General features: G+C 69.9%; 48 protein-coding genes, 1 tRNA gene, 1 other RNA gene and 2 pseudogenes. 27 read left to right on the forward strand and 25 right to left on the reverse strand.

Annotated features, from left to right (window positions below; genetic code table 11):
* Nucleotides 1–249: 249 nt before the first annotated feature.
* Entirely contained in the window at nt 250–1,623 is a 1,374-nt protein-coding gene (locus ACFSOX_RS20935; protein WP_378479769.1) for an SLC13 family permease, read from the forward strand.
* Nucleotides 1,624–1,648: 25 nt separating this feature from the next.
* Here the strand turns inward: ACFSOX_RS20935 and ACFSOX_RS20940 are convergent, their stop codons facing one another.
* The 3 genes from ACFSOX_RS20940 to ACFSOX_RS20950 form a co-directional block, all read right to left on the reverse strand.
* Nucleotides 1,649–3,664 (reverse strand): methyl-accepting chemotaxis protein, encoded by a 2,016-nt coding sequence (locus ACFSOX_RS20940; RefSeq protein ID WP_378479770.1) that lies wholly within the window; start codon nt 3,662–3,664, stop codon nt 1,649–1,651.
* 154 nt (nt 3,665–3,818) lie between these two features.
* The gene (locus ACFSOX_RS20945) at nt 3,819–4,082 is read right to left on the reverse strand and encodes a hypothetical protein (protein WP_378479771.1); all 264 of its coding nucleotides are present in this window, start codon (nt 4,080–4,082) and stop codon (nt 3,819–3,821) included.
* A gap of 207 nt (nt 4,083–4,289) precedes the next feature.
* Nucleotides 4,290–4,365 (reverse strand) — tRNA-Ala (locus tag ACFSOX_RS20950).
* 277 nt (nt 4,366–4,642) lie between these two features.
* On the opposite strand from ACFSOX_RS20950, the gene ACFSOX_RS20955 reads away from it, so the two are divergent.
* From ACFSOX_RS20955 to leuB, 4 genes are all read left to right on the forward strand, one after another.
* Nucleotides 4,643–4,933, forward strand: a complete 291-nt coding sequence (locus ACFSOX_RS20955; protein ID WP_111360228.1) for a YggT family protein — start codon at nt 4,643–4,645, stop codon at nt 4,931–4,933.
* A gap of 17 nt (nt 4,934–4,950) precedes the next feature.
* Complete coding sequence (locus tag ACFSOX_RS20960) at nt 4,951–5,274, forward strand: DUF167 family protein (protein WP_378479772.1); 324 nt, start codon at nt 4,951–4,953, stop codon at nt 5,272–5,274.
* Nucleotides 5,271–6,155, forward strand: coding sequence for a bifunctional methylenetetrahydrofolate dehydrogenase/methenyltetrahydrofolate cyclohydrolase FolD (gene folD, locus ACFSOX_RS20965; protein WP_378479773.1), 885 nt, complete (start codon nt 5,271–5,273; stop codon nt 6,153–6,155). The genes ACFSOX_RS20960 and folD overlap by 4 nt, the downstream gene beginning before the upstream one ends.
* A 272-nt stretch (nt 6,156–6,427) precedes the next feature.
* The gene (gene leuB / locus ACFSOX_RS20970) at nt 6,428–7,543 is read left to right on the forward strand and encodes a 3-isopropylmalate dehydrogenase (protein WP_378479774.1); all 1,116 of its coding nucleotides are present in this window, start codon (nt 6,428–6,430) and stop codon (nt 7,541–7,543) included.
* Between the two features lie 154 nt (nt 7,544–7,697).
* On the opposite strand, the gene ACFSOX_RS20975 is transcribed toward leuB, so the two are convergent.
* Nucleotides 7,698–8,042, reverse strand: a complete 345-nt coding sequence (locus ACFSOX_RS20975) for a hypothetical protein (RefSeq protein ID WP_378479775.1) — start codon at nt 8,040–8,042, stop codon at nt 7,698–7,700.
* Nucleotides 8,043–8,349: 307 nt separating this feature from the next.
* Between ACFSOX_RS20975 and ACFSOX_RS20980 the strand changes: the two genes are divergently transcribed.
* Together ACFSOX_RS20980 and ACFSOX_RS20985 are read left to right on the forward strand one after the other, a co-directional pair.
* On the forward strand, nt 8,350–9,384 hold the full coding sequence (locus ACFSOX_RS20980) for an aspartate-semialdehyde dehydrogenase (RefSeq protein WP_378479776.1): 1,035 nt from the start codon (nt 8,350–8,352) through the stop codon (nt 9,382–9,384).
* Nucleotides 9,385–9,626: 242 nt separating this feature from the next.
* Nucleotides 9,627–10,274: a DsbA family protein gene (locus ACFSOX_RS20985; RefSeq protein WP_378479777.1), complete on the forward strand. Its 648-nt coding sequence runs from the start codon at nt 9,627–9,629 to the stop codon at nt 10,272–10,274.
* Nucleotides 10,275–10,454: 180 nt separating this feature from the next.
* Here ACFSOX_RS20985 and ACFSOX_RS20990 read toward each other — a convergent pair whose 3' ends face one another.
* From ACFSOX_RS20990 to ACFSOX_RS21000, 3 genes are all read right to left on the reverse strand, one after another.
* A complete protein-coding gene (locus ACFSOX_RS20990) occupies nt 10,455–10,784 on the reverse strand; it encodes a BTB/POZ domain-containing protein (RefSeq protein ID WP_378479778.1) in 330 nt (109 codons plus the stop codon).
* A gap of 12 nt (nt 10,785–10,796) precedes the next feature.
* On the reverse strand, nt 10,797–11,678 hold the full coding sequence (locus ACFSOX_RS20995) for a prephenate dehydratase (protein WP_378479779.1): 882 nt from the start codon (nt 11,676–11,678) through the stop codon (nt 10,797–10,799).
* Between the two features lie 67 nt (nt 11,679–11,745).
* Complete coding sequence (locus ACFSOX_RS21000; RefSeq protein ID WP_378479780.1) at nt 11,746–12,501, reverse strand: 3-deoxy-manno-octulosonate cytidylyltransferase; 756 nt, start codon at nt 12,499–12,501, stop codon at nt 11,746–11,748.
* A 168-nt stretch (nt 12,502–12,669) separates the two neighbouring features.
* On the opposite strand from ACFSOX_RS21000, the pseudogene ACFSOX_RS21005 reads away from it, so the two are divergent.
* The 10 genes and pseudogenes from ACFSOX_RS21005 to ACFSOX_RS21050 all read left to right on the forward strand — a co-directional run.
* Nucleotides 12,670–13,206 (forward strand): annotated as a pseudogene (locus ACFSOX_RS21005) (c-type cytochrome); the annotation flags it as partial.
* Between the two features lie 422 nt (nt 13,207–13,628).
* Nucleotides 13,629–15,548 (forward strand): extracellular solute-binding protein, encoded by a 1,920-nt coding sequence (locus ACFSOX_RS21010; protein ID WP_378479781.1) that lies wholly within the window; start codon nt 13,629–13,631, stop codon nt 15,546–15,548.
* A 59-nt stretch (nt 15,549–15,607) separates the two neighbouring features.
* Nucleotides 15,608–17,476 carry an extracellular solute-binding protein gene (locus ACFSOX_RS21015; protein ID WP_378479782.1) on the forward strand — a complete coding sequence of 623 codons (1,869 nt, stop codon included), beginning with the start codon at nt 15,608–15,610 and terminating at the stop codon, nt 17,474–17,476.
* Between the two features lie 130 nt (nt 17,477–17,606).
* A complete protein-coding gene (locus ACFSOX_RS21020; protein ID WP_378479783.1) occupies nt 17,607–18,722 on the forward strand; it encodes a microcin C ABC transporter permease YejB in 1,116 nt (371 codons plus the stop codon).
* A gap of 1 nt (nt 18,723) precedes the next feature.
* On the forward strand, nt 18,724–19,950 hold the full coding sequence (locus ACFSOX_RS21025) for an ABC transporter permease (RefSeq protein WP_378479784.1): 1,227 nt from the start codon (nt 18,724–18,726) through the stop codon (nt 19,948–19,950).
* A 51-nt stretch (nt 19,951–20,001) separates the two neighbouring features.
* A complete protein-coding gene (locus tag ACFSOX_RS21030; protein WP_378479785.1) occupies nt 20,002–20,415 on the forward strand; it encodes a hypothetical protein in 414 nt (137 codons plus the stop codon).
* On the forward strand, nt 20,412–20,864 hold the full coding sequence (locus ACFSOX_RS21035) for a type II toxin-antitoxin system VapC family toxin (RefSeq protein ID WP_378479786.1): 453 nt from the start codon (nt 20,412–20,414) through the stop codon (nt 20,862–20,864). The genes ACFSOX_RS21030 and ACFSOX_RS21035 overlap by 4 nt, the downstream gene beginning before the upstream one ends.
* Nucleotides 20,861–22,489, forward strand: a complete 1,629-nt coding sequence (locus tag ACFSOX_RS21040) for an ABC transporter ATP-binding protein (protein ID WP_378479787.1) — start codon at nt 20,861–20,863, stop codon at nt 22,487–22,489. The genes ACFSOX_RS21035 and ACFSOX_RS21040 overlap by 4 nt, the downstream gene beginning before the upstream one ends.
* A 149-nt stretch (nt 22,490–22,638) precedes the next feature.
* Nucleotides 22,639–23,271 (forward strand): NUDIX domain-containing protein, encoded by a 633-nt coding sequence (locus ACFSOX_RS21045; protein WP_378479788.1) that lies wholly within the window; start codon nt 22,639–22,641, stop codon nt 23,269–23,271.
* Nucleotides 23,272–23,275: 4 nt separating this feature from the next.
* Complete coding sequence (locus ACFSOX_RS21050) at nt 23,276–23,968, forward strand: thioredoxin domain-containing protein (RefSeq protein ID WP_378479789.1); 693 nt, start codon at nt 23,276–23,278, stop codon at nt 23,966–23,968.
* A 21-nt stretch (nt 23,969–23,989) separates the two neighbouring features.
* Here the strand turns inward: ACFSOX_RS21050 and ACFSOX_RS21055 are convergent, their stop codons facing one another.
* The 3 genes from ACFSOX_RS21055 to ACFSOX_RS21065 all read right to left on the reverse strand — a co-directional run bounded on the left by ACFSOX_RS21055 (nt 23,990) and on the right by ACFSOX_RS21065 (nt 26,911).
* A complete protein-coding gene (locus ACFSOX_RS21055; protein ID WP_378479790.1) occupies nt 23,990–24,475 on the reverse strand; it encodes an HXXEE domain-containing protein in 486 nt (161 codons plus the stop codon).
* A gap of 56 nt (nt 24,476–24,531) precedes the next feature.
* Nucleotides 24,532–25,398 carry a C40 family peptidase gene (locus tag ACFSOX_RS21060; RefSeq protein ID WP_378479791.1) on the reverse strand — a complete coding sequence of 289 codons (867 nt, stop codon included), beginning with the start codon at nt 25,396–25,398 and terminating at the stop codon, nt 24,532–24,534.
* Nucleotides 25,399–25,534: 136 nt separating this feature from the next.
* Entirely contained in the window at nt 25,535–26,911 is a 1,377-nt protein-coding gene (locus tag ACFSOX_RS21065) for a leucyl aminopeptidase family protein (RefSeq protein WP_378479792.1), read from the reverse strand.
* Nucleotides 26,912–27,103: 192 nt separating this feature from the next.
* Between ACFSOX_RS21065 and ACFSOX_RS21070 the strand changes: the two genes are divergently transcribed.
* Complete coding sequence (locus tag ACFSOX_RS21070; protein WP_378479793.1) at nt 27,104–27,730, forward strand: glutathione S-transferase family protein; 627 nt, start codon at nt 27,104–27,106, stop codon at nt 27,728–27,730.
* A 165-nt stretch (nt 27,731–27,895) separates the two neighbouring features.
* The gene (locus ACFSOX_RS21075; protein WP_378479794.1) at nt 27,896–28,765 is read left to right on the forward strand and encodes a tetratricopeptide repeat protein; all 870 of its coding nucleotides are present in this window, start codon (nt 27,896–27,898) and stop codon (nt 28,763–28,765) included.
* A 307-nt stretch (nt 28,766–29,072) separates the two neighbouring features.
* Here the strand turns inward: ACFSOX_RS21075 and ACFSOX_RS21080 are convergent, their stop codons facing one another.
* The 11 genes from ACFSOX_RS21080 to ACFSOX_RS21130 all read right to left on the reverse strand — a co-directional run bounded on the left by ACFSOX_RS21080 (nt 29,073) and on the right by ACFSOX_RS21130 (nt 38,824).
* Nucleotides 29,073–30,038 carry a type II secretion system F family protein gene (locus ACFSOX_RS21080; RefSeq protein WP_378479795.1) on the reverse strand — a complete coding sequence of 322 codons (966 nt, stop codon included), beginning with the start codon at nt 30,036–30,038 and terminating at the stop codon, nt 29,073–29,075.
* Nucleotides 30,039–30,045: 7 nt separating this feature from the next.
* Nucleotides 30,046–31,023, reverse strand: coding sequence for a type II secretion system F family protein (locus tag ACFSOX_RS21085; RefSeq protein WP_378479796.1), 978 nt, complete (start codon nt 31,021–31,023; stop codon nt 30,046–30,048).
* A gap of 103 nt (nt 31,024–31,126) precedes the next feature.
* On the reverse strand, nt 31,127–32,650 hold the full coding sequence (locus ACFSOX_RS21090) for an ATPase, T2SS/T4P/T4SS family (protein ID WP_378479797.1): 1,524 nt from the start codon (nt 32,648–32,650) through the stop codon (nt 31,127–31,129).
* A 22-nt stretch (nt 32,651–32,672) separates the two neighbouring features.
* Nucleotides 32,673–33,944 carry a CpaE/TadZ family protein gene (locus ACFSOX_RS21095; RefSeq protein WP_378479798.1) on the reverse strand — a complete coding sequence of 424 codons (1,272 nt, stop codon included), beginning with the start codon at nt 33,942–33,944 and terminating at the stop codon, nt 32,673–32,675.
* The gene (locus ACFSOX_RS21100) at nt 33,941–34,735 is read right to left on the reverse strand and encodes a CpaD family pilus assembly protein (protein WP_378479799.1); all 795 of its coding nucleotides are present in this window, start codon (nt 34,733–34,735) and stop codon (nt 33,941–33,943) included. Before ACFSOX_RS21100 ends, ACFSOX_RS21095 begins: the two co-directional genes overlap by 4 nt.
* Before the next feature lie 22 nt (nt 34,736–34,757).
* A complete protein-coding gene (locus ACFSOX_RS21105) occupies nt 34,758–36,221 on the reverse strand; it encodes a type II and III secretion system protein family protein (protein ID WP_378479800.1) in 1,464 nt (487 codons plus the stop codon).
* A gap of 44 nt (nt 36,222–36,265) precedes the next feature.
* Nucleotides 36,266–37,063: a Flp pilus assembly protein CpaB gene (gene cpaB / locus ACFSOX_RS21110; protein WP_378479801.1), complete on the reverse strand. Its 798-nt coding sequence runs from the start codon at nt 37,061–37,063 to the stop codon at nt 36,266–36,268.
* 286 nt (nt 37,064–37,349) lie between these two features.
* The gene (locus ACFSOX_RS21115) at nt 37,350–37,853 is read right to left on the reverse strand and encodes an A24 family peptidase (protein ID WP_378479815.1); all 504 of its coding nucleotides are present in this window, start codon (nt 37,851–37,853) and stop codon (nt 37,350–37,352) included.
* 5 nt (nt 37,854–37,858) lie between these two features.
* Nucleotides 37,859–38,035, reverse strand: coding sequence for a Flp family type IVb pilin (locus tag ACFSOX_RS21120; protein ID WP_378479802.1), 177 nt, complete (start codon nt 38,033–38,035; stop codon nt 37,859–37,861).
* A 206-nt stretch (nt 38,036–38,241) separates the two neighbouring features.
* Nucleotides 38,242–38,415 carry a Flp family type IVb pilin gene (locus ACFSOX_RS21125; protein WP_378479803.1) on the reverse strand — a complete coding sequence of 58 codons (174 nt, stop codon included), beginning with the start codon at nt 38,413–38,415 and terminating at the stop codon, nt 38,242–38,244.
* Between the two features lie 235 nt (nt 38,416–38,650).
* Nucleotides 38,651–38,824 (reverse strand): Flp family type IVb pilin, encoded by a 174-nt coding sequence (locus ACFSOX_RS21130; RefSeq protein ID WP_378479804.1) that lies wholly within the window; start codon nt 38,822–38,824, stop codon nt 38,651–38,653.
* A 333-nt stretch (nt 38,825–39,157) separates the two neighbouring features.
* Between ACFSOX_RS21130 and ACFSOX_RS21135 the strand changes: the two genes are divergently transcribed.
* From ACFSOX_RS21135 to ACFSOX_RS21145, 3 genes are all read left to right on the forward strand, one after another.
* Complete coding sequence (locus tag ACFSOX_RS21135) at nt 39,158–39,649, forward strand: pilus assembly protein N-terminal domain-containing protein (RefSeq protein ID WP_378479805.1); 492 nt, start codon at nt 39,158–39,160, stop codon at nt 39,647–39,649.
* Nucleotides 39,650–39,838: 189 nt separating this feature from the next.
* Nucleotides 39,839–40,387, forward strand: coding sequence for a TadE/TadG family type IV pilus assembly protein (locus tag ACFSOX_RS21140; protein ID WP_378479806.1), 549 nt, complete (start codon nt 39,839–39,841; stop codon nt 40,385–40,387).
* 7 nt (nt 40,388–40,394) lie between these two features.
* Nucleotides 40,395–40,991 carry a TadE/TadG family type IV pilus assembly protein gene (locus ACFSOX_RS21145; RefSeq protein WP_378479807.1) on the forward strand — a complete coding sequence of 199 codons (597 nt, stop codon included), beginning with the start codon at nt 40,395–40,397 and terminating at the stop codon, nt 40,989–40,991.
* Between the two features lie 25 nt (nt 40,992–41,016).
* Here ACFSOX_RS21145 and ACFSOX_RS21150 read toward each other — a convergent pair whose 3' ends face one another.
* Genes ACFSOX_RS21150 through ACFSOX_RS21160 form a run of 3 tightly spaced genes read right to left on the reverse strand, consistent with a single transcriptional unit; the run spans nt 41,017 to nt 42,962 of the window.
* Nucleotides 41,017–41,487, reverse strand: a complete 471-nt coding sequence (locus ACFSOX_RS21150) for an Lrp/AsnC family transcriptional regulator (RefSeq protein WP_378479808.1) — start codon at nt 41,485–41,487, stop codon at nt 41,017–41,019.
* A 55-nt stretch (nt 41,488–41,542) separates the two neighbouring features.
* A complete protein-coding gene (gene nudC, locus ACFSOX_RS21155) occupies nt 41,543–42,511 on the reverse strand; it encodes an NAD(+) diphosphatase (protein ID WP_378479809.1) in 969 nt (322 codons plus the stop codon).
* Nucleotides 42,512–42,518: 7 nt separating this feature from the next.
* Nucleotides 42,519–42,962: an HIT family protein gene (locus tag ACFSOX_RS21160; RefSeq protein WP_378479810.1), complete on the reverse strand. Its 444-nt coding sequence runs from the start codon at nt 42,960–42,962 to the stop codon at nt 42,519–42,521.
* Between the two features lie 127 nt (nt 42,963–43,089).
* Between ACFSOX_RS21160 and ffs the strand changes: the two genes are divergently transcribed.
* The 4 genes from ffs to recR all read left to right on the forward strand — a co-directional run bounded on the left by ffs (nt 43,090) and on the right by recR (nt 46,565).
* Nucleotides 43,090–43,186: signal recognition particle sRNA small type (ffs, locus tag ACFSOX_RS21165), an RNA gene on the forward strand.
* A gap of 45 nt (nt 43,187–43,231) precedes the next feature.
* A complete protein-coding gene (locus ACFSOX_RS21170; protein WP_378479811.1) occupies nt 43,232–45,295 on the forward strand; it encodes a DNA polymerase III subunit gamma/tau in 2,064 nt (687 codons plus the stop codon).
* Between the two features lie 99 nt (nt 45,296–45,394).
* Nucleotides 45,395–45,715, forward strand: a complete 321-nt coding sequence (locus ACFSOX_RS21175) for a YbaB/EbfC family nucleoid-associated protein (RefSeq protein WP_378479812.1) — start codon at nt 45,395–45,397, stop codon at nt 45,713–45,715.
* Nucleotides 45,716–45,965: 250 nt separating this feature from the next.
* Nucleotides 45,966–46,565, forward strand: a complete 600-nt coding sequence (gene recR / locus ACFSOX_RS21180) for a recombination mediator RecR (protein ID WP_378479813.1) — start codon at nt 45,966–45,968, stop codon at nt 46,563–46,565.
* A gap of 160 nt (nt 46,566–46,725) precedes the next feature.
* Here recR and ACFSOX_RS21185 read toward each other — a convergent pair whose 3' ends face one another.
* Nucleotides 46,726–47,712, reverse strand: coding sequence for a Bug family tripartite tricarboxylate transporter substrate binding protein (locus ACFSOX_RS21185; protein WP_378479814.1), 987 nt, complete (start codon nt 47,710–47,712; stop codon nt 46,726–46,728).
* 61 nt (nt 47,713–47,773) lie between these two features.
* Here ACFSOX_RS21185 and ACFSOX_RS21190 point away from each other — a divergent pair.
* Nucleotides 47,774–48,625, forward strand: a pseudogene (locus ACFSOX_RS21190) (aspartate dehydrogenase); the annotation flags it as partial.
* Between the last annotated feature and the right edge of the window lie 168 nt (nt 48,626–48,793).

Here is a 48,793-nt window from a genome sequence, read left to right on the forward strand (position 1 = left end):
TTCCTCGACACGGTGCGGGCCGCCTGAGCCGCTTCTCGGCCCGACGCGGCCCGGCACGCCGGACCGCGACGCGGCGGGCCCGGCCCCTCCCACCGGCCTCGCGCTCGCCGCCCCGCTTGCCTCCTTGGCCTGCGGCATGCATGGGTTCCGGCCCCGTCCGGAGAACGCCCCCGTGCCCACCTGGTCCGAACCTCCCCGCCCGATCGGAAACGCTCTCTATCCTCGCGCCCGGCGTCGGGCCGTGCGCCGATGACCGCGGTCTGGACGTCGCGCGTCATCGCCACCGCCGTGATCGCGCTCGGGCTCGCCGCGGCCGTGCAGCACGCCGGCGGCGGCCACAGCATCTGGCTCGCCTTCTTCGCCGTGCTGGCGACCGTGCTGATGTGGGCGACCCGGGTGGTGCCGGAATATCTCGCCGCCTTCGTGTTCTTCGTCGTCTGCGTGGTCGGTCTCGTCGCGCCCGCCCCGGTGGTGCTGTCGGGCTTCACCGGGCCGGCCGCCTGGCTGGTGTTCTCCGGCTCGGTGATCGGCGCCTCGCTCGGCCACACCGGCCTCGCCGACCGGCTCGGCGCCAAGCTCGCCGCGGTCGCCAACGGGTCGTTCCCGGCCGTGATCACGCGGGTCGCCGTGTTCGGTACGGCGCTCGCCTTCCTGATGCCGTCCGGCATGGGCCGCATCTTCCTCCTGGCGCCACTGCTCGCCGCCTTCGCCCAGCGCGCCGGCCTGGCGAAGGGATCGCGCGGGCGCGCCGGCGTGATGCTGGCCGGGCTCTACGGCACGTTCTTTCCGGCGATGGGCATCCTGCCCGCCAACGTGCCCAACAACGTGCTGGCCGGCCTCCTGGAGACCACCGGGCTCGGCGTCCCGACCTTCTCCGAATACCTGCTGCTGCATTTCCCGGTGGTCGGGCTCGCCAAGCTGGTGCTGCTGATCGGCGTGCTCGTCGTGATGTTCCGCGACGTCGGGCCGGTGCCGGCCCCGCAGGCGGATCCGCCGCCACCGCTGACGACGGGCGAGAAGCGCCTCACCGCGCTGCTCGTCGCCACCATCGGCCTGTGGCTCACCGACAGCCTGCACGGCATCTCGGCCACCTGGGTCGGCATGGCGTCCGCGCTCGTGTGCCTGTGGCCCGGCACCGGGCTGTTGCCGCCGAACCCGCTGAAGAGCGTCGCCTTCGAGCCGATCATCTACGTCGCCGGCGTGGTCGGGCTCGGCGCCGTGGTCGGCCACACCGGTCTCGGCGCGACGCTCGGCGAGTTGCTGACCGTGGTGGTGGCGCCGCTCGCCGGCAGCGCGATCGCGAGTTATGTCGGGCTCGCCGCCGTCGCGGCCGGGCTCGGCCCGCTCGTCACCGCCGTCGGCGTGCCGGCGATCCTCACCCCGATCGCACCGGTGCTCGCCGCCGCGACCGGCCTGCCGGTCGCGACCGTGACGATGAGCCAGGTGCTCGGCTTCTCGACCATCTTCCTGCCCTACCAGGCGCCGCCGCTCGCCGTCGCCGTGCAGATCGGCGCGCTGCCGGTGCGCGAGGCGGTGCGCGCCTGCCTGATCCTGGCGGTGCTGACCATCCTGCTGCTGTGGCCGCTCGACGTCCTGTGGTGGATGCTGCTCGGGCGACTGTAGCGGCCCGGGCAGACGGCGGTCGGCCTCACGCCACCCTGGCCAGGAAGTCGTCGACCGAAGCCTGCAGGTTCTGGGCGGCGCCGGCGAGCTCGCCGGTGGCGCCCAGCACGTCGCCGGCCGAGCGGCTCGCTTCCGAGATCGCGCCCGTGACGGTCGCGATGTTGCCGGCGAGGCTGCTGGCGCCGCTCGCCGCCTGGGCGACGTTGCGCGAGATCTCGTTGGTGGCGGCGCCCTGCTCCTCGATGGTGGCGGCGATCGAGCCGGTGAAGCGGGCGATCTCGTCCATGGTCACCGTGATGCGGCCGATCGCCTCCACGGCCTCGCCGGTCGAGGCCTGGATGCCGGCGACCTGCGCGGCGATGTCCTCGGTCGCCTTGCCGGTCTGGCTCGCCAGCGTCTTCACCTCCTGGGCGACGACCGCGAAGCCCTTGCCGGACTCGCCGGCCCGCGCCGCCTCGATGGTGGCGTTGAGGGCCAGGAGGTTGGTCTGCTCGGCGATCGCCTTGATCAGGCCGACCACGTCGCCGATGCGATGCGCCGCCTGGGCGAGCGTCGCGACCTGGTCGTTGGAGCGAGCGGCGAGCGCCGTCGCCTCGCCGACCACCTTGTTGGCCTGATGGACCTGGCGGCCGATCTCCGCCACCGAGGAACCGAGCTCGTCGGCCGCCGAGGCGACGCTCGACACGTTGGCGGCCGCCTGCTCGGAGGCCTGCGCGGCGTCGGAGGCCTGGCGGGACGCGGAGGCCGCGACGGTGTCGAGCGAGGCCGCCGTGCCCTCCAGACGCTTCACGCTGGCGCCGACCGCGGCGAGCACCTCGCGCACCTGCGAGCGGAAGCCGGCGATCAGGCCGTCGACATGCGCCTGCCGGGCGGCCTGGTCGGCGCGGGCGCGACCGTCGGCCGCCTGCCGCTCGATCGCGGCGACCCGGAACACCTCGATCGAGCGCGCCATGGTGCCGAACTCGTCGGTGCGCTCGGTGCTCGGCACCGTGACGTCGTAGCGGCCCTCGCGCATCTCCCCCATCGCAGACGCCAGGCCGCCGATCAGATCCCTTATGGTGCGCAGGACGATGCGGCTCATCACCACGACCGCCAGGATGGCGCCGACGGTGAGGACGAAATAGAGGACGATGTTCCACCATGCGTTCGACAGCCGGCGGTCCGCCTCGGCGACGCTGCCGTCGAGGCTCGCCGAGATCAGCTTGGACATCGTCGGCAGCAGCCCCTCGTTGACCGCGCCCCAGGCCTGGACGTCCGCGTCCGAGCCTTTCTGACCGGAGTTCTTCAGCGCCAGTGACTGCAACTCGGCGTAACGGCTGCCGTTGCTGCGCTGGAAATCGCGAAACTGCGCGACGACGTCGGGCAGCGCGTAATCCTCCAGAAGGCGACCATAGCTGCCCTGGTGCGCGGCCGCCTCGGTCAGCATCAGGAAGGCGGGTCCGGGCAGGTTGCCCTCGCGCAGCGCGCGCTCGCCGTTGTTGCGCGCCACCAGGCTCGCGCTGTTGTACTTGAGCAGCGCGAACAGGCCGAGGATGCGGCGCGACAGCCCGTCCTCGGCGGTCACCACGGCCGTGCGGCCGATCAGCTCGATGCCGATCCCGGCGAGCGGAGCGCGGAAGGCAGGTATGTCGGAGATCGCCGCCGATTTCGCGTCCATGCGAGCGCGGTGCGCCGCCTGGGTGCCGAGCCGCTGATCGATCGCCGCGAGGTAGCCGCGGATGGCGTCGTCCTGCGGGGCGACCCGCGCGACCGTGTCCTGCAGCGTCTTGTAGGCCTGATCGGTGGACCGTCGTTGCGCGTCGAGCGTCGCCTTGTCGCTGCGGCCGAGCAGCCATTCGCGCTCCGCCTGCCCTTCCGCCGGGAACGCGAAGGCGACGTAGCGCGTCACCGACACGGCGAGCTGCAGCATGCGGTCCGCCTCGGAGAGCGCGGCGTATTTCAGCCACTGCTCGTAGGTCAGGCGACCGGCGAACAGCGTGAGCACCAGCACCGGCACGATGCTGACGATCAGGAGCAGCTTGGCGAACGGAATGCGGCGCACGGCGACTGATCCTCGGCTGGCGGGGGCCCCGAAGTCATAGGCCGAGGAGGTAAATGGAGCCCTACCGGTCGCCCGCTTTGCGAATTCCGACAGCCCACGATGCGGGACAGCAACTCCGGAAGCGCGGCCCCGACGCCGTGTGCGCCGGGCCGAATCACTCCGCCTGGATCAGCTTGGCGACGCAGTCGACCGGGTCGTAGACCGACACCTGCAGCACCGGGTAATTCTGCTTGATCACGCGGCCGGCCTGCTCGGCCGCCTCGACGGTCGGGAACGACCGCTTGGTCTGACGGTCGACCTGGAGCAGGTAGCGACCGGTCTCGGGCTGGCGGCGCTGCGTCCGCGGCTCGGCGGCCGTCACGGCCGCTTCCGGAGCCACGAGCTTGGTGAGGGTCTTGCCCCCGGCGCGAGTCGCCATGTGTGGTATTCCTTCCGAAAGTCCAGATGGTTGAGGGATCGAAGCCGGATACGGCGGCGACCGGCCGACGGGTCGGCGGCGCCGCGACGCATCATCACAGACGAACACGATCACCGGTGAACACGTGACCGCCCGTGCCCACGCCATGCAGGTTCCGCGCCGGTTCTGGGCGGATCATGCTCGCGCGACGGATCGGACCGGATGGGATGGTGGAGCCGAGGGGATTTGAACCCCTGACCTCCGCAGTGCGATTGCGGCGCTCTCCCAACTGAGCTACGGCCCCGCCGCTCGCGGCCGCAAGGGCGGCGAGCCATCAGGTGGCGCCATTTACGGGTCCGGTCCGGACGGTGTCAAGGATTGTCGGACGATCGTGACGGATGTCCTCCGCGGCGTGTCCGGAATGCCGCGGCGGTCCGCGCGGACCGGCCGTTTACCAGCGGCGAAACAGCCCCGTCCTTGGCCCTTGCCGCTGTCGGACCGGAACGGTACACGTCGCTCGGCCCGGGACGGCGCGTCCGCGCGCCGCACGCGTATTGCGACCACCCGACGAGACCCGCGAGATGATTGAATTCCTTGGTTTCATCAGCACCCTGCTGACGCTCTACGTCTACATCCTGATCGCTTCGGCGGTGCTGAGCTGGCTGATCGCCTTCAACGTGGTCAACACGCGCAACCAGGCCGTCTCGGTCATCGGCGAGTTCCTCTACCGTATCACCGAGCCGGTGCTGCGCCCGATCCGCCGCGTGATGCCGGACCTCGGCGGCATCGACATCTCGCCCGTGATCGTGATCCTGGTGATCTTCTTCATCCAGTCGGTGATCCTGCCGAATCTCGCACGGGCGCTGGTGTGACGGCTGCGGCGGCCGAATTGCCGGAGCTCCCCTGGACTCCGGCGGCCGACGGCCTCGTGGTGACGGTGCGGCTGACCCCGCGCGGCGGCCGCGACGGCTTCGACGGCATCGAACGGCTCGCCGACGGCCGCGCCGTGCTCAAGGCGCGGGTGCGCGCCGCGCCGAGCGAGGGCGAGGCGAACGCCGCCCTGATCACCCTCTTCGCCAAGTCGCTGAAGTGCCCGGCCCGCGCCGTCGCGCTGATCGCCGGCGACACGGCCCGCATCAAGCGAATCAAAATCGCCGGCGAGCCCGCCGTCCTCGCGGACGCGCTCGCCCGCCTGTCGGGAGTCTCCGCATGACCGCTCGTCTCATCGATGGAAAGACCGCCGCCGAGGCGGTGCGCGCCGGCGTCGCCGCCGAGGTGGCGCGCCTTTCCGCGGCGCACGGCCTCGTTCCCGGCCTCGCCGTCGTGCTGGTCGGCGACGACCCGGCGAGCGCCGCCTACGTGCGCAGCAAGGGCAAGCAGACGGTCGCGGCCGGCATGCGTTCCTTCGAGCACCGCCTGCCGGCGACCGCCACCCAGGACGAAGTGCTGGCCGTCGTCGCGCAGCTCAACGCCGATCCGAGCGTCCACGGCATCCTGGTCCAGCTGCCGGTGCCGAAGCAGATCGATCCGCACGCCGTGATCCTCGCCATCGACCCGATGAAGGACGTCGACGGCCTGCATCCGCTCAGCGCCGGCCTCCTGGCGAGCGGCCTGCCCGGCCTCGTGCCGTGCACGCCGCTCGGCTGCCTCTACATGGCCAAGACCGTGCATGCGTCGCTGGCCGGCCTGGAGGCCGTGGTGGTCGGCCGCTCGAACCTGGTCGGCAAGCCGGTCGCCCAGCTTCTGCTGCGCGAGAACGCGACCGTGACGATCGCCCATTCGCAGACCCGCGACCTGCCGGCGGTGTGCCGCCGCGCCGACCTCCTGGTCGCCGCGGTCGGCCGGCCGGGCTTCATTCGTGGCGACTGGATCAAGCCGGGCGCCACCGTGATCGACGTCGGCATCAACCGGGTGCCGACCGCCGACGGCAAGGGCCGGCTCACCGGCGACGTCGCCTTCGACGAGGCCGTTCAGGTCGCCGGCGCCGTGACGCCGGTGCCGGGTGGCGTCGGCCTGATGACGGTGGCGTTCCTGCTGGTCAACACGGTGCGGGCCGCCTGCGCGGCCGCCGGCCTGCCGGCGCCGACGATCTGAACTCCGCTCCGCGGCCCCGGGGCCGACGCCGAACACTCCGCTCGTTCCCGCGAAAGCGGGACTCCACAGGAGCGGCAGACCGTGCAGCCCCTGGGTTCCCGCCTTCGCGGGGACGAGCGGCGGCGAGCGACACGGCCGCCTTGCCATTCGGCGTGCCGCGAATTAGCACTCCGCCGTCACACATGACAGCCGCCGTCGGCGGCGTCTCGCACCATGCAACGGCCGCCCGCCGCGGCGCCGCTCCCGATCATCAGCCCCCCAGAAGGCTCATCATGGCGACCTACAAGCTTCTCCTGCTTCCCGGCGACGGCATCGGCATCGAGGTGATGGCCGAGGTGAAGCGGCTGATCGCGTGGATGAACCAGAACGGGCTCGGCACCTTCGAGACCGAGGAGGGGCTGGTCGGCGGCGCCGCCTACGACACCGAGGGCGTCGCCATCTCCGACGCGACCATGGCACTGGCGCAGGCGGCCGACGCCGTGATCTTCGGCGCGGTCGGCGGGCCGAAATGGGCCTCGGTGCCCTACGAGGCGCGGCCGGAGGCCGGCCTTCTGCGGCTGCGCAAGGATCTCGGCCTCTACGCCAATCTGCGCCCGGCGATCTGCTATCCGGCGCTCGCCGAGGCCTCCTCGCTCAAGCGCGAGGTGGTCGACGGCCTCGACATCATGATCGTGCGCGAGCTCACCGGCGGCGTCTATTTCGGCGAGCCGAAGACCATCGTCGACCTCGGCAACGGCCAGAAGCGCGCCATCGACACCCAGGTCTACGACACGTTCGAGATCGAGCGCATCGGCCGGGTCGCCTTCGAGCTGGCGCGCAAGCGCCGCAACAAGGTCGCCTCGATGGAGAAGCGCAACGTCATGAAGTCGGGCGTGCTGTGGAACGAGGTGATGACCGCGCTCCACGCCCGCGAGTTTCCGGACGTCGCGCTCGAGCACGTGCTGGCCGATGCCGGCGGCATGCAGCTGGTGCGCTGGCCCAAGCAGTTCGACGTCATCGTCACCGACAACCTGTTCGGCGACATGCTGTCCGACGTCGCCGCGATGCTCACCGGCTCGCTCGGCATGCTGCCCTCCGCCTCGCTCGGCGACGTCGATCCTTCGACCGGCACCCGCAAATCGATGTACGAGCCCGTCCACGGCTCGGCCCCGGACATCCAGGGCAAGGGCATCGCCAACCCGATCGCCATGCTGGCGTCGTTCGCGATGGCGCTGCGCTACTCGTTCGGGCTGGGCCGGGAGGCCGACATGGTCGAGCAAGCGATCGCCGCGACGCTCGACAAGGGCCTGCGCACCGCCGACATCACGTCGGCCGGCTGCAAGGTCGTCGGCACGCAGGAGATGGGGGAGGCCGTGATCGCCGAGGTGGCCCGTCTCGCCGGGACGTGAGCGACTTGCCGTTTCGGGGCGCGGACCGCAGATCCGCGCGCCCGGAATCGAGACTCACAGGCAAGGGTCATGGGTTCCGGGCTCGCGGCGGAATCGGTGCCCGGACGGCGCGAAGCGCCGATCCGGGTGCAGCGATCCGGAACGACCGGCGACCTCAGTACCGCGACCAGCCCGGGATATCGAACTGGCCCGGCAGCGGATTGCGCGACCACGAGCCCGGGAAGGCGTTGTTGTCCATCCAGTGCGGGAACACCGTGTAGGACGGCGACAGCGCATAGTCGCTGTAGTGCTGGCTGTTGGGCAGCAGCTCGCGGCCCGGATCCAGGAACGAGCGCTTGCGCACCGTGACGCGCGACGCCGGCCGGCCGTTGTAGTCGGCGACGATGTCGTAGGTCTTGGCCTGGCGGCGCTTGGTCGCGGCCTCGGCCTCCGGCGCGGAGAACAGCACGGCCACGAGCCCGGCAGCGGCCGCGCAGGCGACGAAGGTCATCGGGCGCATCGGAACCTCTCGAGCGTTGTCGAACGCGAACCTGAGTTTTACCGTCGATTCCCGTAGCACGACAAGGCAACGGCCGCGTTAACGGGCTGGTTCCGCGGCGTTTCCGGCCGACCTGTGGCGGCCCTGCTGCACTCCGGGGCGAAGCCTCGAAGAATGCGGGTGGTTTCGGCCCCGGTGGCCCGGCAAACCGGCCGAATCCGAAGCCGGCATGGCAGCGCCCCGGCCCCGACGTGTTGAACCGCCGCGCAGTCTCGCCTAGAACCCGGTCGCTTCGGCCCTCGAACGGGCCGAGATTCGGAGACGAGCCATGGGTTACAAGGTCGCGGTGGTCGGCGCCACGGGCAATGTGGGCCGCGCCATGCTGGAGATCCTCGCCGAGCGGCAGTTCCCCGCCGACGAGGTGGTCGCAATCGCGTCCCGGCGCAGCCAGGGCGTCGAGGTCTCCTACGGCGACACGACCCTGAAAGTCAAAGCCCTCGAGCACTACGACTTCTCCGACGTCGACATCTGCCTGATGTCGGCCGGCGGCTCGGTGTCGAAGGAGTGGTCGCCCAAGATCGGCGCGCAGGGCTGCGTCGTGATCGACAACTCGTCGGCCTGGCGCTACGACGCGGACGTGCCGCTGATCGTGCCCGAGGTGAACGCCGACGCGGTCGAGGGCTTCCGCAAGAAGAACATCGTCGCCAACCCGAACTGCTCGACCGCGCAGCTCGTCGTCGCGCTCAAGCCGCTGCACGACCGCGCGACCATCAAGCGCGTCGTGGTGTCGACCTACCAGTCGGTGTCGGGCGCCGGCAAGGAGGCGATGGACGAGCTGTTCTCGCAGACCAAGTCGGTCTTCACGCTCGACGAGATGCAGGTGAAGAAGTTTCCGAAGCGCATCGCCTTCAACCTGATCCCCCAGATCGACGTGTTCATGGAGGACGGGTACACGAAGGAAGAGTGGAAGATGATGGCCGAGACCAAGAAGATTCTCGACCCGAAGATCAAGCTCACCGCCACCTGCGTGCGCGTGCCGGTCTTCGTCGCCCACTCCGAGGCCGTGAACATCGAGTTCGAGCAGCCGATCACGCCCGACGAGGCGCGTCAGATCCTGTCGACCGCGCCGGGTTGCCTGGTGATCGACAAGCGCGAGCCCGGCGGCTACGTCACGCCCTACGAGGCGGCCGGCGAGGACGCCACCTACATCAGCCGCATCCGCGAGGACGCGACGGTGGAGAACGGCCTCGTGCTGTGGTGCGTCTCCGACAATCTGCGCAAGGGCGCCGCCCTCAACGCCGTGCAGATCGCCGAGTGCATGCTCAAGCGCAACCTTCTCCAGCCGAAGAAGAAGGCCGCCTGACCCGACACGCCGCCGACGCGGCGCGACGACGCGAAGCCCGGCCGAGGGCGTTCCTCGTGCCGGGCTTCGCTTTGCCGGACGCGCCCGCGTCCGGCGCGGTGCCGACGCGCCGCGACACGTGCCCAAGAAGACTGCCCTCCAAAAGAGGGCTCCGGACCTGCCCGAGAACATTGCCCTGGAAGCGCCCTTTCGGACACGACGAAGACCAAGGCGGTGCGCGTCACCGCCCCGAAGGAGCCCCTGTGACGACACCTCCGCGTGCATTCACCTATCTGTTCGATCCCCTGTGCGGTTGGTGCTACGGCGCCGCTCCGGCCCTGCACCGGCTCGCCGCGATGCCGGACGTCGCCATCACGATGATGCCGACCGGACTGTTCGCCGACGCCGCCAGCCGGCCGATGACCGACGCGTTCGCCGACTTCGCCTGGTCCAACGACAAGCGCATCGAGACGCTGACCGGCCAGCCGTTCACCGACGCCTATCGCGACACCGTGCTGGGCGACCGCATGCGGCGCTTCGATTCCGGCCCGGCGACGCTGGCGCTCGCCGCCGTGGCGATGACCGAGCCGCGCCGCGAGCTGGGCGCGCTCTCCACCCTCCAGGCCGCCCGCTATGTCGACGGGCGCGACATCACGGCACCGGCCGTGCTGGCCGCGATCCTGGCCGACCACGGTTTCGCGGCGGCCGGCGCCTTGGTCGCGGCGCCGACCGACGCGCTGAAGGCCTTCAACGCCGATCGCATTCTGCGCGCCCGCAGCTTGATGCAGGCGATCGGGGCGCAAGGCGTGCCGACCCTGGTGCGGCACACGCCGGACGGACCGCAGCGGCTCGATTCGGGCCTCCTGTTCGCCGGCCCCGAGCGAATCGCCACGGCGCTGGCGGCGGGGTGACGGCGGCGTCGCTGGGTGCGCTCTCCGTCGCAAGCCGCTTTGCGTCATCGGTCATCCCGGGGCGCGGACCGCAGATCCGCGAGCCCGGGATCCATACGCCCGGCGTCGGTGGTTCACGAAATGCAGGGGTTGTGGGTTCCGGGCTCGCGCCTTCGGCGCGCCCCGGAACGACCGGCGCCCTCACCCTTCCTCCGTGAGATCCTCCCAGACCTCGAGCTGGACGGCGCCGCCGAGCACCTGGCGCCACGCCTGGAGGAAGCTCTGGATGCGCAGATCGCTGGCGATGCGCTGGCGGCTCATCTCCAGCGCCTCCGGCGTCTCGTAGACGATCTCCTGGATGAACTGGGCAGGGTCGTCGACGTTGCGCAAGAGCCGCATCGAGGTGCCGCCGAGCAGCCCGTAGAACGGTGCCGTCGCCTGGACGACCGAGCGGACATAGGCCGGATCGGCCGACGGCAGCGTCACCTTCAGAAGCAGAACTCTCCGAACGTTTCCGCCGGCCGTCGCCATCCCCGCCCCCGCTCAGGTGGTCGCGAGCTCCTGCTGCGACCGCTTGGCGAAGGTAGCGCGGATCGGATGCGCCGGATAGACGCCGAGGATCTTCAGCGTCTTCGGCTGGCTGAAGAAGGCGAGCTCCTCCAGCGCGAGCTTGAGCCCGCGCTCCTCCGGATGGCCCTCGACGTCGGCGTAGAACTGGGTCGCGGCGAAATTGCCCTCGAGCATGTAGCTCTCGAGCTTGGTCATGTTGATGCCGTTGGTGGCGAAGCCGCCGAGCGCCTTGTAGAGCGCGGCCGGGATGTTGCGCACCTGGAACACGAACGTGGTGATCACCGGCCCGTTGTTCGGCTCGGCGATCGCCGGCTCCTTCGACAGCACGATGAAGCGGGTCGTCGAATGCGACTCGTCCTCGACGTTCTCGGCCAGGATGTCGAGGCCGTAGATCTCGGCGGCGAGGCGCGACGCGATGGCGGCCCGGGTCTTGTCGCCGGCCTCGGCGACGATGCGGGCGGCGCCTGCCGTGTCGGCCTGGACCTTGGTGACGGCGCCGAGCTTGCGCAGGAAGCGGCGACACTGGCCGAGCGCCATGATGTGGCTCTCGACCGTCTTCAGGCCGTCGAGGGTCGCCCCCTTGGGCGCCATCAGCTGGTTGCGGATCGGCAGGAACCACTCGGCGACGATGCGCAGCCGCGAGGTCGGCATCAGGTGATGGATGTCGGCGACCCGACCGGCGACCGAGTTCTCGATCGGGATCATGCCGAGCGTCGCCTTGCCGGACGAGACCGCCGTGAAGGCGTCCTCGAAGGTGGGGCACGGCACCGGCGTGTAGTCGGGATAGGCCTCGCGGCAGGCGATGTCCGAGTTGGCGCCCGGCTCGCCCTGAAAGACGATCTTTTTCTGGTCCATGATGGTCTCGGGTAAAGCCCCGGCGGGCGGGCGAGTCAACGGCCGTGTCGGCCGGTCGGCGGGTCGGTCAGTCGGCGGGGCGAGCGCGGCCGGCCAGGATCGCCCGCGCGGCGTCGAGGTCGGCGGGCGTGTCGACGCCGAGCGGCACCGAGGCGACCACGGCGACGTCGATCCGCATGCCCGCCTCGAGGGCACGAAGCTGCTCCAGCCGCTCGCGCCTCTCCAGCACCGACGGCGGCAGCGACACGAAGCGGGCGAGCGCGGCACGCCGATAGGCGTAGAGCCCGATGTGGTGGTAGAGTGGCCCGTCGCCCCACGGCGCCGTCGCCCGGGTGAAATAAAGCGCCCGCAACCGCCGGTCCGCGACCGGGCTGCCGACCACCTTGACGACGTTCGGATCGGTGCGCTCCTCGTCGCGCACGATCTCGGCCGCGAGCGTCGCGATGTCGACCGCGGGGTCGGCGAGCGGCGCGACCGCTGCGGCGACGTCGCCGGGCACGAGCGTCGGCAGGTCGCCCTGCACGTTGACGACGGTCCCGAACCGTCCCTCGGGGTCGATCGTCTGCAGCGCCTCGAAGATGCGGTCGGAGCCCGACGGATGGTCGGCTCGGGTGAGGACGGCTCGCCCGCCGGCGGCCGCGACGGTGCCCCGGATCGCCTCCGAATCGGTGGCGACGACGACCGGCCCGACCCCGGCCTCGACGGCGCGGCGCATCACGTGGACGATCATCGGCACGCCGCCGATGTCGGCGAGCGGCTTGTCGGGGAGCCGCGTCGCGGCGAGACGGGCCGGGACGAGAACGACGGTGTCGGACAAGGACATGACGCGTACCGGATCGGGAACGACGGCGCGCCGTTCCGCAGCCGCGAACCGCGGCCTTCGGCGGCGCTTATACGTGTTGCAAGGCGCGCCGCAAACCCGCTATGTCTGCCTACGAACCTCGTGCGGCACCCCCGCCGTCGACGCTCTTTCCCCCGGAGCCCGTGCGCGATGGATTCCTTCGAACTCAACAAGATCGCCGGCGCGGTGCTGTTCAGCGCCGCTTGCGTCGTCGCTCTGAACGTCACGGCCGGGATCATCTTTTCCCCGGAGAAGCCGGAGCAGCCGGGCTTCGTCATCGCCGTCGCCGGCGAGACCGCGGCCCCAAAGGCGGCCGCCGACGCGCCGGCCGAGCCCCCCATCACCACGCTGCTCGCCACGACGAGCGTCGATCGCGGCGCCGCGGCGGCCCGTAAATGCGAATCCTGCCACACCTTCGACAAGGGCGGTGCCAACAAGGTCGGCCCCAACCTGTGGGGCGTCGTCGGCCGGCCGCACGCCTCGCATCCCGGCTTCAAGTACTCGGCCGCCATGGCGGCGAAGACCGGGCCGTGGACGATCGAGGAGCTGAACGCCTTCATCCAGAGCCCCAAGGCGGCGGTTCCGGGCACCGCCATGGCGTTCGCCGGCGTGCCGAAGGCGAGCGAGCGCGCCGACATCCTCGCCTTCCTCAACTCGAAGTCCGACAACCCGCAGCCGCTGCCCACCACCACGGGCGCCGCCTCGCCGGATCCGGCGCCGTCCTCGCCGCAGCCCGGCACCCCGGGCGCCGCCCAGCCCGGCGCTCCGGCCGAGGCCGCGCCGCCCAAGCCGTGAGGCACTCCACCTCCCCCTGGAGGGGGCATTCAGAAGTTGTCAGTCCGGGACGCGCCGAAGGCGCGACCCCGGAATCCAGCGGCGAACTCCACCTCCTGGGCTGGATTCCGGGTTCGGCGCTGTGCGCCGCCCCGGAATGACCGAGCTCAACAGACCCTCTCTCGCTCCGGCCGATCCGTCGAGATTGCGAACATTTAACCCGTTTCGACCGTCCGCGGCTGGCGGACGCACATCCCAAAACCGACATATTCGGTTAGAACCGTCGGTCTGTCCGCCCCGAGAACCGTCTCGGGCGGCGTGCTTGGGAGATGTCCTTGCCCCTGTCCCGGCCTCTGTCCCGTCGCGACGTGCTCCGCTCGACCGCGATCGCGGCGGCGACCCCTGCCCTCGCCCCGCTCGCCGCGCTCTCTCCGGCCGCACTCGCGCAGACGGCCACGGACGGCCCGGCCGAGCCCGCCTGGCGGCATGGCCTGTCGCTGTTCGGCGACCTCAAGTATCCGGCCGGCTTCAAGCACTTCGACTACGTCAACCCGAACGCTCCGAAGGGCGGCACGGTGCGCCAGATCGCCATCGGCACCTTCGACAACTTCAACGTCGTCGTCTCCGGCGTGAAGGGCACGCTCGCCGGCCCGGTGTTCTTCGTCTACGAGACCCTGATGGTGCCGGCGCTCGACGAGGTCTCGACCGAGTACGGTCTGCTCGCCGAGGCCGTCTCCTATCCGGCCGACTACGCCTCGGTGACGTATCGGCTGCGGGCGAACGCGCGCTGGCACGACGGCACGCCGGTGACGCCCGAGGACGTGATCTTCTCGCTCGAGGCCTTCACCAAGAACCATCCGCAGTTCGGCGCCTACTACCGGCACGTCACCAAGGCCGAGAAGACCGGCGCGCGCGACGTGACCTTCACGTTCGACCAGCCCGGCAACCGCGAGCTGCCGCAGATCGTCGGCCAGCTCCGGGTGCTGCCGAAGCACTGGTGGGAGGGCACCGACAGCCAGGGCCGCAAGCGCGACGTCACCCAGACGACGCTCGAGGTGCCGCTCGGCAGCGGCGCGTACAGGATCAAGGAGTTCTCGCCCGGCCGCACGATCGTGCTGGAGCGCGTGAAGGACCACTGGGCCAAGGATCTGCCGGTCAGCATCGGCCGCGACAATTTCGACGAGCTCCGCTACGAGTATTTCCGCGACACCACGGTGGCGCTGGAGGCGTTCAAGGGCGACGCCGTCGACTGGCGCACCGAGAACTCGGCCAAGGATTGGGCGACCGCCTACGACTTCCCGGCCGTGAAGGACGGCCGCGTGATCCGCGAGGAGTTTCCGATCCGCAGCTCGGGCGGCATGCAGGCCTTCGCGTTCAACACCCGTCGTGACAAGTTCAAGGATCCGAACGTCCGCCGCGCGTTCAACTACGCGTTCGACTTCGAGGACATGAACCAGGCGATGTTCTTCGGCCAGTACAAGCGGGTCGGGAGCTACTTCGAGGGCATGCCCGACCTGATGTCGTCCGGCCTGCCGGAAGGCCGGGAACTCGCGATCCTGGAGACGGTGCGCGACAAGGTGCCGGCCGAGGTGTTCACCACGCCCTACACCAACCCGACCGCGGGCTCGCCGGAAGCGGTGCGCGCCAATCTCCGCGAGGCTCTGCGGTTGTTCAAGCTCGGCGGCTACGAGGTGCGCGACCGCAAGCTGGTCGACGTGAAGACCGGCCAGCAGCTGACGGTCGAGTTCCTGCTCTCGTCGCAGACCTTCGAGCGGCTGGTGCTGCGCTATCAGCCCTCGCTCGAGCGCGTCGGCGTCGCCGTCTCGGTGCGCACCATCGACCCGGCCCAGTACGAGAACCGGATGCGGACCTGGGACTACGACATCATCGTCGACTCGTGGGGGCAGTCGCTCTCGCCCGGCAACGAGCAGCGCGGCTTCTGGGGCACCCAGGCGGCCGACCAGCCGGGCTCGCAGAACTCGGTCGGGATCAAGAACCCGGCTGTCGACGCGCTGATCGACAAGGTGATCTTCGCCAAGGACCGGGCCGAGCTCGTCGCCGCGACCAAGGCGCTCGACCGCGTGCTGCTGTGGAACTTCTACGTCGTGCCACAATGGACCTACGGCAAGCAGCGCACCGCGCGCTGGGACCGTTTCGGCCGGCCCGAGACGATGCCGCAATACGGCGCCGCCGCCTTTCCGACGATCTGGTGGTGGGACGCGGCCAAGGCCGCCAAGACCGGCGGACGTTCGTGAGCGCGGGCGAGCGTGACGACGGGCACCTCCTCGCACCTCTCCCCGCGTGCGGGGAGAGGGTGCCGAGCCGCCGCGACGTCCTGATCACGTCCGCCGTCGCGGCCGTCGCCGCCGCCGCCGGCCTCCCGCCGCGCCGTGCACGGGCCGCCGTCGAGGCGCCCGAGACGCACGGGCTGTCGGCCTTCGGCGATCTCAAGTACCCGGCGGACTTCCGCCACTTCGACTACGTGAACCCGAACGCCCCGAAGGGCGGCACCTTCTCGCTGGTCGGCTCGACCCGGCAGTTCAACCAGAACTTCCTCACCTTCAACTCGCTGAACAGCTGGATCCTGCGCGGCGACGCGGCGCTCGGCATGGAATGGACCATGGCGAGCCTGATGGTGCGCGCGACCGACGAGCCGGACGCCCTGTACGGCCTCGTGGCGCGCGCCGTGCGGGTGGCGCCGGACGGGCTCGCCTACACGTTCGTGCTGCGGCCGCAAGCGCGCTTCCACGACGGCACGCCGATCACGGCCGCCGACGTCGCCTGGTCGTTGACGACCCTGAAGGCCAAGGGTCATCCCATCATCGGCCAGCTTCTGCGCGACATGATCGCGGCCGAGGCGGAGGCCGACGACCTCGTGACGGTGCGGTTCGCGCCGGGCCGCGCCCGCGACGTGCCGCTGTTCGTCGCCTCGCTGCCGATCTTCTCGCGCACCTATTATGCAACCCGAGCCTTCGACGAGACGACGCTCGACGTGCCTCTCGGCTCCGGTCCCTATCGCGTGGGCCGCTTCGAGCCCGGCCGCTACATCGCCTACGAGCGGGTGTCGGACTGGTGGGGCGCGGCGCTGCCCGTGTCGGTCGGCCAGCACAATTTCGACACGCTGCGTTACGAGTTCTATCGCGACCGCGACGTCGCCTTCGAGGGCTTCACCGGCAAGAGCTATCTGTTCCGCGAGGAGTTCACGTCGCGCATCTGGGCGACCCGCTACGACTTCCCGGCGATCCGCGACGGCCGCGTCAAGCAGGTCGTGCTGCCCGACGACACGCCCTCCGGCGCCCAGGGCTGGTTCCTCAACGTGCGTCGTGACAAGTTCAAGAATCCGAAGCTGCGCGAAGCCCTGATCGTCGCGTTCGACTTCGAGTGGACCAACAAGTCGCTGATGTACGGCTCCTATCAGCGCACCCACTCGGTGTTCCAGAACTCCGACATGATGGCGACCGGCAAGCCCGAGGGCGACGAGCTCGCGTTGCTGGAAAGGTTCCGCGGCAAGGTTCCGGACGAGGTGTTCGCCGAGCCCTTCGTGCCGCCCGTCTCGGACGGCTCGGGGCAGGACCGCGCGCTCCTGCGCCGCGCCTCGCAGCTCCTCGTCGAGGCCGGCTACCCGGTGAAGAACGGCAAGCGCGTCGACCCGAGCGGCACGCCGGTGACGATCGAGTTCCTGCTCGACGAGCCGGCGTTCCAGCCGCATCACATGCTCTACATCAAGAATCTCGGTCTGCTCGGCATCGACGCCACGCTGCGCATGGTCGACCCGGTGCAGTTCCGTGCCCGCGTCGACGCCTTCGACTTCGACGTGACCATCCAGCGCTTCTCGTTCTCGACCACGCCGGGCGACGCGCTGCGCTCCTACTTCTCGTCGCAGTCCGCCGCCATCAAGGGAACCCAGAACCTCGCCGGCATCGCCGATCCGGTGATCGACCAGCTCATCGAGGCGATCATCGCGGCGAACACCCGCGCCGATCTCGTCATCGCGGCGCGGGCGCTGGACCGGGTGATCAGGGCCGGGCGCTACTGGGTGCCGCAGTGGTACAAGGCCTCGCACTGGCTCGCCTTCTGGGACGTGTTCGACCGCCCGCCGACGAAGCCGCGCTACGCCCGCGGCACGCCGGAGACGTGGTGGCACGACGCCGCCAAGGCGGCGAAGACCGAAGGGAAGGGATGAGTCGAGCGCGCATTCTGCTCGGAGCACGCCGCGACCCGGAACCGGACCGCGGCGTCGATCCCTCTCCCCGCTGCGCGGGGAGAGGTGAGGACCACGACAACGCCGAGATGTCAAAGGCCGATCGAACGCCATGACCGCCTACATCGCCCGCCGCCTCCTGTTCATGATCCCGACGCTGCTCGGCATCATGCTGGTGTCCTTCGTCGTGGTGCAGTTCGCGCCCGGCGGCCCGGTCGAGCGGGTGATCGCCCAGATCTCCGGCTCCGACACCGGCGCGACCTCGCGCATCTCGGGCTCGGCCGGCGGCGACTTCGGCGCCCGCGGCCAGCCGCAGGGCGGCGCCGCCATGGACGCGACCTCGTCGAAATACCGCGGCGCCCAGGGGCTCGACCCCGAGTTCATCAAGAACCTCGAGCGCCAGTTCGGCTTCGACAAGCCGGCCTGGGAGCGGTTCTTCATCATGCTGAAGAACTACATCACGTTCGACTTCGGCAAGAGCTATTTCCGCGACGTCAAGGTGATCGACCTGATCAAGGAGAAGCTGCCCGTCTCGATGTCGCTCGGCATCTGGATGCTGCTGCTCACCTATCTGATCTCGATCCCGCTCGGCATCCGCAAGGCGGTGCGCGACGGCTCGCAGTTCGACGTGTGGACGTCCGGCATCATCATCGTCGGCTACGCGATCCCGGGCTTCCTGTTCGCCATCCTGTTGATCATCCTGTTCGCCGGCGGCTCGTTCTTCGACTGGTTCCCGCTGCGCGGCCTGACCTCGGACAACTGGGACCGGCTCGCCTGGTGGCAGAAAATCCTCGACTACTTCTGGCATCTCGTGCTGCCGATCGTCTCGATGGGCATCGGCGCCTTCGCCACCATGACGCTGCTGACCAAGAACTCGTTCCTGGACGAGATCCGAAAGCAATACGTCCTCACGGCGCGCGCGAAGGGCTGCACCGAGCGGCAGGTTCTGTACGGGCACGTGTTCCGCAACGCCATGCTGCTGATCATCGCCGGCTTCCCGGGCGCCTTCGTGCACGCCTTCTTCTCCGGCTCGCTCCTGATCGAGACGATCTTCTCGCTCGACGGGCTCGGGCTGCTCGGCTTCGAGAGCGTGCTCAACCGCGACTATCCGGTCGTGTTCGCCACGCTCTACATCTTCTCGCTGGTCGGCCTGATCGTGAACCTGATCTCCGATCTCACCTACACCTGGGTCGATCCGCGCATCGACTTCGAGACCCGCGAGGTGTGAGATGGACGCCCCGACCACCCCGCCCCGCATCGACGGCCGTCCGGCCGAGCGCGCCGCCGCCGAAGGGCGCGAGCCCGAGACGCAGGCGCTGGCGCCGACCGGCCTCGCCGTGCCGCCCGAGGGTCGGCCGCTCCCGGTGTCGCCGATCACGCGGCGGCGCTGGCGGAACTTCAAGGCGAACCGACGCGGCTTCGTCTCGTTGTGGATCTTCCTGGTGCTGTTCGTCGTGTCGCTGTGCGCCGAGCTGATCGCCAACGACAAGCCGTTCCTCGTCTCCTACGACGGCCACTGGTACTTTCCGGCGCTCGTCGCCTATCCGGAGACGACCTTCGGGGGCGACTTCGAGACGACGGCCGACTATCGCGACCCGTTCCTGCAGAAGCAGATCGCCGAGAAGGGCGGCGCCATGTGGTGGCCGCCGATCCGCTACTCCTACAACACCCACAATCTCGACCTGCCGACGCCCGCTCCTTCGCCGCCGACCTGGATGCTCACCGAGGCGCAGTGCAAGCCCGTGGTCGAGCGCAAGGGCCTCTCCGGCTGCCGCGACCTCGAATACAACTGGCTCGGCACCGACGACCAGGGCCGCGACGTCGCCGCGCGGCTGATCTACGGCTTCCGCCTCTCGGTGCTGTTCGGCCTGTGCCTCACGCTCGTGTCCTCGGCGATCGGCATCGCGGCCGGCGCCGTGCAGGGGTATTTCGGCGGCTGGACCGACCTCCTGTTCCAGCGCTTCATCGAGATCTGGACCTCGGTGCCGTCGCTCTATCTCTTGCTGATCATCTCGTCCGTTCTGGTGCCGGGCTTCTTCGTGCTGCTCGGAATCCTGCTCCTGTTCTCCTGGGTGTCGCTGGTCGGCCTGGTGCGCGCCGAGTTCCTGCGCGGACGCAATTTCGAGTACGTGCAGGCGGCGCGCGCGCTCGGCGTGTCGAACACGCTGATCATGTTCCGCCACCTCTTGCCCAACGCCATGGTGGCCACCCTCACCTTTCTGCCCTTCATCCTGTCGTCCTCGGTGATGACGCTGACCGCTCTCGACTTCCTCGGCTTCGGCCTGCCGCCCGGCTCGCCGTCGCTCGGCGAGATGCTCGGCCAGGGCAAGGCCAACGTCCAGGCGCCCTGGCTCGGCCTCACCGCCTTCTTCACCGTGGCCGTGATGCTGTCGCTCCTGATCTTCATCGGCGAGGCGGTGCGCGACGCCTTCGACCCGCGCAAGGCGTTCGGATGACTCTACGCAAATCGCGATTGACTGCCCGAAACGCGTAGGATAACATTCGAAATGAATAGTCTCGCCGACATCTTCGCGCTCTGGCCTTCCGACGCCGACCTCGGTCGCGACCTGGAAGTGCCGTACTCGACCGTCGCATCGTGGAAGCAGCGCGGTTCGATTCCGCCTGCCTATTGGCGGGACTTCATCCTCCTGGCCCGCCGGCGAGGACACCCGGAGATCGACGCCGATTTCCTCGTCCGCCTCCATGCCCGCACCCCGGCGCCCGGAGCGGCCCGTGGATTCGCGGAGGACGACGCGGCGACGTTCCACGCGCCGCCCGGATCGAGTGCCCCGGCCGCCGTCGGCGCGACCGCGGGCGGCCACTTCTCGCGACATCGCGCGGCCCGTCGTGCACGCTTCCAGACCGGCCGGGAGATCGAGGATCATGTCGACGCGTTGCGCGAAGAGTGGTCCCACCGTTGACCGCGCCACGCCTCTACCTCGACGCCAACGTCTTCATCGCCGCGTATGAGAGCGCGACGGCGCGGTCCGACCACGCGTGGTGGACCCTCGACGCGATCGAGAGCGGCGAGTTCGTCGGCGTGACGAGCGAGCTGACGCTGGCGGAGATCCTGGTGAAGCCGCTCGCCGACGGCGACGACGACCTCGTCCGGCGCTACAAGGACATCATCACGTCGAGCGACGAACTGATCGTCGTCGCCGTCGATCGCGACATCCTGGTCGACGCGGCCGAACTGCGGTCGCAGCGGACATCGCTCCGGCTTCCGGATGCCATCCACGTCGCCAGCGCACGCCGCGCCGGCTGCACGCACATCGTCAGCGACGACCGTCGTCTCCCGTTCGCACCGGGCATCGCGGTCGTGCGGCTCGGCCCCCACACCATCGGCATCGTCAGAGGCCAATCGCCATGACCACCCCCCTCCTCTCCGTGAACGACCTCTCCGTCGTCTTCCGCCAGGGCGGGCGCGACATCCTGGCGGTCGATCGCGTGTCGTTCGATCTCGCCAAGGGCGAGACGCTGGCGCTGGTCGGCGAGTCGGGCTCCGGCAAGTCCGTCACGGCGCTGTCGGTGATGAAGCTGCTGCCCTATCCGGCGGCGAGCCATCCGTCCGGCACCATCGTGTTCAAGGGCGAGGAACTGGTCGGGCGCAGCGACGACGAGATGCGCAAGGTGCGCGGCGACGACATCGCGATCGTGTTCCAGGAGCCGATGACGTCGCTCAACCCGCTGCACACGATCGAGAAGCAGATCGCCGAGATCCTGCTGCTCCACCGTGGCCTCACGGGCGAGCCGGCGCGTCGCCGCATCGTCGAGCTGCTGACCCAGGTCGGCATCCCGGACCCGGAGGGCCGGCTGGGCAGCTACCCGCACCAGCTCTCCGGTGGCCAGCGCCAGCGCGTGATGATCGCCATGGCGCTCGCCAACGAGCCCGATCTGCTGATCGCCGACGAGCCGACGACCGCGCTGGACGTCACCGTGCAGGCCCAGATCCTGGCGCTGCTGAAGGACATCCAGCGCCGCCTCGGCATGTCGATGCTGTTCATCACCCACGACCTCGGTATCGTGCGCAAGATCGCCGACCGGGTCTGCGTGATGAAGAACGGCCGCATCGTCGAAAGCGGCGCGGTGGAGCGCGTGTTCACGGCGCCGGAGCATCCCTACACGAGAGAGCTGCTCGCCGCCGAGCCGAAGCCCGATCCGGCGCCGCCGCGACCGGACCAGCCGATCGTCGTCGAGACGAGGGGTCTCAAGGTCTGGTTCCCGGTCAAGCGCGGCCTGATGCGTCGCACGGTCGGTCACATCAAGGCGGTCGACGGCATCGACATCGCGGTGCGCAAGGGCGAGACGCTCGGCGTCGTCGGCGAGTCGGGCTCGGGCAAGACGACGCTCGGTCTCGCCATCCTGCGGCTGATCTCCTCGCAGGGGCCGATCGTCTTTCTCGGCAACGACCTCCAGGGCCTCAAGTTCAAGGCGATGCGGCCGTTCCGCCGCGACATGCAGATCGTCTTCCAGGATCCGTTCGGTTCGCTCTCGCCACGCATGTCGATCGCCGACATCATCGAGGAGGGCCTGTGGGTGCACCAGCCCGGCCTCTCGGCGGCCGAACGCGAGACGCGCGTGGTGCGCGCGCTCGCCGACGTCGGGCTCGATCCGCAGTCGCGCTTTCGCTACCCGCACGAGTATTCGGGCGGCCAGCGGCAGCGCATCGCGGTCGCCCGCGCACTGGTGCTCGAGCCGAGCTTCATGGTGCTGGACGAGCCGACCTCGGCGCTCGACATGCTGATCCAGTCGCAGATCGTCGACCTGCTGCGCGATCTGCAGAAACGCCGCGACCTCACCTACCTGTTCATCTCGCACGATCTGCGCGTCGTCGCCGCGTTGGCGAGCCGGCTCGTGGTGATGCGCAACGGCAAGGTGGTCGAGGAAGGCGCCGCGGCCGACATCTTCAAGGCGCCGAAGAGCCCCTACACACGCGCCCTCTTCGCCGCGGCGTTCAATCTCGACACCGCCCCGGAAGGCGTGGTGGCGCAGTAAGCTCCACGATGCTACAGCACGCGCGCGAAATGATCCCGCCGTCATGGCCGGACTCGTCCCGGCCGCCGACGTCCCGGGGCTCGTCGGAGCAACAGGGCGTGGATGTTCGGCACCGGGGCCGGGCCTGACGGATTCGGAGTGCGGTGCGCATGAATCGGCAGTCTCCTCCACCCGCTCTCGCCGATGCGCCGGCCGAGGCGCAGATCGACGGGCCGACGCTAATCGGCCCCGGCTTCCGCCGCTTCGAGCGCTGGGGGGTCACCCTGGACTTCGGCGGCACGCCGACCGCGATGACGCGCGACATCCTGCGCATCGGCCGCACCGTCGGCATCGTCGCGATCGACCTCGCTCGCGACGAGATCGTGCTGATCCGCCAGTTCCGGCTGGCCGCGCATCTTTCCACCGGGCGCGGCGACATCGTCGAGATCCCGGCCGGCTACGTCGAGCCCGGCGAGGCCCCGGCGGCGGCCGCGGCGCGCGAGTGCCTGGAGGAGATCGGCGTCGCGCCACAGGCGCTGCGCGAGATCTTCGGCTTCATGCCGGCACCCGGCATGTTGGAAGAGTACGCCCACATCTTCCTGGTCTCGGTCGATGCCTCGCAGCTCCCCGAGCGCGCCGGCGCGCCCGGCGAGATCGAATACACACGGCCGATCCGCGTGCCGATCGACGCGGCGATCGCGGCGCTCGGCGCCGGCACCGTCGAGAACGGCTATCTGCTCGTGTCCCTGCAATGGCTGGCACTCAATCGGCACCGGCTCGCCGCCCTGCTCGGAAAGGACTGATCCCATGCGACTGACCCGACGGAGCGCCGTCACGGCGCTCGCCTCTGCCGGCGTCACCATGGCGCTCGCGCCCGCAGCCGTCGCACAGGACGGCGCGCTGTTCCCGATCACGGGCGAGGACGGCAAGCCGGTCGTCAACTACAAGGTGCCGGTCGAGCTCGAGAGCCGCATCGAGGCGCTGCCCGGGATCGTCGTGATCGGCAATCCCAAGGGCGACGTGACGCTCGCCGAGTTCTACGACCTCAACTGCCCGTTCTGTCGCAAGGCCGCGTCCGACACGGCCGCGCTGGTCGCCGCCGACAAGGAGCTACGCCTGGTGCTGGTGCCGTTCCCGGTGCTCGGCGTGCCGTCGATCCAGGCCGGACGGGTCGAGCTCGCGGTCGCCAAGGTCGGCACGCCGGCGCAGTTCGAAGCGTTCCGGCAGAGGATCTACGCCGGCCGCGGCACGGTCGACGGCAAGCGCGCGCTCGCCGTCGCCAAGGAGATCGGCTTCTCCGTACCGGCGATCACCAAGGCGGCCGACGCGGACGACATCACCGACACCATGCTGGCGCATGTCCGGCTCGGCAACGCGCTCGGCCTGCAGGCGACGCCGTCCTACGTGATCAAGGGCGTCGCCGTGCTCGGCCATCCGGGTCGTAAATCGCTCGAGCAGATGATCACGTCGGTGCGCCGCTGCGATCAGGTCGCCTGCTGAAGCGATCCCGGCTCGGTTCGCTCATCGACGCTGGACGAAGTAGGGCTTGTCCTTCAGCTTCAGCATCACGACGGGGCTCGCCATCAGCAGAGCCCCGCCGATCGCCGCACCGACGGAGATCGATGCATCGAGCCGCCCTTCGGCGACGGCGGCCGCGAACATCGCGATGCCGAGCGGCAGGAACAGCACCACGGCGGTGACGAGTCCGGGCGAGAAGCGGCCGCGCGTCGCGACGAAGGGCAGGATGTGGAAGAAGACGGCGTTGATCACCATCAGGGCCGCGTAGGTGAGCGGCGCCCAGGGCAGCGTCGGCGCCAGCATGCCTTGCGCGATGCCGAGCGCGACCACGACCGCGTTGGTCACGTAGAAGTCGGTCCACTCGACCGGCAGGCCGATCACGCCGCGCGCCCAGTCGCGCCAGTCGAACGTGTATTCCTCCAGAATGTGGACCGCATAGGCCGCCATGGCGAGCCAGGACAGCTCGACGAGGGAGAGGTCGGGGGTCATGGAGCACTCCTCGCTGAATCCGGCGGAACCGCCGCCGGTCGATTCCGTCGCCGCGCTCAGTCCGTCGCGGCCAAGCCGGCGAGCCGCCGCACGCTGGTGACCGGGCTGCCGGTGGCGGCGATGCGGGCGACCGCGGCGGCGGTCGGCTCGATCGCGACCATCATGTGATGCGCGTTGGCGTGCAGGAGCGTCGCCGCGTCGCGCACGATCGCGACATGACCCTTCCAGAAGACGAGGTCGCCGCGTCGCCACGACGCGAGGTCGGCCGGATCGGGCAGCGCCGTTCCGAGGGCGCGCTCCTGCATGTCGCTGTCGCGCGGCGCCGCGATTCCACAGGCCGAAAGCGCGACCTGCACGAGGCCCGAGCAGTCGAGCCCGAGGCTCGTCTTGCCGCCCCACAGATACGGCGTGCCCACGAATTTCTCCGCCACGGTGACGTGATCGGATTCGACCATGTCGAGCGGAGCGAGATGCGCGGAAAAGACGAACCCGCCGGTCGCGAGCACGGCGAACGCGCCCTCGTCGCGCACGACCGCGACGCGGGCGCCGAGCGACAGGGTCGTCACCGGGGGGATCTTGATCGAGGCGGCCGGGAACACGAAGGTCCGCAGCGCCGCGACCCGGTGCGTCGGCGCCGCGCCGGGCGCCGTCAGCGCCGCGCTCGGCAGATAGCCGACATAGCCGTCGGCGAGCTGTGCCCACGACCAGCCCTCGTCGTCGGCCTCGTAGACCGTCGCGGTTTCGCCGAACAGCGCCTCGGTGTCGAGCGGCGCGTCCGGCTCGCGCCGCCGCCGCAGCGGCGCCTGCGACGTGATCACGACGCGCGGCACGCCGTCGACGAAGCGCGCGGCTTCGACCCGGCCTTTCAGATGAGACGCCGCGAGATCGGGTCGGGCGGGCGTGAGACGGGGGTCGTGGGTCATGGGCGGCTCTACATCCCCGCGCGCGTCATGCCCGGCCTTGTGCCGGGCATCCACGGACGGCCGCAGGCCGTAAGACCGTGGATGGCCGGGACGAGCCCGGCCATGACGAAGGAGCGGTTGTTGCCCTGACGATCCATCACCCGTACCGCTCGCAGAGCAGGGCGTAGAGGGCGCGGGCCGCCTGGCACTCGCCGCCCTCCGGGCGGCCGGGCTTCGCCGACGGCGTCCAGGCGTAGATGTCGAGATGCACCCAGCGTTTCGCCTCGGAGACGAAGCGGGCCAGGAACAGGGCGCACAGGATCGAGCCGGCGAAGCCCGACGTGCCGACATTGTTCACGTCGGCGGTCTTCGACTCGATCATCTGATCATAAGGACGCCACAGCGGCATCCGCCACAGCGGGTCGTGCTCGGCCGTCGCGTGCGCCGCCAACGCCGCGGCCAGATCCTCGTCGTCGGTGTAGAACGGCGGCAGGTCGGGCCCGAGCGCGACGCGCGCCGCGCCGGTGAGGGTGCCCATGTCGACGAGGAGCTCGGGCGCCTCCTCGTCGGCTAGGGTCAGCGCGTCGGCAAGCACCAGCCGACCTTCGGCGTCGGTGTTGCCGATCTCGACGGTGAGGCCCTTGCGCGACGAATACACGTCGAGCGGCCGGAAGGCGTTGCCGTCGATGGCGTTCTCGACCGCCGGGATCAGCACGCGCAGCCTGATCTTCAAGCCGCGCCCCATGATCATGTGGGCGAGCGCCAGCACGGTCGCGGCGCCGCCCATGTCCTTCTTCATCAGCCGCATCGCGGTCTCGCCCTTGATGTCGAGACCGCCGGTGTCGAAGCACACGCCCTTGCCGACCAGCGTCACCTTGGGCGAGTCGGGATCGCCCCAGGTGATATCGATCAGCCGTGGCGCCCGGGTGGAGGCGCGACCGACCGCGTGGATCAGCGGCAGATTCGCAGCGAGGAGATCGTCGCCGACGATGGTGCGGATCGCACCGCCGTGGCGCTCGGCGAGCTTTGTCGCGACCGCCTCCAGCTCGGCCGGACCCATGTCGTTCGACGGCGTGTTGACGAGGTCGCGCGCCATGGTGACGGCCTCGACGACGCAGGCGAGGTCGGCGCCGACGCCGTCCGGCGGAACCAGCCGCACCTCGCGGTCGGCGGCCTGATGGTAGCGGCCGAACCGGTAGGCGCCGAGCGCGAAGGCGAGCGCGGCGAGGCGCGCATCGGCACCCGGCTCGGCGAACCGGTAGGTGCCACGCGGCAAGAGCGCCGGCAAGCGGCCCGGCAGGAACGGATCGCGGCCGGCGCGGCCCGGCGGATCGACGCCGAACACCACCGCCGCGAGGCGCCCCTTGGCATCCGGTAGCAGCGCGTGGCGGCCGGGTTTCGGCTCGAAACCGATCGCCTCGGCGAACCCGATGGCGGCCGGATCGAGCCGCGCCCGCACGTTCGGCCAGGTGCCGGCGTCGACCAGCCAGATCGGGGTCGTCGTGGCGGCGTCGGTCGCGAATACCGGTTGCATGCTCGGGACGTCCTTGTGGCGGGAACCATGCTGCTAGCACGCGGCCGGGCCGCTTTGAAGCCGCCCACCCGCCGGCGCGCCGCGCCGCCGGCCTCCGACGCGCGCGCACGGCAGGCCCGCGTGGACGCGACGGCGTCCATGAACTATCGGTGCGGCAGCCGCGCCGCAGAGCGCGCGACACGAGGACTCCGCATGGCCATCGACTTCTACACCTTCAACACCCCCAACGGCCGCAAGATCAGCGTCGCCCTGGAGGAGATGGGGCTGCCCTACACGGTGAAGACCATCGACATCACCAAGGACCAGCAGTTCGATCCCGCCTTCCTGGCGATCTCGCCGAACAACAAGATTCCCGCGATCGTCGATCCCGACGGCCCCGGCGGCGCGCCGATCAGCGTGTTCGAGTCGGGCGCCATCCTCCTCTACCTGGCCGAGAAGACCGGTCGATTCATGCCGCACGATTTGCGCGCCCGCGTGCCGGTGCTCGAATGGCTGATGTTCCAGGTCGGCGGCTTCGGCCCGATGCCGGGCCAGGTGCACCACTTCCTCACGGTCGAGAACGAGCAGGATCGCCGCTACGGGCTCGCGCGCTTCTCCAAGGAGACAGAGCGGCTCTACGGTGTGATGGACCGCCGGCTCGCCGACCATGCGTTCTTCGCCGGCGACATCTCGATCGCCGACTTCGCGATGATCGGCTGGGCGTGGCGGCACGAGCGCCACAGGATCGACCTCGCCCGGTTTCCCCACGTGAAGCGCTGGTACGAGACCATGATGGCGCGCCCCGGCGTCGCCAAGGGCTTCTCGGTGACGCTGAGCTGAGCCGGCGCGTGGCGCCGCGACCTGGCGTGGCGGCAGCGCGACACCGCACCGCCTGCCTTTCGCCACGTCGCCACGGCTCGAATACTTTAACCGGGCGTTAGGGTTAACGGTCTATTGCTGATCTCGTGCCGGCGCCGTGAGGCCGGCACGAGTGAGGTATCCGCCGTGTCCCGATCCGCCCGTCGCCCCCGTCTCGCCTCCCGTCTCGCGTCTTGCGCCTGTCTCGGGCTCGTCGCCCTCTCGGGCGCCGGCTGCTCCACCACGGGCACCACGCTCGTCGACGTGCTGAGCGCATCGGGCAACAGCGGCGACCGGACCGGCACGGTGGCGGCCGCCGCGCCGACCTCGCAGCCACGCAACGAGGCCGAGTGGCGGCGCGAGGCCGAGATCTACGGAACCCGCTATCGCGCCGATCCCTCCGACGCCGCGAGCGCCATGGGCTATGCCCGGGCGCTGACCGCGACCGATCAGCGCGCGCAGGCCGTCTCGGTGCTGGAGCAGGCGTCGCTGCGCAATCCCAAGAACCAGGCCCTGCTCGGCGCCTTCGGCCGGGCGCTCGCCGACGTCGGACGCTACGAGCAGGCGCTCGAGGTGCTCGGCCGCGCCCACAGCCCCGACCGGCCCGACTGGCGCATCCTCTCGGCCCAGGGCACGGTGCTGGACCAGCTCGGCCGCCACAAGCAGGCCCAGGCCTACTACACGACCGCGCTCAAGATCGCCCCGAACGAGCCGTCCATCCTGTCCAATCTCGGTCTGTCCTACGCGCTCGACAAGAACCTCGCCGAGGCCGAGGCGACGCTGCGGCGCGCCAGCGAGCAGCCGAACGCCGACCCGCGGGTACGCCAGAATCTCGCCCTCGTGGTCGGGCTGCAGGGTCGATTCGCGGATGCCGAGCAGATCGCCAAGGCCGATCTGCCGCCCACCGAGGCCGCCGCCAACGTGACCTATCTGCGCGAGATGCTGGCCGACAAGGGCGGCGGCGAGTGGAAACGCATGGGCCGCCAGCCGCAGATCGCCGCCCGCGGCAAGTCGTGATCAGGTCGATCTGGGACCAACGCAACATCCGTCAGCATGTCATGGTGTCCGCGGCTCCGCCCTCCGTTACGGCTCGCTCGAGCACACATCTCACGAAGAAGGGGTTTGCTCGATAAACAAAGGACGGTGCGGGCGTCCTCTGCCCCTGCGGCGAGCACGGCGGCGCCCCCTCTCCCCGGCGGGGAGAGGGTTGGGGTGAGGGGGTGCCGACGCGGGGTTGTCTATCGAGAGGGAGTTTCCCCTCACCCGCCGCGCTTCGCGCGTCGACCTCTCCCCGCCGGGGAGAGGTGAAACGAGACGACTCCCGTCACTTCAGCGCCATCACCTGGATGGCGGCCGGGCCGAGAATCACGACGAACAGCACCGGCAGGAAGAACACGATCATCGGCACCGTGAGCTTGGGCGGCAGCGCGGCGGCCTTCTTCTCGGCCTCGGCCATGCGCATGTCGCGGTTCTCCTGCGCCATCACGCGCAGCGCCTGGCCCATCGGCGTGCCGTAGCGCTCCGACTGCTGCAAGGCGAGGCACACCGACTTGACGCCGTCGAGGCCGGTGCGCTTGGCGAGATTCTCGTAGGCCTGCTTGCGGTCGGGCAGGTAGGAGAGCTCGGCCGTCGTCAGCGTGAACTCCTCGGCGAGCGGAATCGACTGGGCGCCGACTTCCTGGCTCACCTTGCGAAGCGCCGCCTCGATCGACATGCCGGACTCCACGCAGATCAGCAACAGATCGAGCGCGTCCGGAAACGCCCGCCGGATCGACAGCTGCCGCTTCTGGATCTGGCTCTTGAGGATCAGGGTCGGAAGCTGGATGCCGAAATAGGTCGCGGCGATGCACATGCCGAGCTTGATCGTCGTCGGCTGATCGAGCGCGAGGACGAAGAAGACGTAGACGATCGACAGCGCCAGCATGACCAGCGGCGCCACGGCGCGGAAGAACAGAAACCCGACATAGGGGGCCTGGCCGCGATAGCCCGCCTGAGTCAGTAGCGTGCGCGCCTCCTCCTGCCCGAGCCACTTGGTGAGGTTGAACTGCTCGACCACCCGCTGCATGTACTGCTTCGGCGTGGCCCGCAGCTTGGCGCGATCGCCACGGGCGATCCGCTCGCGCTCGCGCTGCCGGATCTTCTCCCGCTCGACCGCCACCGCGTTCATGCGTTTGGAAAGCGTGTCGCTGGCGAGCAGCGGCATGGCCAGCGTGAGGACCGTCGCGACCGCCGCGATCGCGGCGAGGATCATCATCATCCGTCGGGGGTCGTGGAGGAGCTCGCTGATCATGGCCGCCTCAGAAGTCGAAATTGATCATTTTCTTCATCACCAGCACGCCTGTCGTCATCCAGAACGCCGAGATGGCGAGCAGGACGTGTCCGGTCGGATGCGTCCACAGGAGCGAGATGTAGGCGGGGCTGGTGATGTAGACGGTCAGCATCACGACCGGCGGCAGCGCGCCGATGATCGCCGCGGAGGCCTTGGCCTCCATCGACATCGCCTGGATCTTCTCTTTCATCTTCTTGCGATCGCGCAGCACCCGCGAGAGGTTGCCGAGCGCCTCGGACAGGTTGCCGCCGGCCTGCTGCTGGATGCCGACCACGATGCCGAAGAAATTCGCCTCGGGAAGGGGTATCCGCTCGTAGAGCCGGCCGCAGGCCTCGCCGAGCGGCATGCCGATCGTCTGGGTCTCGATGATGGCGCGGAACTCGCTGCGAATCGGCTCCTCGGAGTCGGCGACGATCAGCTTCATCGAATCGAACAGCGGCAGGCCGGCCTTGATGCCCCGCACGATGACGTCGACGGCATCGGGGAAATGCTGGAGGAACTTCGCCTCGCGCCGCTTGCGGAGATAGGACAGGAACCATCGCGGCACGCCGACACCGGCCGCGAAGCCGAGCCCGACCGCCGGCAGGAGCGCGCCGCTGGCGAGCAGCGCGAAGACGAACACCGAGCCCCCGAGCACGATCGAGATCGTGACGAACTTGCGCTTCGACCAGTCGAGACCCGCGCGAGCGATGCGGACCGCGAGCGAGGGGCTGCGCGCCCGCTTGCCGCGCTCCTCGATCTCCTTGAGGGTGTCTTCGAGCTGGTCGCGGCGCGCCTTCTGCGGCGTCCGCGAGGTCGTCTTGCGGACCGGGCCGGGCCGCGCGACGCTGCCGAGACGCTCCTCGGCCGCCTTCTCGCCGGAGAGGAGCGGGAACAGGAATACCCAGGCGATCCCGCCGACCGACATGGTCACCAGGAACGTGAGCGCGATCGTCTGCAGGGCCATGACCGAACTCCGCGTGCCGCCCACTCCCCTGCCGGAGACGCCGGGACGGCCCGATACACGAACGCCGACAACACACGGGCCGGCGCGAGCGCCGGCCGAGACCTCACGGGGCGGACGCCTCCGCGGCGTCGAGCGCCGCGGCCAGCCGCACGTCCTCGCCGAAATAACGCGCCCGCTCCCAGAACCGCGGACGCCCGATGCCGGTCGAGCGATGGCGCCCGATCAGCCGGCCGTTGGCGTCCTCGCCGAGGAGATCGAAGACGAACAGATCCTGGGTGATGATCACGTCGCCTTCGAGCCCCATCACCTCTGTGATGTGGGTGATGCGGCGCGAGCCGTCGCGCAGGCGCGCCGCCTGGATGACGACGTCGACCGAGGCGCACACCATCTCGCGGATGGTGCGCGACGGCAGCGAGAACCCGCCCATCGTGATCATCGATTCGAGGCGCGACAGCGCCTCGCGGGGATTGTTGGCGTGCAGCGTGCCCATCGAGCCGTCGTGACCGGTGTTCATCGCCTGCAGGAGGTCGAACGACTCGGGTCCGCGCACCTCGCCCACGATGATGCGCTCGGGCCGCATGCGCAGGCAGTTGCGGACGAGATCCCGCATCGTCACCTGGCCCTCGCCCTCGAGATTGGGCGGCCGCGTCTCCAGCCGCACCACGTGCGGCTGCTGGAGCTGCAGCTCCGCCGCGTCCTCGCAGGTGATCACCCGCTCGTCGTCGTCGATGTAGCGGGTGAGGCAGTTCAGCAGCGTCGTCTTGCCCGAGCCGGTGCCGCCCGACACGATGGTGTTGATCCGGCAGCGGCCGATGATCTTGAGGATCTCGGCGCCCTCGGGCGAGATCGTGCCGTAGCGCACGAGCTGCTCGAGCGTGAGCTTGTCCTTCTTGAACTTGCGGATGGTGAGCGCCGGCCCGTCGATCGCCAGCGGCGGCACGATGACGTTGACGCGCGAGCCGTCGGGCAGGCGGGCGTCGCAGATCGGCGAGGACTCGTCGACGCGCCGGCCGACCTGGCTGACGATGCGCTGGCAGATGTTGAGGAGCTGCTGGTTGTCGCGGAACCTGATCCCGGTCTTCTGGATCTTGCCGGCGACCTCGATGTAGACAGTACCGGCGCCGTTCACCATCACGTCGGCGATGTCGTCGCGGGCGAGCAGCGGCTCCAGCGGGCCGTAGCCGAGCACGTCGTTGCAGATGTCGTCGAGCAGCTCCTCCTGCTCGGCGATCGACATCACGATGTTCTTGATCGCGATGATCTCGTTGACGATGTCGCGGATCTCCTCGCGCGCCGATTCGGCGTCGAGGCGGGCGAGCTGGGCGAGATCGATCGCCTCGATCAGCGCGCCGAAGATCGTGCTTTTGGTCTCGTAATAGGAGTCCGAGCGGCGCGAATCGATCGCGGTCGGCACCCGCTGCGGCGGCGCTGCCGGCTGATCGTCGAGCGTCGGCACCCGCCCGCCGATCGTCTGCGGCGGCGGCACCATCGGGGCGGCAAGGCCGGTGGACGGAAACGGCGCCGGACCGTGCCCGCTGCGCTCGGGCGGCGGCGGGGCGACCGGCGCGGGCGTCATCCGCGGCGGTTCTCGCGCTTCCGTCGGCAGGCCGGACCGTCTTCCGAACACGTCGTTCCTCCGGGGGTCGTCGTCAGCGGGCGAACAGCTTCCCGAGCAGCGGCGGCAGCCGGCCGGCCCGGGACTTCTTCGATTCGGCGCGCCCGGTGACGAGCTGGGCGAGATGCCGGAACGATTCGGCGATGCGATGCGAAGCGGCGACCTCGGCGATCATCTGGCCGTTGTTGGCGGCGGTGCCGAACAGTTGCGGCTCGAACGGGATGATCGCGACGGGGTCGTCCTCCAGCGCCTTGGCGAAGTCCGGCGGCTTGATCTCCGGCCGCTTCGGCACGCCCACCTGGTTGAGGCAGTAGAGCGGCCGCCGGTCGTTCGGGCGTGCCGCCTTCAGGAGATCGATGATGTTCTTGGCGTTGCGCAGGCTGGCGAGATCGGGCGTCGCGACCACCAGGATGTCGTCGGCGCCGACCAGGACGCGCTTCGTCCACGCGGCCCACACATGCGGCACGTCGAGGACGACGCAGGGCACGCTGGCGCGCAGCGCGTCGATCACCGGATCGAAGCTCTCCGCCGTGAAATCGCACAGCCGGTCCATGGTGGCGGGCGCGGCGAGCAGGCTCAGATGGTCCGTGCATTTCGACAGGAGCCGGTCGACATAGGCGGTATCGACCCGCTCGGGCGAGTAGACGGCGTCGGCGATGCCCTGCGGCGGATCCTGATTGTAGTCGAGGCTCGCGGTGCCGAAGGCGAGATCGAGATCCGAAATCACGGCGTCGAGGCCGAGGTCGCGCGCCACCGCCCAGGCGACGTTGTGCGCGATGGTCGATGCGCCGACGCCCCCCTTGGCACCGACGACGGCGACGATGCGGCCGACCGGCTTGGCGCTCGGGGCGTGGAACAGGGTCGAGACAGCGCGCACGATGTCGACCGGGCTCACCGGCGTGATCAGATACTCGCTGATGCCGCGTCGCACGAGCTCGCGGTAGAGGCCGACGTCGTTGCGGTGGCCGATGACGATCACGCGCGTGGCGGCGTCGCACACCTCGGCGAGCGTGTCGAGCTCGGCGAGGATCTCGTCGCCGCCCGTGTCGGTCTCGAGCAGGATCACGTTGGGGGTCGGCGAGTTGCGATAGGCCTCGGTGGCCGCCGCCATGCCGCCCATCTGGACGCGGACATGCGCCTTGATCATGCGACGGTCGCCGGCGGCCGCCTGCACGGAGGCCGCCGTCTCGGCGGTCTCGCAGAACGCCTGCACGGAGATCCGGGGCACCGGGGCGATGTAGTCGTCGGCGTCGCCGGCGACGATCGTGTCGGGGCCTGCGGGAGGCTGCTGCTGATACGTGATCATTTGCCGACGTCGCTGATCTTGCCCTTGTCTTCCTTCGGATAGATGCCGCCCGTCGCCTCGCCCTTGCGGTACTTGTCGAGCACCACGGTGCGGCGCGAGGTCGGGATCGACGTCTCGCCGCGCGGCTGGACGAGATCGTGCGGATCGTCGACCATCGCGGCGAGATTGCGCTGGGTCGCGCATCCGAAGTTGTGATACGGCCGGTTCGCCATGTATTCGGGGTTGGCGTAGCTCGGCCCGAGGTCGTCCGGCCACAGCCCGCACGGACCCGCCTCGGCGACCATGCGGGGATAGCGCAGCTTCATGGTGGCGATCTTGTTGGGGCCGTCCGGCCGATAGGGCTGCACGTAGATGGCGTTGGCCGGCAGCCCGCCAGCCTGCAGGATCGCCTGCACCTCGGGCAGCGCGTCGGCGGCGGCGCGCTCGTTCGGCGTCCCGGCCGGCAGCTCGATCACGATGCCGCCGGTCGCCTCGCGCGACCAGGTCCGGGCGAACGAGGCGACCAGGGCGCGCTGGTTAGGCGTCAGGCCGCCGCGGTTGGCGCCGATGAACAGCTCGGTCGTCTGGTCGCCCTCCTGGATGGCGATCGGGTGGCGCAGCCGGTAGTCGTTCGGAGGGCTCGCCGTGACGACGCGGTCGCGGGTGCCGAGGCAGCCGCCGAGCGCGGTGGCGAGCAGCAGCACGGCGACGGCACGCAGGACAGGCGCGGCGCGCGGCGCACGATCCGGCGCGCGCCGCGGCGCGGGGCGGCGGCAGCGCCCCATCGGGTTGGTCGGGTCCGCTCGGGTCATGGTGGTCTCCGGTCCCTGCCGCTCAGTCGAGGATGAAGCCGTACTTGCCGAAATAGGTCCGGTTCGGATTGTTGCTGCCGGCGACGCCGTAGATCCGGTTCAGCCGGCCCATCAGCACCGAGGACGGATCGGACATGTCGGCGTAACCGTCGTCCGGCTTCGAGAGGTTCTTGGGCGAGACGGCCCGAACCATGTAGGGCGTCACGATGATCATCAGCTCGGTCTGGCGGTTCACGTAGTCGCGGCTGCGGAACAGCGTGCCCAGCACCGGCACCTGGAGAAGCCCCGGCAGGCCGTTGATCTGCTGCTTGGTCTGCTCCTGGATCATCCCGGCCATGGCGAGCGCGCCGCCCGAGGGGATCTCGACCACGGTGTCGGCCCGGCGCACCCGGATCGACGGGACCGTCAGGTTCTGGCTCGAGCCGGTGACGGTCAGCACCAAGGCGTTCTCGGACGAGAGGTCCGACACCTCGGTCATCACCTTGAGGCTGATCCGGCCCTCGCTCAGCACCACCGGGGTGAAGTGCATGCTGATGCCGAACTTCTTGAAGTCGACCTGCGCCTGGCAGACCGGCGGCGACTTGGTGGTGTCGCAGGACAGGCCGGCCGGGATCGGGAACTCGCCGCCGGCCAGGAACGTCGCGCTCTCGCCCGAGATGGCCGAGAGCGTCGGCTCGGCGAGCGTGCGGATCACGCCGGCGCGCTCCATCGCCTTGAGAGTCGCGGACATCGACGAGAAGGTGCCGGTGATCGCCGTGTTGCTGAGGGTCTGGCCGAACGCCGAGAACGGGTTCTGGGTGGCGATGTCCAGCACCGTGTTGCCGCCGCCGACCGTGCCGTTGAGATCGATGCCGAGCTGCTTGATGATGTCGCGCTGCACCTCGGCGACCGTCACCTTCAGCATCACCTGGTCGCGGCCCTTGATGGTGAGGGCGTTGACCACCTTGGTCTCGGCGCCGACCAGGCGCGTGGCCAACTCGAACGCCTGCTGGGATTCGGCCGGGCTCGCCACGGCGCCGGTCAGCATGACACCGTCGCCGACGCCCTCGATCGAGACGTCGTGATTCGGGAACATGCGGCGCAGGCTGGTGCGCACGCCGTTGAGGTCGCGCGTCACCGCGATGTCGTAGCCGACGATCTGCGCGCCGGTCTCGTCGAAGAAGTAGATGCTGGTCTGGCCGACCTTGACGCCGATCAGATAGGCGCGGCGCGACGTGCGGATCACCGCGTTGGCGATCAGCGGGTCGGCGACCAGCACGTCCTTCACCTCGCGCGGCAGATCGATCACCACCGACTTGCCGACGCCGAGCTGGAGCGGGATGGCCCCGGGCTCGACCGGACCCGGGTCGACCGGGACGACGGCCGGCGTCGAGGCGGGGCGCACCGGCGGCAGACCGCGCGGATCGGCGGCGAGCGACGGCTGCACGAGGCCGAACACGGCCCCGAGCAGAACCCCCAGCGCGGTGGCCCGCATCCTCGCGCTCATCGCCATCTCCGTCCCCTCCCGTCGCGGCTCGACAGCGGCGCCGCTCACTTCGCGATCGACGTCGAGGTCACGCCGAAGCGGACCATGTTGACCCGGCTGCCGGCGCGGTCGACGTCGACCACCTCGGGCTTGTCGCGGGTCGGATCGGAGTCGGCGAGGCTGCGCAAGGCGAGCGACATCGACCCCATCTGCTTGGAGACGGCGAGCGTCTCCGCCTGACGCGGCGTCAGCTCCAGCGTCGCGGTGCGGCCGACCACGACCTTCTGGCCGTTCTTGTCCTCGACCATCTGGTCGATGGCGAGCACGCGCACGTCGGTCAGCACGGTCTCGCTCACATGCGTCTCGACGCCGGTCGCGCGCTCGGTCTCGCGATCGCGGCGGGTCAGCAGCACGTCGACCCGGTCGTTGGGGAGGATGAAGCCGCCGGCGCCGGTCTCCGGCGAGATCTCGGTCGAGACCGCCCGCATGCCGGCCGGCAGGATCGCAGCCATGTAGCCGGACCCCTTCACCTTGATCAGCTTGCTCTCGCGCACCGGCTCGCCGGCGGCGATCGGAGTGCGGGCGATGGCGCCGACGAACTGGGCGAGGGCGTCGGGATTCTCGCTGCGCTTGAGGAAGGCCGGGCCGAGGGCGCCGGCCGGCCAGGGCTGCCAGCCGATATCGGCGTCGGTGAGCGACTGGCCGATGCCGATGTCGGTCTTGGCGACCAGCACGTCGACGGTGTCGAGCTTCGCCGCGGGGGCCGGCGGGGCCGGCTCGCGATCGATGGTGCCGGCCAGAAGGGCGGCGAGGCCGCCGGCGGAAACCGCTATGCCGAGGACGATCAGACGCGCGGCTTTCATACGCTTCACTTTCCACGAAGACGCGACGGCACGCTCGCCGTCCTGCCGGCATTTCAGCAGGGAATGGTCAATTCATGGTTAATGAGGCGTATCCGGACCGCGGTGTCGGACGGGGAGGACGGAGCGATGCGGCACACCGCGTGGGGCCGGCGGCGGGGTGCGGCCGGCCACGTCCGTATGACGGGCGTTATGACAGGCGTTCGTTAACAGATGTTTCACGATTGCGGTGGGATCGGCTTCGAAGCGCGGAGCGCCAAGCGTCCGCGGGGTCGTCAGCCGATCGTCGTCAGCCGATCGCCGTCACCCACGGCGTCGACGGATAGATCAGCAGCCCCGCCGCGGCGAGCGCGATGCCGTAGGGAATGCCACCGTCGCGCTGGTGCAGGCGCTCGATCCAGGCGCTCCCCGACAGCCGTCCGGGCAGCGCGTATTTGCGGAACTCGAGCAGCACGAGGGTGAGCGCGCCGCCGAGCAGCGAGGCGTAGAGCACGTACTCGAAGAGGAAGCCGAAGCCGAGCCACAGCGCCGTCGCGGCCGCGAGCTTGGCGTCACCGCCGCCGATCCAGCCGCGCGCGAAGAACACGAAGCCGACGACGAGCGTGAGCGCGGCGGCGCCGGCGTGCATGCCGACATCGGCGAGCGGCATGCCGGTCGCGACCGCGAGCGCGCCGAAGCCGAGGCCGAGCAGGATCGCGACCCGGTTCGAAATCGTCATCGTGAAGAGATCGCTCGACGCGGCGAACGCCATCAGGGCGGGAAAGATCAGGAGGCGTGCGGTGTCGAGCAGCATGGCGGTCATTGGCCCACCGTCGAGAGCTTGGTCGACACGGTTTCGTAGCGGTCCTTCATGCCGGTGCCGATCGCGTTCACGGCGGCGATCACGGTCACCGAGATTCCGACGGCGATGATGGCGTACTCGATCGCGGTCGCGCCGCGCTCGTCGTGCAGAAACCGCTTGAGGAAGGCGCGCATGGGAGCCTCGGTGTCGAAGGGAGCCGCCGGCACCTTAGCCGCGAAGCCTTAAGTCCGGGTAAGCACGATGGAGCAGATCGCTCACGTAACGCCGTGGGCCGACGGCGAGCGGCGCGGTCGCCGCGACCGACGACGCGAATCGAAAGCCCCCGGCGCGGCGCCGAGGGCTTTCGCCGTCTCGAACGGGTCGCCGACCGGACCGACGATCAGTTGCCGGCCGTGCCGAGCTTCGTCGAGATGGTGGTGAACGTGTTCGTCAGCTGGGTGCCGAGCGTGTTCACGACCGTGATGATGGCGACCGAGATGCCGGCGGCGATCAGGCCGTACTCGATGGCGGTGGCACCGGACTGGTCGGCGAGAAAGCGGTTGATCAGAGTCATCGGGATGGTGTCCTCGAGGCGGGAGCCGTCCTGGAACGGCGATACGGGAGCACTCTCGCAGCCGCGACTGGACGCCGGGTAACGCCTCCGCCGGGGATTCGAGATACAATTTCGGTCGAATGCCCGACGATCCGTCAACCTTCGTCCGCCACCGCGCGACACGGCGCGCCCCAAACGAAAGGCCCCGGACCGTGGTCCGGGGCCTTGCTGGTCGTCGCGGCGATGCGGCGGACGATCAGTTGCCGGCGGTGCCGAGCTTCGTCGAGATGCTGGTGAACGTGTTCGTCAGCTGAGTGCCGAGCGTGTTCACGACCGTGATGATGGCGACCGAGATGCCGGCGGCGATCAGGCCGTACTCGATGGCGGTGGCGCCCGACTCGTCCTTCACGAAACGCTTCAGAGTGTTCATTGTCCTGCTCCTGCTTCCACGCATGCTGTCTGATCTGGCCCGCGGTCCCGTTGTGTCCCGGCCGATCCGAGCCATGGCGCAACCCTACCGCGCCGCCCTTGCATGCCGGTTAATTCCACCGCAGAAACCCGCCTTCCGGGTGATCCTTCGGCCCGTGGTTAACATCGCCTTTCCGGAACAGCGAAAAAACGTCGAAAATGCCGATGAAATCGCGACTTCTCGGAGTCGCGGCGAATCCGCCGCATTGGGATTTCGTTCACCACTTCCGCGGCAAGGTCGAAAGGCCCGTCGCGCCGCCTCGCGGCGCCGGATCGGCAGCGTTGGAGTGGACCGATGATGCGTTCTTCGCGGCGGCTCCGGGCCGCATTGGCCGGCCTCGCGCTCGGCCTGATCGCCGTCCCGGCGGTCGCCGAGCAGACCGCCCCCGCCGACCCGCTCGTCGTCGTTCTCGATCGTGCGAGGCTCGTCCGAATTCCTGATCACGTCGCCACAGTCGTGGTCGGAAACCCGCTGATCGCCGACGTCAGCGTCCAGGCCGGCGGCATCCTGGTGATCACGGGCAAGGGCTACGGGATCACCAATCTGATCGCGCTCGATCGCGGCGGCAAGGTTCTGATGAGCGAGGCCGTGCAGGTGCAGGGGCCGCCCGACGCCGTCGTCGTGTATCGCGGCGTCCGCCGCGAGTCCTACAGCTGCACGCCGGAGTGCGACCGCCGCATCACGCTCGGCGACACGCCGGAGTTCTTCAACGAGACGATCACGCAGACCGGCATCCGCAACCAGCGCGCCCAGACCGGAACGGCCGGCGGCACTCCGGCCCGCTGACGCGACGGCGGGCCGCGCGGCGCCCACCGAGACCCGAACCGCCGCCACGTGGTGAACGGTCTCCTAACGGCGGGGGCGGCCGCGTCGACGTCCGCTGCAAGGGTTTCACAAGAGGCTTTTGCCTAAAATAGCGCGTTCGCGAGAGGTGCGCCCATGCTCGGACGACGCGGGGTGGTTTTCTGCTCGGCCATGGCCCGATGGACGGTTGCGACCGCGGCGCGGATCGCGCCGGCGCGGCTGCGTCGCTTCGTGCGCCGCGAAGACGGATCGACCGCGGTCGAGTTCGCCCTCGTGCTGCTCCCCTTCCTCTCCGTCATGCTGATGACGATGGAGACCGCGCTGGTCTTCTTCGCCCAGCAGAATCTCGAGACGGTCGCGGCGGACTCGGCCCGCCTGATCATGACGGGGCAGGCTCAGAATCAGAACTTCGACGCCAACAAGTTCAAGTCCGCCGTGTGCGATCGCGTGGTCGCCTTGTTCAACTGCTCGACCGGCATGTATGTCGACGTGCAGAAATACACGTCCTTCGCCTCGATCAGCAACACGGTGACGCTCGACGCCAGCGGCAACCCGGTGACCAACTACAATCCGGGCGGCAAGAACGAGATCGTCGTGGTCCGCCTGATGTACAAGTGGCCGATCGTCTCGCCGCTCACCCAGCCCTATCTCGCCGACGGCGGAAACGGCACGACCCGCCTGTTGGTGGCGACGTCCGCCTTCCGTAACGAACCGTTCTGAGGCCGCCATGCCGCACGACACCCCGTCCCCGAGCCGTCCGGGTTTCCCGGTGCGCACCGGCCCGCTCGCCCGTTTCCCCGGCGACGAGCGCGGCGTCTCGGCGGTCGAATTCGCGCTGCTGCTGCCCGTGATGCTGACGCTCTATCTCGGCGGCGTCGAGGTGACGTCGGCGGTCAGCATCGACCGCAAGGTGACGCTGGTGGCGCGCACCGTCGCCGACCTGGTGGCTCAGGCCACGACGGTGACGACCGCCGATCTCACCGACGTGCTGAAGGCCTCGACGGCCGTCGCCGCCCCCTTTCCGTCGGCGCCCCTCAAGGTCACGGTGTCGAGCGTCAAGATCGACACCTCGAAGACGGCCAAGATCGTGTGGAGCTCGACCCTCAACGGCACCGCGCGCACGGTGGGCGCCGACGTGACCACCCTGATCCCGCAGGCGCTGCGCGACCCCTGCGCGGCGGCCACCACGGCCTGCACGCTGATCTGGGGCGAGGCGAGCTACGACTACAAGCCGGCCATCGGCTACGTCATCACCGGCACGCTGACGCTCAACGACAAGATCTTCATGAAGCCGCGGATGAGCAACGAGGTGACGAAGAGCTGAGTCGACCCCTCTTCCCGTCCGCCCCTCACCGCCGCGGCGCGACCTCGCCGATCGGCAGCACCGTGGTCGACTTGATCCGCTCCATGGCGAAGCGCGACGTGACGTTCTTGAGCGGCACCGTGGCGATGAGCTGCTTGTAGAAGCGGTCGTAGGCGTGCATGTCGGGCACGACGACGCGCAGCATGTAGTCGACGTCGCCGGCCATCCGGTAGAACTCCATCACCTGCGGCATCGCGCCGACCGTCCGGGCGAAGCGGTCGAGCCACTCCTGCGAGTGGTCGGCCGTCTCCACCGAGACGAACACCGTGACGCCGAGCCCGACCTTGTCCGGATCGACGATGGCGACGCGCCGGGCGATGACGCCGGCCGCCTCCAGCTTCTGGATGCGCTTCCAGCACGGCGTCGAGGAGAGGCCGACGCGGTTGCCGATCTCCTGCACGGAGAGCGAGGCGTCCTCCTGCAACAGCGCGAGAATCTTCCGGTCGATGGCATCCATGCGGGCGGTGTCCCTGCGGCGCCGGGGCGGCCGCCGCGGCGCCGGTCGGCGCGGCTCAGGTCGGCGCGGGTCGACCGAGGCCGCCGGCGGCGTCCTCGACCCAGCTCCGCATGATGAAATGGGCGATGGCGATCGGCGGGGGCGCGAACAGGCCGTCGGGATGGCGCCGCTCGAGCATCGTGACGACCTCGTCGCGCGAGAACCAGCGCAGATCCTCGAGCTCGGTGCGGTCGATCACGAGGTCGGTCTCCAGCGCCTCGGCGTAGCAGCCGATCATCAGCGACATCGGGAACGGCCACGGCTGCGAGGCGACGTAGTGGACCCGCCCGCAGCGGATGCCCGCCTCCTCCAGGGTCTCGCGCCGCACCGCCTCCTCGATGTTCTCGCCCGGCTCGACGAAGCCGGCGAGGCACGACCACATGCCGGGCGCGAAGCGCGCCTGGCGGCCGAGCAGGCAGCGCTCGCCGTCCACGGCCAGCATGATGACGACCGGGTCCGTCCGCGGAAAATGCTCGGCCCCGCAGGACGGGCAGGTGCGCCGCCAGCCGGCCTGGTCGGGCGCCGAAGGATGGCCGCAGGCCGAGCAGAATCGGTGCCGGGCGTGCCACAGCAGCAGCGCCTTGGCCTCGGCCAGCGGCGGCAGGTGCTCGGCCGCCACCAGGCCCTGCACGGCGATCGAGCGCAGGTCGGTCACCAGGAGGTCGGGGCGCTCCGCCAGCACCGGGCCGAGAGCGGCGTCGAGCCCCACGCCGAAGCGGCCGACGCCGCGATCGTGGCCGAGCCACACGGTCTCGCCCACCGGACCGAGCGTCGCCGCCTCGGCGAGCGTGAACAGCGGGTCGGCGAGCGGGTCGCCACGCCGCATGATCACCAGGTCGCCGGCCGTCACATAGGTGCGGGCGGCCGGGTCGGCCGTGGAGGCGGCCAAGCGGTCCGGGTGATGGCGAACGGCGGGATCGCGGTCGAGAAGGCTGCCGGTGTAGCCGAGCCGGGGCCGGTCGTCGGGATCAGGGGGGGTCAGCATGGCGGCACTAAAAGCGGGGCGCCTCGTCGGACGCAAGCCAAATCCGCTTCCGCAACGCGCGGATGAACGCCTCGACCTCGCGCGGGTCGTGCGCCGCCGGGGCGACCACCCCCCACACCGGCCGCGGCCAGGCGGCATCGCTGGTCCGCCGCGCGATGACGTGGACGTGGAGCTGCGGCACCACGTTGCCGAGCGCCGCGATGTTGAGCTTGTCGCATTCGGTGACCGCCTTGAGGGCACGGCCGACGCGGGCGATCTCGGTCATCAGCTGGGCCTGCTCGACCTCGTCGAGATCGATGATCTCGGCGACGCCGGCGCGGCGCGGCACCAGGAGGAGCCAGGGGTAGTTGGCATCCTGGATGACCAGCACCCGGCTGAGCGGCAGGTCGCCGGTGTTGATCGTGTCCTTGGCGAGCTGCGGATGCAGCGTCCAGGCGGTGCTGTCGGACATGGTGACGGGACTCGGGCGGGGGCTCGGACGACGGGAATCGATCGGCCGCGAACCTACCACGAAGGCCTCGGGGGCGCCCGTAATCGGAGGCTTGCAATCGGCCGCGGTCCTCGCGATATAGGGGGCGGGAGGTTGGCGGTGGACGAGCCACTCGCCAACCGGGTCAGGTCCGGAAGGAAGCAGCCCTAACGAGCCCCGGTTCGGGTCGCGTGTCAGCCTCCCACTGAAACTCCTTCGAGATTTGCGGTTCTGCGAGGCCCGGCCGAGCGATGGACGACGCCGAGACACCCGGGCTTGTGCCGGCCGCCGGGCCGGCCGATCCGGCGTCGCCCGCCCTGTTCCCCGCCCCGCCCGCCCCAACGACCCCACCTGCCGCGGCCGAGCCGGCCGGCGCCTACCGGGTGCTGGCGCGAAAATACCGCCCCTCCACGTTCGACGACCTGATCGGCCAGGACGCGATGGTGCGCACCATCTCGAACGCGTTCGAGACCGGCCGCATCCCGCAGGCCTGGATTCTCACCGGGGTGCGCGGGGTCGGCAAGACGACGACGGCCCGCATCCTGGCCCGCGCCCTCAACTACGCCCTGCCGGACGGCTCGATCACGGGCCCGACCATCCACATGCCGGTGCTCGGCGTGCACTGCGCCGCCATCATGGAGAGCCGCCATTTCGACGTGATCGAGATGGACGCGGCCTCCCACAACGGCGTCGACGACATCCGCCAGATCAACGACGCGATCCGCTACGCGCCGGTGTCGGCCCGCTACAAGGTCTACATCCTCGACGAGGTCCACATGCTGTCGACGGCAGCGTTCAACGCCGTCCTGAAGACGCTGGAGGAACCCCCGCCGCACGCGAAATTCGTGTTCGCGACGACCGAGATCCGAAAAGTCCCGATCACGGTGCTGTCGCGCTGCCAGCGCTTCGACCTGCGCCGGCTCGACGCCGAGCTTCTCGGCACCCATCTCGGCAACATCGCCAAGAAGGAGGGCGTCACGGTCGCGCCGGAGGCGCTGGCCCTGATCGCGCGGGCGGCCGAGGGCTCGGTGCGCGATTCGCTCTCGCTGCTCGACCAGGCGATCGCCCATGCGGGCGGGGGCACCGACGGGGGCGCGGGCGGCACCGTCGACGCCGCCGGCGTGCGGGCGATGCTCGGGCTCGCCGACCGCAGCCGCGTCATCGACCTGTTCGAGATGCTGATGCGGGGCGACATCGCCGCCGCGCTCACCGAGCTGCGCGACCAGTACGACAGCGGTGCCGACCCGGTGACGGTGCTGGAGGACTTGGCCGAGCTCACCCATTTCGTCACCCGCGTGAAGGTGGTGCCCTCCGTCGCCGAGGACCGGGCGCTGTCCGAGGCCGAGCGCACCCGCGGCCGGGCGCTCGCCACCGCGCTGTCCATGCGGGTGCTGTCGCGCACCTGGCAGATGCTCCTGAAGGGGCTCGCCGAGGTCGAGGCGGCGCCGAAGCCGATCGCCGCCGCCGAGATGGTTCTGGTGCGGATCGCCTACGCGGCCGATCTGCCGACGCCCGACGAGGTGATCCGCTCGCTCGGATCGTCGCCCGGCACGGACGCGCCGACGGGAGGCCACGGCGGCGGCCGCGCGCCGCTTCCGGCCGGCGGCCCCGCGGCGTCCGGCCTCGCGTCGAACGGCGGTTCCGCCTCCGGCGCCGGCTCCGTCTCCGGCGGCGAGCGGGCGATGCGGCCGCTGCCCGACCGGCCCGCGATGGTGGCCGGCCGCGCCGCGGCCGAGCCGCGCGCCCTGGCGACGCCCGGCGCCAAGCCCGCCCCCGGTCCGGCCGCCGGCCCGGCGCCCGAGGCGGTGCCGCTGCTCGGCCGCTTCGAGGAACTGGTCGCGCTCGCCACCGCCAAGCGCGACATCCAGCTCAAGACCGTGCTGGAGCGCGACGTCCGGCTGGTGCGGTTCGAGGACGGGCATCTCGAGATCGCGCTCGAGCCGAACACGTCCAAGGCGGCGATCGGCGACCTGTCACGACGGCTCGGCGACCTCACCGGACGGCGCTGGATGGTGGTCGTCTCGTCCGAGCCGGGCCAACCGACGCTGCGCGCGCAGCAGCAGGCGCGCGAGGCCGAGGCCAAGCGCGGCGTGCTCGCCGACCCGCTGGTGCAGCGGGTGCTGGAACGATTTCCCGGCTCCGAGGTGGTCGACGTGCGCCGGCGGGACGTGGAGCCGGAGGCACCCGCCGCCGCCGCGCTGCCGCCCGTCCCGGAGCCGGACGAGGACGGCGACGCCGACGAGCCGCCGCCGGTCTGGGACGAGAGCGCCTACGGGTCGCACGCCATGCCGGACGATCTCGACGACGATTTTTGAAGAGCCCGGCGCCGTCGGGCCGGAGCAGCCGTCTCCGGCCCGACGGCGCCGACGAATACGACCCGCGGGGCCGCGCCCCGCTCATTGCGAGAGGCGATCATGGCGAACATCCTGGGCCTGATGAAGCAGGCGGCCGAGCTCAAGGGCAAGATGGAGGCGCTCCAGGCGGAGCTCGAGCAGATCGAGGTCGACGGCGCGGCCGGCGGCGACATGGTCACCGTCACGGTGACGCCGAAGGGCGAGCTGAAGAAGCTGACGATCGACCCCTCGCTGATGAAGCCCGACGAGACCGAGGTGCTGGAGGATCTGATCGTCACGGCGCACGCCGACGCCAAGCGCAAGGCCGACGCCCTGCTCGCCGAGAAGATGCAGGCCCTCACCGGCGGCCTCCCCATCCCGCCCGGCATGAAGCTGTTTTGAGATCCTACGTGAGCAGGACCAAGCAGGGCGCAGCGGGCGTGGCCACCCCCCTCCCTGTCCCTCCCCCCACAAGGGGGGAGGGAACGCAAGAACCTCGGCGCGGTCACTTTCGGATGCACCTAGTGTCGTCCTCCAGATTCTTGCGGCTCGCCCCGACTTGCTCCCTCCCCCCTTGTGGGGGAGGGTTGGGGAGGGGGGTGAGCCCCGGGCTCGGCCTTCCCGAGGAACGGCATTCAAAGAACGATTCACGATGAGCGCCGGCCCCGAGATCGAGCGTCTGATCCAGCTCCTCGCCAAGCTGCCCGGGCTGGGGCCGCGCTCGGCGCGGCGCGCCGCGCTGCATCTGGTAAAAAGGCGCGATCTGGTGATGGCGCCGCTCGCCGCGGCCCTGCAGGCCGCCATGGACACCATCACGGTGTGCCGGGTGTGCGGTAATCTCGACAGCACGAATCCCTGCACGGTGTGCAGCGACCCGCGTCGCGACCCGAGCACCATCGTGGTGGTGGCGGACGTCGCGGACCTGTGGGCGTTGGAGCGCGCCAAGGCCGTCAACGCGCGTTATCACGTGCTCGGCGGCACGCTGTCGCCGCTCGACGGCGTCGGGCCGGACGACCTCGCCATCGCGTCGCTGGTGACGCGGGCGCACGACCCGGCGATCACCGAGGTCATTCTCGCCCTCGACGCCACGGTCGACGGCCAGACGACGGCGCACTACGTCACCGAGCTGCTGGCCGACGCGCAGGTGAAGGTGACGGGCCTCGCCCACGGCGTCCCGGTCGGCGGCGAGCTCGATTATCTCGACGAGGGCACGCTCACGCAGGCGATCCGCAGCCGCACCACGATGGGGTGAGGGAGCGCGAAGCTGACGAAAGTCCTTCGTCGTCCCGGGGCGCGCCGCAAGGCGCGAGCCCGGGATCCATGACCCCTGTGCGTCGTGAGCCACCGACACCGGGCGTATGGAATCCGGCCTCGCGGACTTGACGGTCCGCGCCCCGGAATGACAAAAAACCTCACTCCACCTGGACGCCGCTCGCCTTGATCGGAGCGGCCCATTTCTCGATCTCGCTCTTGACGAACTTGGCGAGATAGTCGGGCGTCATCCGGTCCGGCGACACCACGACGGCGCCCAGCGAGGCGAGGCGCTCCTGCACCCACGGCGTCTTCATGGTCTCGACCAGCGCGGCGTTGAGCTTGTCGACGATCGCCTTGGGGGCGTTCTTCGGCAGGAAGATCGCGTTCCAGGTATAAGCCTCGACCTGCGTGCCCTCCTCGGTCGCCGACGAGAGGTTCGGCAGCGCCTTCGAGCGGTCCTTGGTGAGGATGGCGATCGGCTTCACGGCGCCGCCGTCGATCTGCGGCTTGGCCGTGGAGATCATGTCGCACAGATAGTCGACGCGCCCGCCCTGCAGATCCTGCATGGCCGGGCCGGTGCCGCGATACGGCACGTGGGTGACCGGCAGGCCGGCCGCCGTGTTGAACACCACGCAGGCGAGATGCGAGGCCGAGCCGGCGCCCGCCGAGGCGAACGTCATCTTGCCGGCATTGGCCTTGGCGTAGGCGACGAACTCCTTGTAGTTGCTGACCGGCAGATCCTTGCGGATGACCAGCACGATCGGCACGTCGGCGAGCAGCGCCACCGGCGTGAAGTCGCCCTCGGCGTTGTAGAGGGGGCGCTTGTAGAGGGTCTGGTTCTGGGCATGGGTGCCGACCGTGCCGAGCACCATGGTGTAGCCGTCCGGCGCGGCGTTGGCGACGCGCTGGCTGCCGTTGGCGCCGCCGGCGCCGCCGACGTTCTCGACCACCACCTGCTGGCCCAGAACCTCGCCCAGGCGTTGTGCGACGATGCGCCCGAGCACGTCGGTCGGACCGCCGGCCGCGAACGGGATCACCATGGTGACGGGACGATTGGGGTAGTCCTGGCCCTGAGCGGACGCGATCGCCGGCGCGGCGATCGCCAGCGCGGCGGCCACCAGCAGCCTGAAAGCGGAGCGGAGCATCGGTTCCTCCTTGTTTGTTCGGAGCGTTCGATTATGGAAATGAGCGGCTAGACGACAATCCAGGGCCCGCAAGGTCGCAGGAAAAGCGGAAAACGGGAAGGCGAAAATGGTGCCGATGCGGATCGGAATCGCGGGACTCGGCGCCATCGGCCGGGCGGTCGCCCGGGCGCTCGCCGACGGCATGCCGGGGCTGGAGCTCGCCGGCATCGCGGCCCGCGACCATGCCAAGGCGCGCGCCTGGCTGGACGACCAGCGCATCGCCTGCCCGCTCGTCAAGCTGGAGGCGATGCCCTCGCATGCCGACCTGGTGGTGGAATGCGCCCCGGCCGCCGTGCTCGACGCCATCTGCCGGCCGATGCTCTCCGCCCGCAAGAAGGCCATGGTGCTGAGCGCCGGGGCCCTCCTGTCGCACCCCGAGCTGATCGAGCTGGCGAGCCACAAGGGCGGCCAGATCATCGTGCCGACCGGCGCGCTGATCGGCCTCGACGCGGTGACGGCGGCGGCGCAGGGCACGATTCACGCGGTGCGGATGACCACCCGCAAGCCGCCGCGTGGGCTCGCCGGGGCGCCGCATCTGGTGAGCAACGGCATCTCCGTCGAGAACCTGACCGAGCCCAAGCGCGTCTTCGCCGGCACGGCCCGCGAGGCGGCGATCGGCTTCCCGGCCAACGTCAACGTGGTGGCGGCGCTGGCGCTGGCCGGCATCGGGCCGGACCGCACGACGATCGAGATTTGGGCCGATCCCGGCGTCGACCGCAACTGCCATGCGATCGAGGTCGATTCGGACTCGGCCAAATTCCAGATGTCGATCGAGAACGTCCCGTCCGAAAACCCCCGCACCGGCCGCATCACGGCCCTCTCGGTGCTCGCCGCGCTCGCCAAGCAGCGCGCGCCGCTCCGGGTCGGGACGTAGGCGGCACAGGCCGTAGGGTGGGCAAAGGCACGCCGGAAGGCGTGCCGTGCCCACGCGGTCTGTCGGAACGGTCCTCGGATCGGTAGCACCCGACGGCGTGGGCACGGCGCCTTGCGCCTTTGCCCACCCTTGTAACAGCGAGAGCGAGTATCGTCGGGCCGTTCCGTG

The sequence above is a fragment of the Rhodoplanes azumiensis genome (genome assembly GCF_042682915.1).
GTDB classification, from domain to species: Bacteria; Pseudomonadota; Alphaproteobacteria; order Rhizobiales; family Xanthobacteraceae; genus Rhodoplanes; species Rhodoplanes azumiensis.

Coding starts and splice junctions, on each gene's coding strand:
- ACFSOX_RS20935 (WP_378479769.1), top strand. CDS start 250: ATGACCGCGGTCTGGACGTCGCGCGTCATCGCCACCGCCGTGATCGCG.
- ACFSOX_RS20945 (WP_378479771.1), bottom strand. CDS start 4,082: ATGGCGACTCGCGCCGGGGGCAAGACCCTCACCAAGCTCGTGGCTCCG.
- ACFSOX_RS20955 (WP_111360228.1), top strand. CDS start 4,643: ATGATTGAATTCCTTGGTTTCATCAGCACCCTGCTGACGCTCTACGTC.
- folD (WP_378479773.1), top strand. CDS start 5,271: ATGACCGCTCGTCTCATCGATGGAAAGACCGCCGCCGAGGCGGTGCGC.
- leuB (WP_378479774.1), top strand. CDS start 6,428: ATGGCGACCTACAAGCTTCTCCTGCTTCCCGGCGACGGCATCGGCATC.
- ACFSOX_RS20975 (WP_378479775.1), bottom strand. CDS start 8,042: ATGCGCCCGATGACCTTCGTCGCCTGCGCGGCCGCTGCCGGGCTCGTG.
- ACFSOX_RS20980 (WP_378479776.1), top strand. CDS start 8,350: ATGGGTTACAAGGTCGCGGTGGTCGGCGCCACGGGCAATGTGGGCCGC.
- ACFSOX_RS20990 (WP_378479778.1), bottom strand. CDS start 10,784: ATGGCGACGGCCGGCGGAAACGTTCGGAGAGTTCTGCTTCTGAAGGTG.
- ACFSOX_RS20995 (WP_378479779.1), bottom strand. CDS start 11,678: ATGGACCAGAAAAAGATCGTCTTTCAGGGCGAGCCGGGCGCCAACTCG.
- ACFSOX_RS21000 (WP_378479780.1), bottom strand. CDS start 12,501: ATGTCCTTGTCCGACACCGTCGTTCTCGTCCCGGCCCGTCTCGCCGCG.
- ACFSOX_RS21020 (WP_378479783.1), top strand. CDS start 17,607: ATGACCGCCTACATCGCCCGCCGCCTCCTGTTCATGATCCCGACGCTG.
- ACFSOX_RS21025 (WP_378479784.1), top strand. CDS start 18,724: ATGGACGCCCCGACCACCCCGCCCCGCATCGACGGCCGTCCGGCCGAG.
- ACFSOX_RS21030 (WP_378479785.1), top strand. CDS start 20,002: ATGAATAGTCTCGCCGACATCTTCGCGCTCTGGCCTTCCGACGCCGAC.
- ACFSOX_RS21040 (WP_378479787.1), top strand. CDS start 20,861: ATGACCACCCCCCTCCTCTCCGTGAACGACCTCTCCGTCGTCTTCCGC.
- ACFSOX_RS21045 (WP_378479788.1), top strand. CDS start 22,639: ATGAATCGGCAGTCTCCTCCACCCGCTCTCGCCGATGCGCCGGCCGAG.
- ACFSOX_RS21050 (WP_378479789.1), top strand. CDS start 23,276: ATGCGACTGACCCGACGGAGCGCCGTCACGGCGCTCGCCTCTGCCGGC.
- ACFSOX_RS21055 (WP_378479790.1), bottom strand. CDS start 24,475: ATGACCCCCGACCTCTCCCTCGTCGAGCTGTCCTGGCTCGCCATGGCG.
- ACFSOX_RS21060 (WP_378479791.1), bottom strand. CDS start 25,398: ATGACCCACGACCCCCGTCTCACGCCCGCCCGACCCGATCTCGCGGCG.
- ACFSOX_RS21065 (WP_378479792.1), bottom strand. CDS start 26,911: ATGCAACCGGTATTCGCGACCGACGCCGCCACGACGACCCCGATCTGG.
- ACFSOX_RS21070 (WP_378479793.1), top strand. CDS start 27,104: ATGGCCATCGACTTCTACACCTTCAACACCCCCAACGGCCGCAAGATC.
- ACFSOX_RS21080 (WP_378479795.1), bottom strand. CDS start 30,038: ATGATCAGCGAGCTCCTCCACGACCCCCGACGGATGATGATGATCCTC.
- ACFSOX_RS21085 (WP_378479796.1), bottom strand. CDS start 31,023: ATGGCCCTGCAGACGATCGCGCTCACGTTCCTGGTGACCATGTCGGTC.
- ACFSOX_RS21095 (WP_378479798.1), bottom strand. CDS start 33,944: ATGATCACGTATCAGCAGCAGCCTCCCGCAGGCCCCGACACGATCGTC.
- ACFSOX_RS21100 (WP_378479799.1), bottom strand. CDS start 34,735: ATGACCCGAGCGGACCCGACCAACCCGATGGGGCGCTGCCGCCGCCCC.
- ACFSOX_RS21105 (WP_378479800.1), bottom strand. CDS start 36,221: ATGAGCGCGAGGATGCGGGCCACCGCGCTGGGGGTTCTGCTCGGGGCC.
- cpaB (WP_378479801.1), bottom strand. CDS start 37,063: ATGAAAGCCGCGCGTCTGATCGTCCTCGGCATAGCGGTTTCCGCCGGC.
- ACFSOX_RS21115 (WP_378479815.1), bottom strand. CDS start 37,853: ATGCTGCTCGACACCGCACGCCTCCTGATCTTTCCCGCCCTGATGGCG.
- ACFSOX_RS21120 (WP_378479802.1), bottom strand. CDS start 38,035: ATGCGCGCCTTCCTCAAGCGGTTTCTGCACGACGAGCGCGGCGCGACC.
- ACFSOX_RS21125 (WP_378479803.1), bottom strand. CDS start 38,415: ATGACTCTGATCAACCGCTTTCTCGCCGACCAGTCCGGTGCCACCGCC.
- ACFSOX_RS21130 (WP_378479804.1), bottom strand. CDS start 38,824: ATGAACACTCTGAAGCGTTTCGTGAAGGACGAGTCGGGCGCCACCGCC.
- ACFSOX_RS21135 (WP_378479805.1), top strand. CDS start 39,158: ATGATGCGTTCTTCGCGGCGGCTCCGGGCCGCATTGGCCGGCCTCGCG.
- ACFSOX_RS21140 (WP_378479806.1), top strand. CDS start 39,839: ATGGCCCGATGGACGGTTGCGACCGCGGCGCGGATCGCGCCGGCGCGG.
- ACFSOX_RS21145 (WP_378479807.1), top strand. CDS start 40,395: ATGCCGCACGACACCCCGTCCCCGAGCCGTCCGGGTTTCCCGGTGCGC.
- ACFSOX_RS21150 (WP_378479808.1), bottom strand. CDS start 41,487: ATGGATGCCATCGACCGGAAGATTCTCGCGCTGTTGCAGGAGGACGCC.
- nudC (WP_378479809.1), bottom strand. CDS start 42,511: ATGCTGACCCCCCCTGATCCCGACGACCGGCCCCGGCTCGGCTACACC.
- ACFSOX_RS21160 (WP_378479810.1), bottom strand. CDS start 42,962: ATGTCCGACAGCACCGCCTGGACGCTGCATCCGCAGCTCGCCAAGGAC.
- ACFSOX_RS21170 (WP_378479811.1), top strand. CDS start 43,232: ATGGACGACGCCGAGACACCCGGGCTTGTGCCGGCCGCCGGGCCGGCC.
- ACFSOX_RS21175 (WP_378479812.1), top strand. CDS start 45,395: ATGGCGAACATCCTGGGCCTGATGAAGCAGGCGGCCGAGCTCAAGGGC.
- recR (WP_378479813.1), top strand. CDS start 45,966: ATGAGCGCCGGCCCCGAGATCGAGCGTCTGATCCAGCTCCTCGCCAAG.
- ACFSOX_RS21185 (WP_378479814.1), bottom strand. CDS start 47,712: ATGCTCCGCTCCGCTTTCAGGCTGCTGGTGGCCGCCGCGCTGGCGATC.